General features: G+C 63.1%; 41 protein-coding genes, 1 tRNA gene and 1 pseudogene (1 of these 43 running past the window's edge). 23 read left to right on the forward strand and 20 right to left on the reverse strand.

Translation table 11 applies throughout. The annotated features are described in order from the left end of the window. The coding region (locus tag CRT23_RS19900; RefSeq protein ID WP_103711393.1) for a site-specific integrase at nucleotides 1-484 on the reverse strand (484 nt) is incomplete at its 3' end. A 264-nt stretch (nucleotides 485-748) separates the two neighbouring features. Next, a pseudogene (locus tag CRT23_RS19905) lies at nucleotides 749-1675 on the reverse strand (IS481 family transposase); the annotation flags it as partial. Between the two features lie 80 nt (nucleotides 1676-1755). Here CRT23_RS19905 and CRT23_RS19910 point away from each other — a divergent pair. The 7 genes from CRT23_RS19910 (at nucleotide 1756) to CRT23_RS19945 (ending at nucleotide 11684) form a co-directional block, all read left to right on the forward strand. Next, complete coding sequence (locus CRT23_RS19910) at nucleotides 1756-2778, forward strand: IS110 family transposase (protein ID WP_103711395.1); 1023 nt, start codon at nucleotides 1756-1758, stop codon at nucleotides 2776-2778. 753 nt (nucleotides 2779-3531) lie between these two features. Further along, nucleotides 3532-4173 (forward strand): 2,3-bisphosphoglycerate-dependent phosphoglycerate mutase, encoded by a 642-nt coding sequence (locus CRT23_RS19915; RefSeq protein ID WP_103711397.1) that lies wholly within the window; start codon nucleotides 3532-3534, stop codon nucleotides 4171-4173. A gap of 57 nt (nucleotides 4174-4230) precedes the next feature. Further along, nucleotides 4231-4623, forward strand: a complete 393-nt coding sequence (locus CRT23_RS19920; RefSeq protein WP_103711399.1) for a group III truncated hemoglobin — start codon at nucleotides 4231-4233, stop codon at nucleotides 4621-4623. A gap of 191 nt (nucleotides 4624-4814) precedes the next feature. Further along, entirely contained in the window at nucleotides 4815-5447 is a 633-nt protein-coding gene (locus CRT23_RS19925) for a methyltransferase domain-containing protein (protein WP_103711401.1), read from the forward strand. Nucleotides 5448-5671: 224 nt separating this feature from the next. Continuing rightward, entirely contained in the window at nucleotides 5672-6901 is a 1230-nt protein-coding gene (locus CRT23_RS19930) for a DUF3829 domain-containing protein (RefSeq protein ID WP_245436406.1), read from the forward strand. 1065 nt (nucleotides 6902-7966) lie between these two features. Further along, on the forward strand, nucleotides 7967-9274 hold the full coding sequence (locus CRT23_RS19940; RefSeq protein WP_245436423.1) for a cytochrome P450: 1308 nt from the start codon (nucleotides 7967-7969) through the stop codon (nucleotides 9272-9274). 1 nt (nucleotide 9275) lies between these two features. Next, the gene (locus tag CRT23_RS19945; RefSeq protein ID WP_245436408.1) at nucleotides 9276-11684 is read left to right on the forward strand and encodes an EAL domain-containing protein; all 2409 of its coding nucleotides are present in this window, start codon (nucleotides 9276-9278) and stop codon (nucleotides 11682-11684) included. Nucleotides 11685-12410: 726 nt separating this feature from the next. Here CRT23_RS19945 and CRT23_RS19950 read toward each other — a convergent pair. From CRT23_RS19950 to CRT23_RS19965, 4 genes are all read right to left on the reverse strand, one after another. After that, nucleotides 12411-12806 (reverse strand): limonene-1,2-epoxide hydrolase family protein, encoded by a 396-nt coding sequence (locus tag CRT23_RS19950; RefSeq protein ID WP_103711403.1) that lies wholly within the window; start codon nucleotides 12804-12806, stop codon nucleotides 12411-12413. Nucleotides 12807-12917: 111 nt separating this feature from the next. Beyond that, nucleotides 12918-13754 (reverse strand): alpha/beta hydrolase, encoded by an 837-nt coding sequence (locus CRT23_RS19955; protein ID WP_103711405.1) that lies wholly within the window; start codon nucleotides 13752-13754, stop codon nucleotides 12918-12920. Between the two features lie 103 nt (nucleotides 13755-13857). Further along, nucleotides 13858-14460, reverse strand: coding sequence for an NAD(P)-binding domain-containing protein (locus CRT23_RS19960; RefSeq protein WP_103711407.1), 603 nt, complete (start codon nucleotides 14458-14460; stop codon nucleotides 13858-13860). A gap of 35 nt (nucleotides 14461-14495) precedes the next feature. Beyond that, on the reverse strand, nucleotides 14496-15254 hold the full coding sequence (locus CRT23_RS19965; RefSeq protein ID WP_103711409.1) for an SDR family oxidoreductase: 759 nt from the start codon (nucleotides 15252-15254) through the stop codon (nucleotides 14496-14498). Nucleotides 15255-15361: 107 nt separating this feature from the next. Here CRT23_RS19965 and CRT23_RS19970 point away from each other — a divergent pair, with 107 nt between their 5' ends. From CRT23_RS19970 to CRT23_RS19980, 3 genes are all read left to right on the forward strand, one after another. After that, a complete protein-coding gene (locus tag CRT23_RS19970) occupies nucleotides 15362-16297 on the forward strand; it encodes a LysR family transcriptional regulator (protein ID WP_103711477.1) in 936 nt (311 codons plus the stop codon). A 123-nt stretch (nucleotides 16298-16420) separates the two neighbouring features. Next, complete coding sequence (locus CRT23_RS19975; protein WP_181017396.1) at nucleotides 16421-16744, forward strand: dienelactone hydrolase family protein; 324 nt, start codon at nucleotides 16421-16423, stop codon at nucleotides 16742-16744. A gap of 362 nt (nucleotides 16745-17106) precedes the next feature. Continuing rightward, complete coding sequence (locus CRT23_RS19980) at nucleotides 17107-18156, forward strand: adenylate/guanylate cyclase domain-containing protein (protein WP_103711411.1); 1050 nt, start codon at nucleotides 17107-17109, stop codon at nucleotides 18154-18156. A 591-nt stretch (nucleotides 18157-18747) separates the two neighbouring features. On the opposite strand, the gene CRT23_RS19985 is transcribed toward CRT23_RS19980, so the two are convergent. Continuing rightward, nucleotides 18748-19329 carry a transcriptional regulator gene (locus CRT23_RS19985; protein WP_245436409.1) on the reverse strand — a complete coding sequence of 194 codons (582 nt, stop codon included), beginning with the start codon at nucleotides 19327-19329 and terminating at the stop codon, nucleotides 18748-18750. A gap of 124 nt (nucleotides 19330-19453) precedes the next feature. Between CRT23_RS19985 and CRT23_RS19990 the strand changes: the two genes are divergently transcribed. From CRT23_RS19990 to CRT23_RS20010, 5 genes are all read left to right on the forward strand, one after another. Next, complete coding sequence (locus CRT23_RS19990; protein ID WP_245436412.1) at nucleotides 19454-20548, forward strand: phosphatase PAP2 family protein; 1095 nt, start codon at nucleotides 19454-19456, stop codon at nucleotides 20546-20548. A 56-nt stretch (nucleotides 20549-20604) separates the two neighbouring features. Next, nucleotides 20605-21033: a hypothetical protein gene (locus CRT23_RS29240; protein ID WP_245436414.1), complete on the forward strand. Its 429-nt coding sequence runs from the start codon at nucleotides 20605-20607 to the stop codon at nucleotides 21031-21033. A gap of 139 nt (nucleotides 21034-21172) precedes the next feature. Next, nucleotides 21173-22651 (forward strand): protein adenylyltransferase SelO, encoded by a 1479-nt coding sequence (locus CRT23_RS20000; RefSeq protein WP_103711413.1) that lies wholly within the window; start codon nucleotides 21173-21175, stop codon nucleotides 22649-22651. A gap of 69 nt (nucleotides 22652-22720) precedes the next feature. Next, nucleotides 22721-22978, forward strand: coding sequence for a hypothetical protein (locus CRT23_RS20005; protein ID WP_181017401.1), 258 nt, complete (start codon nucleotides 22721-22723; stop codon nucleotides 22976-22978). Between the two features lie 116 nt (nucleotides 22979-23094). Further along, the gene (locus tag CRT23_RS20010) at nucleotides 23095-23283 is read left to right on the forward strand and encodes a hypothetical protein (protein ID WP_055957201.1); all 189 of its coding nucleotides are present in this window, start codon (nucleotides 23095-23097) and stop codon (nucleotides 23281-23283) included. Nucleotides 23284-23293: 10 nt separating this feature from the next. On the opposite strand, the gene CRT23_RS20015 is transcribed toward CRT23_RS20010, so the two are convergent. Together CRT23_RS20015 and CRT23_RS20020 are read right to left on the reverse strand one after the other, a co-directional pair. Further along, nucleotides 23294-24541 carry an adenylate/guanylate cyclase domain-containing protein gene (locus CRT23_RS20015; RefSeq protein WP_245436416.1) on the reverse strand — a complete coding sequence of 416 codons (1248 nt, stop codon included), beginning with the start codon at nucleotides 24539-24541 and terminating at the stop codon, nucleotides 23294-23296. Between the two features lie 162 nt (nucleotides 24542-24703). Continuing rightward, complete coding sequence (locus CRT23_RS20020) at nucleotides 24704-25189, reverse strand: MmcB family DNA repair protein (RefSeq protein ID WP_055957198.1); 486 nt, start codon at nucleotides 25187-25189, stop codon at nucleotides 24704-24706. A 148-nt stretch (nucleotides 25190-25337) separates the two neighbouring features. Between CRT23_RS20020 and CRT23_RS20025 the strand changes: the two genes are divergently transcribed. Next, the gene (locus CRT23_RS20025) at nucleotides 25338-25793 is read left to right on the forward strand and encodes a hypothetical protein (RefSeq protein WP_245436418.1); all 456 of its coding nucleotides are present in this window, start codon (nucleotides 25338-25340) and stop codon (nucleotides 25791-25793) included. Between the two features lie 31 nt (nucleotides 25794-25824). On the opposite strand, the gene CRT23_RS20030 is transcribed toward CRT23_RS20025, so the two are convergent. Both CRT23_RS20030 and CRT23_RS20035 read right to left on the reverse strand, forming a co-directional pair. Continuing rightward, nucleotides 25825-26610 (reverse strand): cobalamin-binding protein, encoded by a 786-nt coding sequence (locus CRT23_RS20030; RefSeq protein ID WP_103711418.1) that lies wholly within the window; start codon nucleotides 26608-26610, stop codon nucleotides 25825-25827. A gap of 6 nt (nucleotides 26611-26616) precedes the next feature. Beyond that, complete coding sequence (locus tag CRT23_RS20035) at nucleotides 26617-27138, reverse strand: DedA family protein (RefSeq protein ID WP_103711420.1); 522 nt, start codon at nucleotides 27136-27138, stop codon at nucleotides 26617-26619. 150 nt (nucleotides 27139-27288) lie between these two features. On the opposite strand from CRT23_RS20035, the gene pdxY reads away from it, so the two are divergent. The 3 genes from pdxY to CRT23_RS20050 are packed head-to-tail and all read left to right on the forward strand — an operon-like array spanning nucleotide 27289 to nucleotide 29785. Next, a complete protein-coding gene (gene pdxY / locus CRT23_RS20040; protein WP_103711422.1) occupies nucleotides 27289-28137 on the forward strand; it encodes a pyridoxal kinase PdxY in 849 nt (282 codons plus the stop codon). A 48-nt stretch (nucleotides 28138-28185) separates the two neighbouring features. Beyond that, nucleotides 28186-29082 (forward strand): PhzF family phenazine biosynthesis protein, encoded by an 897-nt coding sequence (locus tag CRT23_RS20045; protein WP_103711424.1) that lies wholly within the window; start codon nucleotides 28186-28188, stop codon nucleotides 29080-29082. Further along, nucleotides 29075-29785: an NUDIX hydrolase gene (locus CRT23_RS20050; RefSeq protein ID WP_103711426.1), complete on the forward strand. Its 711-nt coding sequence runs from the start codon at nucleotides 29075-29077 to the stop codon at nucleotides 29783-29785. Before CRT23_RS20045 ends, CRT23_RS20050 begins: the two co-directional genes overlap by 8 nt. On the opposite strand, the gene CRT23_RS20055 is transcribed toward CRT23_RS20050, so the two are convergent. Together CRT23_RS20055 and CRT23_RS20060 are read right to left on the reverse strand one after the other, a co-directional pair. Then, nucleotides 29782-30111 (reverse strand): hypothetical protein, encoded by a 330-nt coding sequence (locus CRT23_RS20055; protein ID WP_103711427.1) that lies wholly within the window; start codon nucleotides 30109-30111, stop codon nucleotides 29782-29784. The two genes, CRT23_RS20050 and CRT23_RS20055, sit on opposite strands and share 4 nt — an antisense overlap. A 177-nt stretch (nucleotides 30112-30288) precedes the next feature. Beyond that, the gene (locus CRT23_RS20060; protein WP_245436425.1) at nucleotides 30289-30765 is read right to left on the reverse strand and encodes an SRPBCC family protein; all 477 of its coding nucleotides are present in this window, start codon (nucleotides 30763-30765) and stop codon (nucleotides 30289-30291) included. 569 nt (nucleotides 30766-31334) lie between these two features. Between CRT23_RS20060 and CRT23_RS20065 the strand changes: the two genes are divergently transcribed. Then, nucleotides 31335-32912, forward strand: a complete 1578-nt coding sequence (locus CRT23_RS20065; protein ID WP_103711431.1) for a 2-isopropylmalate synthase — start codon at nucleotides 31335-31337, stop codon at nucleotides 32910-32912. A gap of 103 nt (nucleotides 32913-33015) precedes the next feature. Next, nucleotides 33016-33091, forward strand: a tRNA-Lys gene (locus CRT23_RS20070). 971 nt (nucleotides 33092-34062) lie between these two features. On the opposite strand, the gene CRT23_RS20075 is transcribed toward CRT23_RS20070, so the two are convergent. The 5 genes from CRT23_RS20075 to CRT23_RS20095 are packed head-to-tail and all read right to left on the reverse strand — an operon-like array spanning nucleotide 34063 to nucleotide 48906. Beyond that, nucleotides 34063-37359, reverse strand: a complete 3297-nt coding sequence (locus tag CRT23_RS20075) for a DUF499 domain-containing protein (protein WP_103711433.1) — start codon at nucleotides 37357-37359, stop codon at nucleotides 34063-34065. Between the two features lie 14 nt (nucleotides 37360-37373). After that, complete coding sequence (locus tag CRT23_RS20080) at nucleotides 37374-40301, reverse strand: DUF1156 domain-containing protein (protein ID WP_103711435.1); 2928 nt, start codon at nucleotides 40299-40301, stop codon at nucleotides 37374-37376. Continuing rightward, on the reverse strand, nucleotides 40285-44526 hold the full coding sequence (locus tag CRT23_RS20085; RefSeq protein WP_103711437.1) for an ATP-binding protein: 4242 nt from the start codon (nucleotides 44524-44526) through the stop codon (nucleotides 40285-40287). The genes CRT23_RS20080 and CRT23_RS20085 overlap by 17 nt, the downstream gene beginning before the upstream one ends. Next, nucleotides 44523-48026 carry a helicase-related protein gene (locus tag CRT23_RS20090; RefSeq protein ID WP_103711439.1) on the reverse strand — a complete coding sequence of 1168 codons (3504 nt, stop codon included), beginning with the start codon at nucleotides 48024-48026 and terminating at the stop codon, nucleotides 44523-44525. The genes CRT23_RS20085 and CRT23_RS20090 overlap by 4 nt, the downstream gene beginning before the upstream one ends. Beyond that, nucleotides 48001-48906 (reverse strand): transcriptional regulator, encoded by a 906-nt coding sequence (locus tag CRT23_RS20095; RefSeq protein ID WP_245436420.1) that lies wholly within the window; start codon nucleotides 48904-48906, stop codon nucleotides 48001-48003. The genes CRT23_RS20090 and CRT23_RS20095 overlap by 26 nt, the downstream gene beginning before the upstream one ends. A 1066-nt stretch (nucleotides 48907-49972) precedes the next feature. On the opposite strand from CRT23_RS20095, the gene CRT23_RS28550 reads away from it, so the two are divergent. Then, nucleotides 49973-50356, forward strand: a complete 384-nt coding sequence (locus CRT23_RS28550) for a hypothetical protein (protein ID WP_181017397.1) — start codon at nucleotides 49973-49975, stop codon at nucleotides 50354-50356. Continuing rightward, nucleotides 50346-50912 (forward strand): SLATT domain-containing protein, encoded by a 567-nt coding sequence (locus CRT23_RS27890; RefSeq protein WP_181017398.1) that lies wholly within the window; start codon nucleotides 50346-50348, stop codon nucleotides 50910-50912. Before CRT23_RS28550 ends, CRT23_RS27890 begins: the two co-directional genes overlap by 11 nt. Here the strand turns inward: CRT23_RS27890 and CRT23_RS20100 are convergent. Then, nucleotides 50905-55107 carry a hypothetical protein gene (locus CRT23_RS20100; protein ID WP_103711441.1) on the reverse strand — a complete coding sequence of 1401 codons (4203 nt, stop codon included), beginning with the start codon at nucleotides 55105-55107 and terminating at the stop codon, nucleotides 50905-50907. The genes CRT23_RS27890 and CRT23_RS20100 overlap by 8 nt on opposite strands. Before the next feature lie 1560 nt (nucleotides 55108-56667). Further along, nucleotides 56668-57671, reverse strand: partial view of a bifunctional DNA primase/polymerase gene (locus CRT23_RS20105; protein ID WP_181017399.1) — the 3' end only. It continues 1546 nt past the right edge of the window; 1004 of the gene's 2550 nt are visible here — the last part of the coding sequence; the start codon falls outside the window, past its right edge; its stop codon occupies nucleotides 56668-56670.

Genomic DNA, 57671 nt, shown 5'->3' on the forward strand with positions numbered 1-57671 from the left:
CAGCGAGCATCATCATCGCTTTGGGCGAGATCCCGGCGTGAGCCAGCCGCGTTATTAACCATCGACGGCCACTGTGGCTTGATCCGCCCTCCAGCCCCGCCAAGTCGTACCAACCCCTCATAAGCTGACACAGCGTGTTCGCGCTGAACGTCGAACGCTTCTGGGTGACAAGCACCAGATGAAGTGGGGCAGGGGGCTGAGCGAGGCTACCCCGGTACTGCTCCACTTCCTTGCGCAGCCGAGCGCTGAGGAACACTACTCGGGCGTGCCCGCCCTTCGTGACGGCGGCACTGAGCCGAAGCTGTTCACGCACCTTCCCCTCGTTTTCCAGAAGGTCGCCCCAGCGAAGCGATGCTATCTCGCCCACCCGCAGACCGGCTAGGTAGCTCAGCATGAGGGTCATTCGGTTGCGTGGCCCATACCTGCCCTGGCTCGCCACTGTCACCAGCCGCTTGAACTCTGCTTCGGTCGGTACCCTGGCCATGCTTCATGGAAACCTCATGTATCGCGGGGACCAGCGACAAATCATGATGTTTCAAGAACGAGTGAAGAGCGACCGCTTAGTTCAGCCCAGAGATATCATCGACATAGCGTCGAACACCATAGAAGCTACATTTTATGAGGTTTCTGGCCGTAGCATCGATCGCTGGGCTATTTATCACAAGGCCTTCTGCCAGTCCGCTTCTATGAAGCCGAGCCATCGACGCGGACACCCTGCGGGCATTCACGAACCGACTTCTCTGCGCAGCTAGATGTTTGGTCCCGGCATTTGGTGGAGCGGGTTTGCCCTGAAGCGACTGGGCTCGACGGACCATGCTTTGCAGATGGCCTCGTAGGGCGTGAGACCCCGCAGGGTCTTCAGGCGCCGGCCAAAGTTGTAGGCGCTGACGAAGTCGGCCAGATGGGCACGGAGCTGCTCGTGGCTGTCATAGTGGTAGCGCTTGACCGTCGCGTCCTTGATTGTGCGGTTCATTCGCTCGACCTGCCCATTCGTCCAGGGGTGGCGCGGCTTGGTCAGGCGATGGTCGATATCGTTTCGAGCGCAGGCGGACTCGAAGCTGTGGGCTCGGAAGGTCTCGCCGGCGGCAATCGCCTCCTTGATGATGGAGGCAGCCGAGGCAACGTTGCCGGGTGTCGTGAAGTGGGTGCCATTGTCGGTGAGCACCGTGTGCACCTTGTAGGGCACCGCCTCGATGAGATGCCGGAGGAAGTCGCCTGCGACCCGGCGGGTCGCTCGTCCGTGCAACTCGACGAAGGCGAACTTGGTCGTACGGTCGATGGCGACGAGTAGGTAGAGCCGCCCTTCGGCCGTGTGGACCTCAGCCAGATCGATGTGGAAGTAGCCGAGCGGGTAGGCCTTGAAGCGCGACCGCTTGGGCTTGTCGCCGTCGACCTCCGGCAATCGGCTGATCCCGTGGCGCTGCAAGCAACGATGCAGCGACGAGCGGGTCAGGTGTGGGATCGTGGCCTGGAGCGCGTAGAGGCAGTCGTCGAGTGGCAGGAGCGTGTGACGACGAAAGGCGACCACCACCGCCTCGTCCTCGGGTGACAGCACCGTCGAGCGAGGATCTTTCGGCCCCGTGCGCTGGTCGGCGACCAAGGTCCGCCTCTTCCACTTGGCAACCGTCTTGGGGTTGATCCCGTAGCGCTTCGAGAGCGCCCTCAGGCTCGCTTGATGGGGTGGACGGCTCCTGCACCCGGCCTCAGCGCTTGGTACGGTATTGCCGCTGTCCACCTCGGCAAGGAGTTTATGCAATGAGCAGCATCACAATCGGGCTCGATCTCGCCAAGAACGTCTTCCAGGTCCACGGCGTCGATGCCGGCGGGTGCGTCGTGTTCAGGAAAAAGCTTCGGCGATCGGAGGTCCTCCGGTTCTTCGAGGACTTGTCGCCTTGCCTCATCGGGATGGAGGCTTGTGCCACGGCGCATTACTGGGGCCGCACCTTGTCCGCACTCGGGCACCAGGTCCGGCTGATCCCGCCGGCCTACGTGAAGGCCTATGTTCGTCGTCAGAAGAACGACGCGGCCGACGCTCAGGCAATCTGTGAAGCTGTCTCACGACCGACCATGCGATTCGTTCCGATCAAAAACGCAGAGCGTCAGAGCGTGCTGGTGCTGCATCGCAGCCGAGACCTCTTGGTCCGCCAGCGCACCATGCTCATCAACGCCGTGCGCAGCCACTGCGCCGAGTTCGGGCTCATCGCTCCGCAGGGTGCGCTGCGCCTAGCCGACCTCGTGGTACAGATCCGCTCAGCTGATGAGGCGCGCCTCCCGCCGATCGTAGCATCCGCGATGCTGTTGATGGTGGCACAGATCGAGGCCCTCATGACCCAGATCAACCAACTTGGGCGAGTGCTGCTCGTGTGGCATCGGCAGGACGAGGCGAGCCAGCGCCTGGCCAGCATTCCCGGTGTCGGGATCATCACCGCCACGGCCCTGGTGGCCACTGTCACCAATCCAACCCACTTCCGCTCGGGCCGCGAGTTCGCAGCCTTCCTCGGCCTCGTGCCACGCCAAAACTCGTCGGGCGGCAAGGAGCGGCTAGGCCGTATCTCCAAGATGGGAGACCGCTACCTACGCAAGTTGCTGGTCATGGGAGCGACCTCAGTGATCCGCCGGGCGCGAACGAGCACCCAAGGTGCGGCCGCCTGGATCCGATCCCTCCTTGAGCGTCGTCCGGCGCGAGTCGTGACGCTGGCCATGGCCAACAAGACGGCACGCATCGCGTGGGCGCTGCTGGCACGTGGGGACGTCTATCGCACGGCAAGCCACGCTTAGCTGAATCGCTGCGGTAGCCCCGCAGCTCTGGACTGGAAGGGTGCATGAGGGTTGATGGTGATCGGAACGCGGCCGCAAACCAGGCACACCGCAGCATAGTCCGAGCTTCGCGCTCGCTCGCTTGAACGGACCTGGTCAGCGGACTTCATCAGGGCCAGCGGCCATCAGCGCCGCGCCAACAGGCCGGAAAGATGACCGCACCCGACCGATCGTCGGATCAGCCCAACTTTACCCTTGCAGAGCAGGGGCCGTCCAAAGATGACTATGCTGGATCGCTCGACGGATCGCCTCCGTCGTTGTGGCGCTGCCGTGAAGAACCTGGCCCATAGCGCATCCCTCCACTCCGCCGTGAAGAGTGCCCCATCAAACCCTGGGATCAAACATCTAGCCATCTGCACACCATCCTTGACAGAGCCCTCCATTGACCTGTCTTCGAGCATGATCGGGCGTATGGATGCCCCAGTCTCTGCTAGCGCTTCGTCACCGCTCAGCGAGGGTCATCGAGCTGGCATCCGGTCGTCGCCTCTTCAAACGCTGGCTCACCCTCGTGCTTTTGCTCGTGGTGCTCCTGTTCGCCTGCTCCTTCATCGGCCCCGGCTTCCTGATTGCCCGGCATTAATTATTTCAGCTTCGCTCTTCGGTCCATCGTTCGAGTGCTTCCTGGTCTGGCATCCGCGATGATGCACCGCTCAGGCGAGAGAACATTGCTCCTAGCCGGTCAGCTGCGTAGACAGCGCGGCACAAGGAGAAACGATGTCATCCGCAGTCAGAACGCTCGTCCTCGTGCGGCATGGGCAGAGCACCGACAACGAGCAGAACCTGTTCTCTGGGTTTCGCAATCCCGACCTGACGGAGCGCGGCGTTGAAGAGGCGAAGGCAGCCGGACGCAAACTGAAGGATCTCGGCTTCCGCTTCGACATCGCATTCACGAGCAAGCTGGACCGGGCGCAGCGTACCTTGACGCTGATGCTGGAGCAGCTGGATCAGAGCGATCTCCCTATCCGAGCCGACAGTGCCTTGAATGAGCGCGACTACGGTGAGCTGTCAGGCCTGAACAAGGCGGAGGCACGCAACCAGTGGAGCCCGGAACAGGTCCATCTCTGGCGCAAATCCTACGATGCTGTCCCCCCAGGTGGTGAAAGCCTTGCCATGACAGCAGCAAGAACGGTTCCGTTCTACGAGCAGGAGCTCGCCGTTCGCGTGCAGGAGGGCGAGCGCGTCCTGGTAGTTGCCCACGGTAATTCGCTTCGCTCGATTGTCATGTATCTGGAGAACATGACCCCGGAGGCGTTGATGGACTTCAACATCACCACGAGCGAGATTCTGATTTACAACTTCTCGGGGCCGGGGGCGGTGATAGAGAAAACCTCGGTTGTTGCGACCTCTTTGCTATGACGATCGGGAGGAGGGGGTCCAACAACCCCGCTTCGTGTTGCGATTGGCTGAGCCTAAATGCAGCATGACAGCCTTACGGAAGAAACACTGCGAACCTTTCTTGCCGCCTTTTACGCCAAGGTTCAACGAGATCCCCTGATTGGGCCGGTATTTGCCCGCGTCATCCCTGATGGCGATTGGCCACGCCACCTCACCGTGATCCAGGATTTCTGGTCCTCGGTGCTTCTAAAATCTGGCCGCTACAAGGGCAATCCCTTCGGCAAGCATCAGAGGCTGAGTGAACTGACCCCGGCTCATTTCGCGCGCTGGCTCGCGCTGTTCGAACATACAGCTACGGAAGTGTTCTCCACCGACGTCGCAGTGCTCCTCACCGAGCGTGCGAACCGGATCGGAGATAGCTTGAAAGCGGGCCTGTTTTTCCGACCAGAGGGTCTAGAGCACGATTGCTGAGATTACCTCGGCAGTCCGCTTTTAGGGCAGCATTGAGCGGGATCGGATCCGTCGCTCTGCATGGACGCCGCATCTTTGCCGAGGATCAATCCGTTGCTGTAGCCGTTGCAGAAGACATGACGCCTTCAGGCCTGATTGCTTTCGGTGATCGGCTTCGGCCAGCGTATAGCGGCAGGCAGCACGAGGCTCCCATGAAACGGTTTTCAGGTTTCCCACCTGAGGCGTTCGCCAAAGGCGATGAGGCCCCCGATCCATTGTTCTACCGGCAACCGCGCTTCGTCACGCATATCGACGACGACGCCATTGCAGCGGTGAGGACCCTCTACCGGGACGTTGTTCCAGCTGGCGGGATCGTTCTCGATCTAATGTCCAGCTGGGTTAGCCACCTGCCGGAGGACAGGACCTTCGCGGATGTCATCGGCCATGGCTTGAACGCCGCGGAACTCGCGGCGAACCCCCGCCTGACCCAACACTTCGTCCAAGACCTGAACGCCGCGCCCGAGCTTCCCCTCGACAGCGCAAGCACCGATGCGGCGTTGATGTGCGTCTCGATCCAGTATCTGCAGAGGCCCGTCGAGGTCCTGTCCGAGGTCGCGCGCGTGTTGCGCCCGGGCGCTCCGGTGGTGATCAGCTTCTCGAACCGATGCTTCCCCACCAAGGCTGTGGCGATCTGGAACGCCTTGGATGGGGTAGGGCGCGCGCACCTGGTCGAGTGCTATCTCCGGGAGGCCGGCTTTGCACGGACCGAGATGCGCGCGGTGATCCCGGAGCACGGCTTCAGCGATCCACTGACAGCGGTGATCGGCTGGGCCTCGGCAGCATAATGCCGGAACCATGACGTCGTGCTTGCGCAAGCCGGTCGACACGGGCACCGCTTCGCGATGCTCTGAAGGCTTAGGCCGACCTAAGCCGATCAACCGGCGATATTTGGCCTGGCAGGGGCGGGACCTTCCATGGTTCCCAGCCTAACAGCTTAACGAAAGGGACGGGAATGCAAGAACCGGTACGGACGCTCGGGATCAGATCGCTGCGTGACGCGATCCCCGTTGTGGCCATCCTGGCCGGGTTTGCGACCACGCCCGCCTGCGCGGTCACGCCGGTGACCCCGGTGGGCGTGGAGAGTTGCGACGCCTTCTTGGAGGCTTACGCTCAATGCGCGGCTAGCCCTGGCGTACCGGAAGCCGCTCGCCCCGGCATTCGCCAGGGCATCAACACAATGCACGAGAGCTTCCGCGACTCGGTCCTGCGCAACGAAGCGGCCCGTCCAACCGTGGCCTATCAGTGCGCCCAGGCACATGAGGCCGTGCGCAAAAGCCTGATCGACGCCTTCAAGTGCGATTTTCCCGCCGCACCCACGGCCTCACAGGCTCTGCTGCAGAGCCCGCCACCGCCGCCCGGAGCAGCCCGGGCGGCGCCTCGCCTGGCGTCGGCGCAGACGCCAGAGGCTCAGGCGCTTGCAAAGGCCAATGCCTACACCGAGGCCCAGAACCACCTCGTCCGGTCGCATCCCCTGGAGCAGCAGTTGGCCGACTACCGGCGCGACAACGAGCGGGTGCTCAAGCTCGGAACGAAGCTCGGCGCCAACGCCTGGTACCACTTCGGCATCGTGGATTTCGATGGGGTCATCGACGAGTTGGAGAAGGCCGTTGCCTTGCCGGGCGTCGTGCCAGAGGTGGATGCTCAGGCCTCCCGGCTGCTGGCAGCCCTGCGTGAGGTCAATCCCATCCTGAAGGCGCTCACGCGCTATCAGACCACGCGCGAGTTCAAAGAGGATGGTTTCAAGTTCGCCCGCGAGCAGCACGCGATCCTCGTCCCCCGCGTCGACGCGGCCGCCAAGGCGATGGACGCGTATGGCACGGCCCTGTTCGAGCGCGAGATCGCCCGGGATGAGCGCCGCCTGGCGGCCCTGCCGGAGGATGCGCCGGCACGGCGCCTCCTCTCCACCAGCCTCACCCTGCGCCGCGCGGTCCGGCGGTTCGAGGCCTTGGGACCGAAAGCCGATGTCGCGCCCTTCCTAGCCGCACTCGGCGAGGTCTCGAATGCCAACCGTCAGCTTGGTACGACCTTTGACAGCATGAGCCCGAAGGCGAACTCATCCTGCACCAGCTACACCGACACGGTCGCAAGCGTGATTGGGCATGGCCGGGACGTCGCCCGGGACATTCGCGCCAAGAGTGATCCGAGCCAACCGGCGCAACGCTTCAACGAGACCTACAACCGCTCCGTCCGAGACCTCGAAGCTTGTCAGAAGAACGAGAGCCGGGCTCACTCGGGCTGAACTCGGTCGTCAGTCGCCGCGTCTGCGCTCGCTGCAAGCAGATGACTCGCCGGTCGTTCTTATACCCGTCATCGGCCGCACTGCGATTAGTAGATTGCGCACTTACGGTCTGGGCCAAAAGGCTGCGGACCACAAACAGCGCCCCTCAGGTTTGAGGTGCGCCTTTAGGTTCAATTTCGAGTAAAAGCCGCGGTGGCCATAGCCGCGATCGTGCCCATAGCCGTTACCACGTCCCCGACTATAGCCGAAGTGCCGACCGCCGAAGCGCGGTCCAAAGTGATGACCGCCGCCGTAACCCCGGCGTCCGTAACCATCGCCGTACCCGCGGCGCCCGTCTCCACCGTCACCATAGCCGTACCCGTACTGGACGCTTTCCGCGGCGGTCGCAGTCTCTAGCATCGTTGCGACACCAAGCGGTGCAGCCGAAACCGGAGCCGATGCCAGGAACAGACTGGCAGCCATCAGGCCAGCACCGAGCGTAAGTGTCTTGAACATAGGGCAACTCCCTGCGGATCCGCTCATCCGAGCAACTCGCTCGAGAGACGTACCAGTTCCAATTTGAACGGCGTCCGCTTTGGGGGGATAGCCTCAACAAGCTTCCACGGCGTCGTTGGGTCGGTATCCGAAGGGCGACTTACGGTGGCTTTCCGCCGGTCCGCTTCCAGGCGGCAATGCACCAAAGCGGACGCTTCAGTGAACACTTTGCCACTTATCGTGTGTTTGATCCACTTTGGGGGTATTCTTCTCAATTAATGCTGTCGTTGACCCCGAACAAGTCGCAAGCAGTCGATGCGTCGAGCCGGATGCGGCATTTTTCCGTCGCTTTACCAGAACCGGTTTCGGTTATTACAACCCGAGTGATCAGTACGGTTCCTTACGGAGATTTACTCCTGTGTTTAAGGGCGATTTGTAATCATGACGTAAGCACCGCTTAATTGTTTTGAGGCGTGCTGGCCGAGTTCAGGCGGTGAGTTCAACGTGTCGGCATCGGTTTCAAAATTGCGCGTCCAGGTCGGTAGATCGTCGGCGGATGATCGCCTACGAGATGTGCGCGCCTTGCCGAACGTGCTCCTCACCATGCTACGTAGCATGGTCGATGCGTGGCCCGACGAAGTCTATGCGGAGCGGATCGTCGAGACGAAACTGCTGGGGCAGCGGACGCACTTTGTCGTCGATCCCGCCCTGATCCGCACACTCCTCGTCGACGAAGCAGCCTCCCTCGAACGCGAAGCGTTTATGACGCGGGCTCTGGCACCAGCCCTTGGGCGCGGCCTGCTGACGTCCGATGGCTCCCTCTGGCGAAGCCAGCGCCGCACCACGGCGCCGGTGTTCCGCCCAGATCACATCCGCACCTTCGTGCCGGGGATGGCCGCCGCCGCAGAGGCCACGCGGGACCGATGGCTCGCGCGGCCGCGGGAGGCCCCGGCCGCTGACCTCGCGCAGGAGATGATGCGTACGGCCTTCGACATCATCACTACGACCATGGCCTCTGGCGAGCCCGGGCTCGATGCCGCACGCTTCGCAGCCGCCATGGAGGATTACCTCGGCCAAACCAACTGGAAGATGGCTTACGTCATGCTGGGCCTGCCGGGTTGGCTGCCCCACCCCGGGGCGCGTCGGGGTGCCGCCGCCGCCCGCGCGTTGCGGACGGCTGTCACCGGACTCATCGCTGCGCGGCGTGCGAGGGGTGGGGCCGAACAGGATCTCTTGGGGCTGCTCCTGACCGCCCCACACCCTGAGACCGATCGGGCGATGCCAGACGAGCAACTCGTCGACAACCTCCTGACCTTTGTGGCAGCTGGTCACGAGACGACGGCCTTGGCCTTGACCTGGACCTTTCGGCTGCTCGCCGACCATCCCGGCGTCGAACGCCGGGTGCTCGCGGAGATCGCAGCCGCCGGTCTCGATATCGCTCGCGCGCCCGATCTTGCGGATCGGTTGCCCTACGCGAGGCAGGTCCTCATGGAGGCGATGCGCCTGTATCCGCCCGCACCCCTTATGGTGCGACGCACGACGAGGGCGATCCGACTCGGGGATACGCCAATCCCGGCGGGACGATCCGTGCATGTGCCTATCTACGCCCTGCACCGGCACCGCCGACTCTGGGAACGACCGGACGTGTTCGATCCGGATCGGTTTGACCCGGCGCAGCACGCTGCTCGCGACCGCCACGCCTATCTGCCGTTCGGCGCCGGCCCCCGGGTGTGCATCGGCATGGGGATGGCAATGACCGAGTGCCTCGTCGTGCTCGCGACCCTGCTGCCAGCCTTTCGCTTGCGTCCGGCCGCGCCGACGATGCCAACGGCGCGGTTCCGCGTTACGCTGCGTCCGCACGGGGGCATGCCGATGCACCTCACCCGTCGGGAGGGCTGAAATGCTGTCGTTTCGGCGCCGCTTCCGGCCCGATCCCGCCTCGCCGATGGCGAATGTGGACCGCCCCGCCGGCGAGGGAGTATCCCCCCTGGAGCACCGGCAACGGAGCGAGACCCGCGCAGAACTCCTCAACGAGACGCTGCAGCTCGCAAGTTACTCGGCGATCACCCACGTGGTGGTGGTGTTCGCCCTTGCCTACATGTTCTGGGACGACGCCTCACGGCTCTATCTCGGATGTCTCTGCGTTGCGGTGTCCCTCATCATTGTCGCGACGCTGTGGACGACCTGGCACCACCGGAACACCTTCAGGAGCGAAGTCGTCGAACGTGTAATTCAGCGGGGCTTCTGGATCTGCAAGGTCCTCGCTCTCGCCTTGGGTCTCGCCTGGGCGACGATGCCGGCCGTGCTGCTGCCTCCGTCCTCCGGGAATTTCCGCATGATCGCAGCGGCCATCACGGCGGGCCTGATCTCGGACGCTTACGTCGTCGGGCCAATCTTCTCGGTCTCGCTTCTCCTCGCCGCCCCCATTGTCATCGGCGCGTTCATCGGCTTGGCAGGGTGCGAGGCGCCGTTCGGCGGGTACGTCTCGCTCCTGCTCGGCGTCTACGCGCTGTTCGTGTTCTTCAGCGTGCGGCGGATGAGCCTCCTGTCGTACCAGCGTATCTGGCAGCGGATCGTCGTCCAGAATCAGGGTGAGACGATCGGGCTGCTCCTCAACGATTTTGAAGCCGGAGCGAGCGACTGGCTTTGGGAAACCGATGCGCAGGGCCGACTACGCCACGTGCCCGCTCGAATGGCCGCGACGCTCGGCCTATCCCAACGGGCGCTTCAGGACCGTACTTTGGATGACCTCCTCCGGGGTTACGCGGCGCCCGACGGGACCGACGTAGGGCGCGCGGCCTTGCTCAGGGCGTTCGAGGCGCGGACCACCTTCAGCGACCTGTCGGTCCGGCTCAGGACAGACATGGGCGTGCGCTGGTGGACCCTGAACGGCAAACCCACCTTCGACCGACACAGCCATTTCACCGGCTATCGCGGAGTCGGGACCGATGCGACGGACGGCCGGGAGGCCCAGGCCCGCATCGCCTATCTCGCAGGTCACGATATTCTCACCGGCCTGCCGAACCGCGCAGCGTTTCAGAACGCGGCCGAGGCGGCCTGCGGGCTCCGTCCGACGGGCCAGCCGCGGATTGGGCTGTTGTGCCTCGATCTCGACGGCTTCAAAGCGGTCAACGACAGTTACGGCCATGGTACCGGGGACAGGCTGCTCCGGGTCGTCGCCGAGCGTCTGCGCGCCATAGTTGGGGACTCGAACTGCATTTACCGCCTCGGGGGCGACGAGTTTGCTGTTCTTCAAGATTGCCCTCGGCCGGAGGAAGTCGAGCGTTTAGCGGAGCGTATCGTCGCCGACCTGCGTCAGCCCTACCACGTCGATTCCGTACGCCTGGAAATTGGTGTTAGCGTGGGTATCGCCTTCACGCCGCAGGATGCCCAGGATCCAGCGAGCCTGCTCAGCCGGGCCGACCTTGCACTGTACAGTGCCAAGGCCGCCGGCAAGGGCCGCTGGTGCTGCTTCGACGCCGGCCTGGAGGACCGCATCGTGCGCCAGAGGCATCTCGATGCAGCGATGCGCCTCGCCCTTGGCACGGAGGAGATGCAGCTTCACTATCAGCCCTTGGTTGACCTCAGAAGCGAGCGAGTGATCGGTTTCGAGGCGCTCCTGCGCTGGCAGAAGCCCGGCGAGGGCTGGATCTCCCCAGCGGAGATGATCCCCATCGCTGAGGCCAGCGGCTTCGTGATTGAGATTGGCCGCTGGGCACTACACCGAGCATGCGCCGACGCGCTGTCCTGGCCGGGCCTACAGGTCGCGGTCAACATCTCGTCGATCCACGTGCGATGTCCGACCTTCTACGAAGACGTCGCAGATGCCCTTGCGCGGACGGAGATCGCGCCGGAGCGTCTGGAAATCGAGATTACCGAATCGGTTCTCCTGGATCGCAAAACCGAGGTGCTGGACAACCTGAAACGGTTGCGCCAACGCGGTGTGCGCATCGCCCTCGACGATTTTGGAACCGGGTATTCCAGCCTGAGCTACCTCACCGACTTTCAGTTCGACAAGGTCAAGGTCGATCGCTCGTTCATCCGGGATCTGCAGGAGCGACCAGAAAAGCTCGTAGTGGTCGAGGCAATCACCACAATGGCGCACGCCCTTTCGATGGCCGTCACCGTGGAGGGAGTCGAGACGCAGGCCCAGTCCCACATTCTGGGTCGAAAGAATTGCGGCACCGCGCAGGGCTTCCTCTACAGCGCGGCCCGGCCGGCTGCGGAGATCGCGGATCTGGTAGAGAAGCTCAACGCTCGTGCGGAGATCGCCCACCCTACGCACACGTACTCAGAGGCTGCCGAATAGGATAGTGGCCGGAACAGATGCCCCCTACCTGGAATCAACCTTGGCCAATTGGCGTGCTAAGGAACGGATTGGGTTACGAAGCGGGCGGGATGGATCGGTTAATGGTGTCCCTGGCCCGAGACACCTCATGCCGCACCTGCCCAACCGCTTTGCCGGGATCATCCTGTCATTCGCGCCGCTATTCGTGCACAGACTGTGCCGCAAGCTCAAGCTCTACTCACCAGTGCGATCCCACCGCGACCAGGGTCGGCAGCGCATTGATTGATCCTCACCCAGTAATCCATATTGGAAGTTAGTGCATCGTCGGTTTGGAGTTGATAAATTAAAAGGCGCTGTTTGAAGAAAGACGACTCTCAACCATTCAGCGCTCTTCCGTCGATCACCCCGAGCCAAGGTTGACAGACGGCTGTCGACTAGCCGCTTGTAAGAAGCGTCAACAGCTGCCCTGGCGGCCAAGTCAAGTCGGAGACTGAAAGCGGAGAGTGTCAGTAGAACGGTCCGGTAGTCGACATCGGGGCGGATGGGACGAATGTCTTCCGTCGGTTTTGCGCTCTTTGGTACTAAATCCGACAGAGATAAATTTCCTAACAAATTCTGCAGCACATTCTTTAAAATCATCATAGGTTGTGAGTGGGGCTGCGGGCCCGCATCGTCCTGGAATCAGTCTGAGCCCCACGGACTGGACGCGAGACACCGTACGCCAACACCTGAACCTTGACTGGTAAATCAGTCTTCCAACGCTGCGGCCTGTCGCTCGAAGCTGATCAGATCAAAGTAATCGCGCCATTCCGTGATTACTCCATCGTTGACGCGCATGCTGCCCATGGTTGGGAGCGTTATGCGGTTGCCGTTCCCACCAGTGAAGAAATCGAGCCTCTCGGTCAGAACGGTATCGCCATCCTGAGCAATGCGCAGCAGCTGCCATTCGACGCGAATGCGGCTACCGACTCCGAAGGTCTTATGGAAGCTTCGCGCGTTTTCCCGCCCCGTGATCTCGGGCAACGGGATGTTATGGTAGAAAACGTCCTCGGCCAGTAGGTCGATAGCGTCATCGAAGCGATCTGCACTGATACGCTCGAAGAACAGACGCACCAGGGCGATCTCGGAGGTGTCCTCGGTCATGGCGTGGGTTGTTTCTCCTGAATTGCACCGGTCGTCGTTATTAGATCCCGGAATGAGCTCGCCATAATGGCTGGCGGACCACGTCGCGAGGGTCCGCCAGCACCGGGAGACCTACCCTCGGACGAAGGCGAGAATGTCGGCGTTTAGCGTGTCGGCGTTTACAGTGAGCATGCCGTGGCTGAAGCCCGGATACGTCTTCAGCGTGCCGTTGCGGAGGAGCTTGATCGACTCGCGCGCTGCCGCGTCGATCGGTACGATCTGGTCGTCCTCGCCGTGCAGGACGAGAGTCGGAACGCTAATCGCCTTCAGGTCCTCGCGCTGATCCGTCTCCGCGAAGGCCGCGATGCCATCGTAGTGCGCCTGGGCGCTTCCCATCATGCCCTGGCGCCACCAATTCGCAATTACACCTTGATGCACCGTCGCGCCTTCACGGTTGAAGCCGTAGAAGGGGCCCGACGGCACGTCGAGGAAGAACTGCGCTCGGTTAGCGGCGAGCCCTTGGCGGAATCCGTCGAACACCGACAGAGGCAGGCCGCCCGGATTGTCGGGCGTCTGAAGCATGAGCGGGGTCACGGCGCTGACAAGTACGGCCTTGGCGACTCGCCCATCGGGTCCGCCGTGACGGGCGACATAGCGGGCCACCTCGCCGCCGCCGGTGGAATGACCAACATGGATCGCGTCGCGCAGATCAAGGTGCCGGACGACGGCGGCTGCGTCGGCGGCATAAGCGTCCATTGTGTGACCTTCGGAGACTTGCGCCGAACGACCGTGACCGCGCCGGTCATGCGCGACGACGCGGAAGCCTGCTGCCAGGAAGAACAGCATCTGCGCATCCCAGTCGTCAGAGGAGAGCGGCCAGCCATGATGGAAGACGATAGTCTGTGCATCCCTAGGACCCCAGTCCTTGAAAAAGATCTCGACACCGTCGGAGGTGGAAGCGAAGGGCATAGATGTTCTCCTGCTGTTTGCTAAGTGATGTAAATCAATCTTGGGCATAATGCCGATCGACTTCAGAGCGACGACGATGCGACTGCGCTTGGCTGCCCCGTGATCAAGCAAACTTGACGAGGTTTAGTGCCGGGACTGGTCCTCCCGGGAACTCGATGAGACGACCGCCATCCGCGAGAAGACCAAGATCGATGCCAAGGAAGCCAAGTCGGTCGATGAGGGTGTGTACCGCCGCCTTCGCTTCGGTATCGTCTCCTGCGTAGAAGAGCACCCGTTGACCGCCTTCGCTGGTTGGATCGTCCGATAGAAGCTGTGGCCGGAGATGGTTGAACGCCTTTACCACCCGAGCGCCGGGGACGAGCCTGGCGAGGACTTCAGAGGACGAAGACCGCCCGAGATCCACTCGCTTGAACAGCGGTGCCTCAATTGGGTTGTTGGCGTCGATCACGATGCGACAGCCAAAGTTTGGAAGCCCTGCGAGCGCTGCAGGTAGCTTCGACCAGTTTACCGCAACGAAGACGATCTCGCGCGACGCAGCCTCCTCGCGCGTTCCGGCCTTGATTGTCGGGCCCAGCGTTCCGACAGTGTCAGCGAGGCTTTCAGGACCACGGCTGTTGGCAAGTATCGCCGGGATGCCGTGTTTGGCCAAGGTGCTGGCAATGGCCCGCCCGATCTGGCCAGCGCCGATGATGCCGATGGAGGGCATGAGAGTGTCCTTGCTTAGGGGATCGCTTTGGACAGTCAGGCGGATTGCCCGCCGTCGACATTCAGCGTGGCACCGGTGATATACCCGGCATCAGGGCCGACGAGGAACGCGACCGCTCCGGCGATGTCTTCGGGTCGGCCGTAGCGGCCGAGGGCTGCGAGACCCTTCAGCGTCGCGGCAAACGGGCCATCCTCGGGGTTCATCTCGGTGTTGATCGCACCCGGCTGGACGAGATTGACGGTGATGTTGCGGGGACCGAGATCCCGTGCCCAGCCCCGCGTGTAGGCCGCGACGGCAGCTTTGGTCGCGATGTAGTCCGCCGCGCCCGCGAACGGGACGTGCACGGCTCCTGTCGTACCGATCGAGACGATGCGTCCGCCGCTTGTCATCAGGGGAACGGCAGCCCGAACCGCAGCGGCGACACCCTTCACGTTGATGTCCAGTTGCCGGTCAAAGGCGGCCCGATCACCGTCCGGATCGTCCACCATCCCGGTGACGAAGACGCCGGCTGAATTCACCAGGATGTCGAGCCGCCCGTAAGCTTCGTATGTCTGCCGAACGAGGCCGGCGACCTCGCCAGCATCTGCTTGATCCGCTCGGATAGCCACGGCGCGGCGTCCTGAGGCTTCCAGCTCGGTCACGATCTCATCGGCCCTCTCCCGCGACGCGGCGTAGCTGAAGGCCACATCAGCGCCGTCACGTGCCAAGCGGCGCACGATGGCAGCACCGATGCCACGTGATCCTCCGGTGACAAGGGCTACCTTGCCTCCAAGGGGGGACAAATCCTGGGCCATGGCACTGCTCCTATCCGATCGACGAAGCGTATATGGCCGAGGCAGTCCCCACGGTTTAGCCAGTTTCGGCTTGCTACACTTTCAACGATCCCTTGAAGGACGTGATGATGGAAACCCTGGCCAACCTGGAATCCTTCATCCGCAGTGCTGAGTACGGCAGCTTCTCCGAAGCCGCTCGACGCTTGTCACTTACACCGGCTGCGGTCAGCCGGAACGTGGCCATGCTGGAGCGAAACCTCGGAGTTCGCCTCTTCCACCGCTCGACGCGCAAGCTCAGTCTGACGGAGGCCGGCGAAACCTTCCGCCTCGCGATCACCGACAACCTGGAAGGCATTCAGGCCGCAATCGCCGGGATTGGCGGCGCAGGCAGCGCGCCGACTGGCACCCTCAAGGTCAGTATGGCCCTGACCTTCGGCACGATGCACATCCTGCCGCTACTACCAGGCTTCCTGCAGCGCTATCCTCTGATCCGCCCAGAATGGCACTTTGAGAACCGACGGGTTGATCTTGTCACAGAGGGCTACGATGCCGCGATCGGTGCGGGGTTCGACCTAGGGACCGGCCTCGTTGCTCATTCATTGGCGCCGGCGCATGTCATTGCAGTCGCTTCGCCAGCCTACTTGGAAAGTCGAACACTGCCCGAGGATCCGACCGACCTCCAGCAGTTCCAGGGCATCGTGCAACGCTCACTTCGGACCGGCCGGCTGCAGCAATGGACGATGCGCAACGCTGCGGGCGAGGAACAGCCAGGGCACTTGCCTGTATCCTTTGCCGTCAACGACCCGGCCGCAATGCAGGAAGCAGCGCTGCTTGGGCTGGGTGTCACCATGCTTGCGGTACCTGACGTGCTGCCTGCGCTGGAAACTGGCGATCTGATCCACCTTCTTCCAGATTGGTACGCCGATGCCGGAATGATCTCGCTCTATTACAGCACGCGAACGTTGCAGCCTGCCAAGACGCGCGCGTTCGTAGAGTGGGTCACCGAGGCTTTCGAGAACCAGCGTCTCGCTGAACGCTTCGCGGGAGGCCTCTGCAAATTCTGATCATTTCAGGTCCGCCAGCCGCTGATCTGCCTTATGGCTGGAGCGGGTGGTTTGCAGTCGATTCGCTGACGGTCGTAAATGGTTCGACGCGGACATTGCGGATGTCTGGCGGAGGAGCACGTGATGCCGAACGAGTACGTCGCGATCCGGACGCGCGACGGAGATTGCGCTTCGCACGTCATGACTCCCGCCAGCGGCAGACCGTGGCCTGCGGTGATCCTCTACATGGATGCTGGAGGTATCAGGCCAGCCATGCTCGACCTGGCCCAGCAACTCGCCGACGCCGGCTACCTCGTCCTGCTGCCGGATCTCTTCTATCGATACGGACCGTTCGTACCCAAGGAGGTGTTTGCGGGCGACTTCCGCGTCATTCTCGGCCCGCTGATGGCTACACACAGAACCGCCTTGGCGAAATCGACGAGATCACACCGATCATCGCGTTCCTGAAAGGGCCGGGCAGCGGTTGGGTGACGGCGCAGACCCTGTTCGTCAACGGCGGTTTCATCGCGCGCTAGGGCGCGGACGCCATGGGGTGTCAGTCCTAGACCTGCAGGGTGTTCATGATGCGTGGCTGTCGCCCCTGTGGACGGAAGCGACACTCACGGCCTCGTGCCTCCCGGGCAAGACCGGTCTCCAAATCCCAGAAGGACGAGGGTGCGCAGGTCTGACAAACCGAGCCAGGGGCTGAATTTCCCGAAGAGGGCGCGGATGACTTTGGGGGATTGGCAAAAATAATCGGATCCGCCTACTCTACTTACAATTCGACTTGGGGGTAGCTCGTAGTGAGGTATGATCTAACGTCCTCGCCGATGGCATTCGTTGGCATGCAGACAAGATTTGCTAGCCTCTTCCAAAGCCGCAAGCCTCTGGGCTACGTGGTACTTTCAGCGACCTCGATCTTCTTGTTGGATACGTGGAGTCCGTTGCATTTCGCCGTTGCGGTCCTCTACATCGTCGTCATTGTCCTTGCGGCCGCGTGGTTTAAACACGTTGGCATCCTCAGGACCGCGGCGCTCTGCGCGGCGCTGACATGCTTGAGCTTCATTATCACCCATGGCTCAGATCCGGACAGCGGCGCCGCAGCCCGCACATTGATCAGCCTCGCCGCAATCGCGATCACCACAAAACTCGCTTTGTTCAACATCGCAACGCGTGAACGGCTGATCGCGGTTGGTAAGGAAAAGGATAATCTGGCCCGCTTTTTCCCGCAGGCTATCGTCGAACAAATCGCGACGAACGACCTCGCGCTCTCGACGACCAGATACGAGCCTGCTGCGGTCCTGTTCGTCGATATGATCGGATTCACGAAGTTCTGCAGCACTCTGCAGCCGCAGGACGTGATCGCCATGCTTCGGGAACTGCTGTGCACTCTGAGCGGCAGTGTTTTCGAGCACCACGGCACCGTCGATAAGTTCACGGGCGACGGTTTGATCGCAGTGTTCGGCCTGCCTGTTTCGAGCGATGTGAGCGCAACGAACGCCGTACGGTGTGCACTCACAATGCAGGCGAGGCTTCAATCCTGGAACGATGCACGTGCGGCATCGGGACAGGAGGTGGTCGCCGTGGCCATCGGCATCCATTATGGCGATGTCGTGCTTGGCGATGTCGGATGCGAAAGCCGGCTCGAACTGACGGTCCTCGGCGATACCGTGAACGTTGCGAGCCGTGTCGAGAACCACTGCCGGGATGCGAAGGCTTCAATTCTGATCACGGAAGCAGTGGTCCGGCGCATGCTGAGCGAGGGGAGCGAGGGGACGGTGCGTAGGTTCACCGACCGTGGTCTTCACGCGATCCGCGGGCACTCAGAGGCCATCCGGTTATTTGCAATCCCGAGGGATGCGGCATCACCCATCAATTAGCGTGATCGGCAGAGCGAATTCATCTCTGTTTGCCGGACGGTTTGCCGCCGATGCAGCGTGTCGGTCGAGATCCGGCTCAGATCTTTCACGTGTCAATACAGTCGAACCGCTTTCCACCCATAGCCGAAGTTACCAGACGGCCGACGTATGACCGCTTATGGGAAGCGCTCGTGGCGATCTAGACGGCCGGCTTGGGTCGAGAGCGGTTAATCCGCCTGCGACCGAGGCGGGTGAGAGATAAAGTGTCTAATCCGAAGAGAAAGGCCAGGGTTCGCTCCGTACCCTCCGCGGCCGTTCGCACGGTCACCGGATGCGGGCTCGACCCTCGGGTCAGGGTCCTGGCGCCGACCAGTCGCGGTCGGGACAAGCCTTCGAGAAGCGGCCCATCTCGCCCTCGGCCTCGGCGATCACCCACCAAATTAAGCAGAGCCAGGGCCTTCGGCCCGTGGGTCTCCCCAGCGGACCGACGCCTGCCAGCCTGTCGGATCCGTCTTCGGACGCCGTACGGGCGCGGTGGGGAGCGCCCTCGGCCCGGGCAGGGCACGCGCCCGCGAAGGCCTGGGGCTCGGTCGGCCTCCGTCTTCGGACGACTCACCCCACCGCGCCGGCGCGCTCCTCGCGCAGCAGCGCCTCGGCGCGGCTCCGGGCGCGGGCCCAGCGCCGGCACTCGCGCTGGGCGTCCGAGAGGGCGCGGTGCTCGGCGGCCGGGTCGTCGCGGGCCTCTAGCCGCAGGGTCGCCAGGAGCTTGCCCGCTAGGGCGTCGCGCGGGGTCGGCGCCACGCCGCCGGCCGCGAGGACGTCCAGGATCACGCGGCGCTGCGCCTCCGCCGTGGCCTTCAGCCGGAGGGCGTGGCGCGGCAGGCCGGCGGCGCGCAGGAGCCGGCTCAGCCACTGTCCGTCCCAGGAGGGCGCCGAGGCGTAGAGCGTGACGTCGCGCAGGGCCGTGAGCATGTGCAGCGCCACCCAGTCATGGGCGACGCCCTCCCGCACGACCCGCTCCCGCGCGAGCCCGTGCACCGCCTCGGCCTCGGGCGCCCAGTCGGTCCAGCCCGGGGCCGGGCGGATGAGGAAGCTCTCCGACGCGCCGTCGGGAAACACCCAGGCGACCTCGATCGGGTAGCTGGTCTTGGCCAGCGAGGACGCCTCGAAATCCAGGAAGGCGATGCGGCTCAAGGCAGGACCATCGGGGAGACCATCGGGGCTCGGAACCGGAACGGGGTGGGGAAAAGGGACGCCGCCCGGCAACAAACCGGCGCAGAGCCGAGTTCCGGCTTCGACGAACCACGAAGGATTCCGGGTGAGCGACGCAACACCGATCTCGATGCCCGCGCGCGGGACGCGCCGCGGGCGCGCCGAGGCCGCTTCCCTTCTCAGATCTTCCCCCAGATCTTCCCGCACACGATCTTCGCTCGCAGAACCCGTCGCGCAGATCCGCCGACGCTCGGCGGCCCTGGCCGCGCCGCATCCGGCGCTCTGGGGCCTCGCCCTGGCGGTCGCCCTCCTCGACGCGGTGTGGCTGCGCCGGGTGGGGATCGCCCTGGCGCCGTTCGGCTTCGGCGTGGCGGCGGCCATGGTGGCGGCGCTGCTGGCGCTCGCGATCCTGCTCGGCCCCATCCTCTCCGAGCCCAAGCTGCGGGCCATGGCGCTGGCGAGCGCCAGCCTCATCGCCGTGACCGTGCCCATCGCGGTGCTGCACTACCTCACCGCCACCTGGGCCCTGCCGCTGGCCGATGCGCGGCTGGCGCGGGCGGAGGCCGCGCTCGGCTTCGACTGGCCCGCCTACCTCGCCGTCCTGCAGGCGCATCCGCGCCTCGCCTGGTGGCTTGCGCTCGCCTACCACACCAGCGGGCCGCAGGTCGGGCTCACGGTGATCGCGCTCAGCGCCACCCTCCGGGTCGGCCGGCTCTGGGCCTATGTGCGCCTGTTCGCGGTGCTGCTCCTCGCGGTCGTGCTCATCGCCGCCCTGGTGCCGGCGGCCGGCCCCTTCGTGCATTACGGTCTCGCCACCGTGCCGGACGGCTCCATCGAGACCCTGGGCGCCCTCTGGCACCTCGACGCCCTCGAGCACCTGCGCGCCGGCACCCTGCGCACCCTGGCCCTGGAGGACATTCGCGGCCTCGTGACCTTTCCCTCCTTCCACGTCTGCCTCGCGGTGCTGACCGCCTGGGCGCTGGCGCCGATCCCGGTCCTCGGCCCCCTGGCGATCGCCCTCAACGCCGTCATCGTCGTGGCGACCCTCGGGGCCGGCGGGCACTACCTGCCCGACCTCCTCGCCGGCTTCGTGCTCCCGGTCACGGTCATCGGCGGGCGCGCCCTCCTGCGCGGACGCCGCACGCGCGCGCCGAACCTCCGGCCCGAACCCGCCCCGCACGGGTCGCGTTGTCCGGGATGAACACGCGCGGCCGTGATCTGCGGCGCGCCCGATTCCATCCCTCCGAGAGGATCGACATGCGTCCTTCCAGCCTCGCCACCGCGGCGGCCCTGGCCTGCGCCGCGGCCTCGGCCCTGCCGCTGCCGGCCGCGGCCCAGAGCACCGGCTATGTCACCGGCTTTCCCGGCAAGGACCCGGCCGGCGACGACGCGATCGGCTGGGGCCCGGCCTATCGCCCGGAGACCAGCTTCTCCCAGCCGGGCACGCCCCCGACTCCGGGCGATTTCGCCGGTGCGGCCTACCGGGCCCGCTCCGGGCGCGGCCCCTACGACGACGTGCAAGAGACTGGGCAAGGGACCGGGCAGGGCATTGGGCAGGCCGCCGGCCGGCGGTCCGGATTGCGCGGCGCCCGCTTCGCGCCCGACGACGCGGTCGAGGGCGTGCCCTCCCGGCGCCACCGCGCGGCCCGCCACCACCGGACCCGGGGACGGCACGCCGACCGCTGAGGCCGTCGCGCTCCGACGGGACGGCACCGCGTGCTGTCGGGCGTGACATCAGGACTGGCATGATTTGCCTTGACGGCCGCGGCGCCCCACCTCGTGGCGAGAGCCGCACGCCGCGCCGCACACGGGACCCAAACCCTCGATGACAGCCGCCATTCCCTTCGCCAACACCTATGCCCGCCTGCCGAAGCACTTCTTCGCCCCGGTGAACCCCACCCCCGTGGCGGCGCCGCGCCTGATCCGGGTCAACCACGACCTGGCCGCGGAGCTCGGGATCGACGTCGCCTGGCTCGAGAGTCCGGCGGGCGTCGCGGTGCTGGCCGGCAACCGGGTCCCGGAGGGCGCCGAGCCTCTGGCCATGGCCTATGCCGGCCACCAGTTCGGCAACCGCGTCCCACAGCTCGGGGATGGCCGCGCGATCCTGCTCGGCGAGGTCGTCGGGCGCGACGGTCTGCGCCGCGACATCCAGCTCAAGGGCTCGGGCCCGACGCCGTTCTCCCGCCGCGGCGACGGCCGCGCCGCCCTCGGGCCGGTGCTGCGCGAGTACGTGGTCAGCGAGGCCATGACGGCCCTGGGCATCCCCAGCACCCGCGCCCTGGCGGCCGTGCTCACCGGGGATTCCGTGATGCGCGAGACGGTCCTGCCCGGCGGTGTCCTGACCCGGGTCGCCACCAGCCACATCCGCGTCGGCACCTTCCAGTACTTCGCCATGCGGGGCGACGTCGACGGCGTGCGGGCGCTCGCCGACCACGTCATCGGCCGGCACTACCCGGAGCTGGCGGAGGCCCCGAATCCCTACGGCGCGCTGCTGACCCGGGTGGTGGAGCGCCAGGCCGACCTCGTCGCGCGCTGGCTCCTCGTCGGCTTCATCCACGGCGTGATGAACACCGACAACTGCGCCGTCTCCGGCGAGACCATCGACTTCGGACCCTGTGCCTTCCTCGACGCCTACGACCCCTCCGCCGTGTTCAGCGCCATCGACGAGAATGGCCGCTACGCCTACGGCAACCAGCCGGGCATCCTGCACTGGAACCTGACCCGCTTCGCCGAGGCGCTCCTGCCGCTGCTGGCGCCCGAGACCGAGGACGGCATCGCCGTGGCGCAGGACCTCCTCGGCGCCTTCGGCCCCCGATTCGAGGCGGCCTATTACGGCGGCCTGCGGGCCAAGCTCGGCCTCGCGACCGAACGGGACGAGGACCGCGAGCTCGGCCGCACCCTGCTCGAGGCGATGCAGGCCGGGACCTCCGACTTCACCCTGACCTTCCGGCGCCTCGGCGCGGCGGTTCTCGGCCCCGAGGGCGATGGTCCGGTGCGCGACCTGTTCGACGACTCCACCGTATACGATGCCTGGGCGACCCGCTGGCGCGCACGTCTCGCCGCCGAGCCGACGGACCCGGCCGCGCGCCGGGCGGCGATGGACCGGGTCAACCCCGCCTTCATTCCGCGCAACCACCGGGTCGAGGCGGTGATCGAGGCCGCGATCGCGCGCGACGACTTCGCGCTGTTCCACGAGCTCGTGACGGTGCTGGCCCGCCCCTACGATGACCAGCCCGCCTTCGCGGCCTATGCCGAGCCGCCCCAGCCGCACGAGCGCGTGCTGCGGACGTTCTGCGGCACCTGAACCGAACCGGCTCCGGGCGGGCGGTGTTCTCCGAGGGACCACACCCCACCCATGACGGAGACACGCCGGATGCCCAAAGACCCCACCGCCGGAGCCGATTCCACGGGCGGCCTCGCCACCGGACCGCGGGACACCGTCACCGGGCAGGTCAAGAACGCGCCCGGCGAACCCATGGAGCGGCCCGGCACCGAGGCCGCCGAGGCGGGTGCCATCGACGCGCCGCGCCTCACCCCGCAGGGGCGAACCGGTGACGCGGCGCAGGACGAAGACGAGACGAACCCGATGGGCGGTGTGAAGACCGGGCAGACGGACAAGGCCGAGGGCTGAGCGGGTCCGGCTGAGGGATAGCTTCCCCCGGTTTGGAGGGAACGCTGAGAGGCTTGCGGCATTTCTGGTATATTGTATTTCGTAGGTGCTCGCGAGCGCATGCCAGGAGTGTCCCGATGACCCAGACACTGAAGCCGGACCGTCCGATCTGGCCCTCCGTACCGGACGACCGTCCGCCGCCCCGCACCACCCGGCCGGAGCCTTCGGCGCCTCAGATCGAACCTGCCCTCATCGAGAGGCCCAAGGCCGACGAGGCAGCGAACCAGCGCGTCGGGTTCGAGGGCTTCGGCTCGTTCTCGCGCTGAACGTCTCGGCTCACGCCACCGAGGCGACCGGGTGTTCCGCCGCTGCGGTGCCGTCGGTCCAGTCCACCGCGAACAGCCGCATGTCGCGGGTGTCCCGGCACTCCGACGGGGGCATGCCGGAGAGCCGGAGCGATGCCCGGGTGGGCGGGCCGAGGAGGCGGATCACCTCGTCCGAGGCCGACAGGGTCAGGTCGGCGGCCTTGGCCCGGGCCTCGATCCGCGCGAGCCGGTTCATCGCCGGGCCCAGCACCGTGAACTCGGCCCGGTGGCCATCGTCGAAGACCCCGACCAGAACCTCCCCAGCATGCAGCGCCATGGTAATGCGCAACTGCGGTCGATCCTCCCGGTGGCGCTCCGCGTTCAGAACCGCGAGACGGGCCACGATGATCCGAGCGCAGGCCATCACCGCCTCGGCCTGGGCCTCCGGGCGCCCAACGATGAACTGCGCCAGGATGCCGTCGCCGACATACTTGTCGACGATGCCGCCATGTTCGCTCACCGCCACGTGGGTCAGGGCACGGACGTCGAGGAGGGCGCGGACCACCTCCTCCTGGGCTTGATCCCGCGAGAAGGCCGAGAAGCCGCGCAGATCGAGTCCGAACAGGCAGGCATGGCGGGACTGAACCGCCCCGACGACGCCGCGCTGGGCAAGCTCCCCCGCCACGCGGCGCGGCACGAAGCGCGCGAGGCTCGTCCGCTCCTGCTCCATCCGTAAAGCAGTAGTCACCGCCATCTGCAGCCGGCGCACCCCGTCGATCACCACGAGACTCGCGGCCAGGAAGGTCAGGAGGCCCGGCACCTCCTCCTCCAGGGTCACGTGCGGGCCGAGGAGGGCACTCTCGGGAGCGAGATAGGCGAGGAGAATGGTGCCGCCCCAGGCGAGGCTGACCAGCCCCGAGAACGCCGCGGTGTGCCAGACCCGCATGCTGAGGCCGGTCTGGAGCAGGAGAAGGAAGGCCGGCAGGCGGCTCACCGCGGTGGCGGTCTCTTCGGTTTCCACCGCACCGAGCAGGATGTGCTCGACGATGAGGAACAGCGCTACGCCGGCGTTCAGCAGGGTCGCGGTCCAGGCCAGCCACTCCGTCCCGGGCACCGCTCCGCCCTCCCGCTGCGAGGCGCGCCAGTCGGCGATCCCGAGGCCGAGGGAGAAGATCGCGTAGACCCCGAGGCCGATCCAGTGATGGGTGGAATGGGTCGAGCCGTCGTAGCCCTGGGCGGTGGCCACGAGCACCAGGACGATGATGAGGTAGAGCAGCACGGACCGACGGCCCGAAGCGGCCTGAAGCCGTCTCAGGATAGCGGGATCACCGTCGTGTGGACGGCGACGCGAGGGCAGGCGCATGCGGTTGGCAATCGATGAGTGGCGCCTGGTTCCTTACCACGCCAGGCCACCCGCGCATCGGCGGCGATTCGCCGTGGCTCAGAGGGCGCCTTCGCGGATGGCACCGGGATCGGCCAGCGCGTGCAGCAGGCGCGCGGCGCTGTGGGCGAAGCGCAGGGTCACGGCCTTGCGCCGGGGACCGCTCAAGGGATGGTCCGCCGGGTCGCGCAGGATTGCGGCGCCGAATGCATCGGCAACGATGAGGCCGGTGTCCTCCGGGGTCAGGGTGGTGGAGAGCGTCTCGGGAATCGCGAAGTAGAAGCGATCACAGTAGTCCCGGTAATCCGGCCATTTCCGGTCGGCCCGGAAGTCGGCGACGCTGGATTTGATCTCCACGATCGTCAGGCGCCCAGCCGGGCAGAGTGCGATGACGTCGGCGCGACGACCGTTTGCCAGGGAAAACTCCGGAATGGTGACGTGACCGAGTTCGGCGAACAGGCGCCGGACGCCGCGCTGGACTTGGAGTGCGGTGGCCGACTGTCGCCGGTCGGGCGGAAGAATCACGGACGCGAGGGCTGCTGACATACGGCTCTGATGCATCGGAACGACGTCCCGAATCGGGACTGTTCACAGGAAATCAGCCCCGGCGCGGCTTGTCACCTGCGACCCCTTTGCCCCGCTTCGGGTGGAGCCCCGGCTCGGGTCATGGCACCCAACGCGGTCGATCGGGGAGGTGGACCTGCCGAAGAACGAAGATCCGGACCGGGACGCGCGGACGGAGCGCGTGACGCGTGAACTCGCGCACTTGGTGTCGCTGGATGCGCGGCGGCGACTGCGGGTGCGCCTGTTTAGGGTGGCGCGCGGTACCATGGGCGCTGGTGTGACCCTGGCAACCCTGATCAAGCTGAAGCGCGCGGGCTCTCCGGCGCTCAAGCTCGGCATCGCCGTGCTGGTCGGGCTGGGCTTGGCCTGGCCCTTCGTCGTCCTGGCGGTGGTGGCGCTCGTTCGCCTCGTCCTCGCCCTGGTGAGCCTGTTCGACGGAGGTTCTGCCGATTGTCCCGACATCGCCTGCGGCGATGGATGCGAGCGCCGGGGAAAAGCGGGCGGCCCGCCTGCGCCATCTTATCGTCCGACGCCGAGCCTGGCTCGCGGCCCCGTCAGGACGGGCTCCAAGCGCGCGCCGGCGTGAGGCCGCCCCTTTGCCGGCCGTATGACACCGCTCAGGCCATGTCCCACAGGGCGGCGCGGAGCGCGTCGAAACCGTCCGTCAGGGCGGCGGGGCCGGGCTGGAGGATCAGCGGCGACTTAATCTCGTGAATGCGCCCGGCGGCCACCGCCGGAATCGCGTTCCATCCCGGGCGGGCGCGGATGTGGTCGCGGTTCACGCGCTTGCCGCACCAGGAGGCGAGGATCACATCGGGTCGTGCTGCGATCACCGCCTCCGAGGTCACGATTCGGTCCCGAGCCGCCGCCTGCCGGCTCAGTTCGGGGAAGACGTCGTCGCCGCCCGCCGCTGTGATGAGGTCCGAGACCCAGCCGATGCCGGAGATCATCGGGGCGTCCCACTCTTCGAAATAGACGCGCGGCCGCGGCCGCCCGGCGCTCTCCCCGGCGGCGGCCGCGATCCGGTCGGCCAGCCGTATCGCCAGTGTTTCGGCCTCGGCCGGCACGCCGGTCAAGGCGCCGACGGTCCGGATCATCGCCAGGCAGCCGGCCAAATCGCGCTGGTTGAACAGGTGCACGGCGATGCCGGTCCGAGCAAGATCGGCCACGATCTCGGCCTGCAGATCGGAGAAGGCTAGGACGAGGTCGGGAGCGAGGGCCAGGATCTTGGGCAGGTCGGCACTGGTGAAGGCCGAGACCCGAGGCTTCTCCCGCCGGACCCGGGCGGGGCGCACCGCGTAGCCGGAGACTCCGACGATGCGGTCCTCCTGGCCGAGGAGGTACAGCGTCTCGACGGTTTCCTCCGTCAGGCAGACGATGCGCTCAGGCGGGAACCGGCGCACCGCGCCTCAGCCCTTCAGGTAACCGAGGAGTCCGGCCCCCGGCGCCAGCATGAGGAAGGCCCAGGCCAGGGCCGAGGTCACGTTGGCGATTTGGAACGGCAGGCGCTTCACCCCGAACACACCCGCAATCAGCGGCACCACGGCCCGGGCAGGACCGATGAAGCGCCCGATCAGAATGCCGCCGGCGCCCCACTTGCGGCAGAATTCCTCGGCGCGGGCGACGATAGCGGGATATCGCCGCATCGGCCACATCTGCTTGGCTCCCTCCTTATAGTAGTGCCCGAACTCATAGGAGGCCCAATCGCCAAGCGCCGCCCCGAGGGCGCCCGCGAGCATCACCGGCCAGAACGGGATCCCAACCGAGCCCATCAGAGCCCCGATTCCGAGAAGCAGAAAGGTGGCGGGCACCAGCAGCGACAGGAACGCCAGGGACTCGCAGAACGCGAGCACGCCGACGATCAGCGGCGTCCAACCCTGGTTTGCCTCCACGAAGGCGAGGGTGCTGATGCGGATTGAATCGAAGTCCATGGGGCTCGCTTGAGGTTCGGCGCTTTCCTGTGACCGAGGGCGCAGATCGGGGCAAGCGCGGGGGCGCCGGCGGGGGTGCGTCGAGAGGGAAAACCGGGTTAAGGGCTGGCCCCACAACTCCTCGGCCGCGGGATTTCGGGAGATTCCGGAATGAACATCCTCTCGATTCAGTCCCACGTCGCGTTCGGCCACGTGGGCAACGCCTCGGCGGTGTTTCCGATGCAGCGCCTCGGCGTCGAGGTCTGGCCGATCCATACGGTGCAGTTCTCCAACCACACCGGCTATGGCGCCTGGCGCGGCCGGGTGTTCGACGGCCCGGCGATCGAGGATCTCGTCGCTGGAATTGCCGAGCGCGGCGTGCTCGGGACCTGCGATGGGGTGCTCTCGGGCTACATGGGCTCGGCCGACATCGGTACCGCCATCGTGCGGGCCGTGGCCTCGGTGCGGGCGCTGAACCCGCAGGCGCTCTACGCCTGCGACCCCGTGATGGGCGACACCGACCGCGGCATCTACGTGCGCCCCGGCATCCCCGAATTCATGCGTGTGCAAGCGGTGCCGGCGGCCGACATCGTCACGCCGAACCAGTTCGAACTGAACCACCTCTCGGGTCTGCCGACCGGCACCCTCGCGGAGGCCAAGCGCGCGTTGGCCTCGGTTCATGCGCTGGGGCCCCGGGTCGTCCTCGTCACCTCGCTGATCACCGACGACACGCCGGACGACGCCATAGATCTCCTGGCGGGGGAGGGCGGTCACTTCTGGCGCCTGCGCACGCCGCGCCTGCACCTCGACGTGAACGGTGCGGGCGACGCCATCGCGGCCCTGTTCCTGGTGCACTATGCGCGGACGCGCTCGGCCGCGCTGGCCCTGGGCATGGCCGGGGCCTCGGTTTACGGCCTCCTGCGCCGCACGGCCGAAGCTGGCTCGCGCGAGATCCTCACGGTGGCGGCGCAGGACGAGTTCGTCACGCCGAGCGAGACGTTCCCGGTGGACACCGTCTAAGGTGAACGCTCTTCAAGCTCATCCTTCGCAGAGTCCGGAGAACCAACCATGCCACGCCGCTTCGTGACCCTCGACGTGTTCACCGACACGGCGCTGACGGGAAATCCCCTCGCCGTCGTCTTGGATGCCGAAGGCCTCGACACAGCTGCCATGCAGGCCCTGGCCGCCGAGTTCAACCTGTCCGAGACGGTGTTCGTGCTTCCGCCCGAGGCGTCCCGGCACCGCGCCCGGATGCGCATCTTCACGCCCGCGTCCGAATTGCCCTTCGCCGGGCATCCCACCCTCGGCACCGCCATCCTTCTCGCCTTGCGCGACCAGCGAGCGGGGCTTGCCGACGCGATGGCCTTCGGTCTCGAGGCTTCCCTCGGAACCCTGGCCTGCGTGGTCGAACCCGGGGACGGGCGCGGCACCGGGCGCTTCAAGATGCCGGTCCTTCCGGAGTATCTGGGGGAGGGGCCCGAGCCGAGCCTGGTCGCCGCCGCCCTGGGCCTGGAGCCGGGCGAGATCGGCTTCGCCCGCCATGTCCCGAGCCGGCACCGGGCCGGCCCTGCGTTCCTGTTCGTGCCGCTCGCCAGCCAAGCGGCTCTCGACCGGGCCAGGGTGGTGGCGGCCGCCCTCGGTGACCTCGGGCCCCCGGCCGCGCTTTACTGCTATACCCTCGACGCCGAGGAGGTCGGCCACCGCTATCAGGCCCGAATGTTCGCGCCCCATATCGGCGTGCCGGAAGATCCAGCCACCGGCTCGGCTGCGGCGGCTTTCGCCGGAGTGATGATGCAGTTCGAGCCTCTGGGCGACGGGGAGCACGACATCGTCCTACGCCAGGGCGTCGCCATGGGCCGGCCGAGCACGATCGGGGTCCAACTCGTTATCGACGCCGGTGCCCTGCGCTCCGTGGAGATCAGCGGGGCGGCAGTCCTCGTGAGCGAGGGCACCCTGCTTGTCTGACGGTTTCACGCTGACGCCGCTCAGGCACATCGAGGCCCGGTTGGTACCCTCCGAGTGGGCCTGGGCCCGCGACCATGCCGAGACGATCGCCGAGACCTGGGCCCGGCGGCGCGCCGAGCGACCGGATCTGTTCGACGGACGGGTGCTCCTTGCCCGCGACTGCCGCATCGACGGATCGGCCTGCGTGATCGACCTGTTCGAGGTCGCGTATTCCCAGTTCCTCGCCTTCCGCCACGCGGGCTCCCCGGATCCGGCGGTGACCAATGCCTTCGCAGCGGTGGTGCCGTGGAGTTCCGACGGTGCGGCCCTCCTCGGCATCATGGGCGGACACACCGCCAATGCCGGTCAGATCTATTTTGCCTGCGGGACCCCGGATCTCACGGACATCCGTGATGGCAGCCGCGTCGACCTCGCCGGAAGCGCTGGGCGGGAGTTCCTGGAGGAGACAGGCCTCGTCCTACCGCCCGACGCGCCGGAGGAATGGGTCCTGGTCTCGGGCCAAAGCCAGCGTGCGTTCCTGCGCCCCGTACGCTTCGCCGAGACAGCCAAGGCGCTGCATGGCCGGATGGAAGGCCATCGGCGAAGCGAGGCCGCGCCGGAACTCGCCGGCTTCGCCATCGCGCGCGGGCCGGATGATCTCGATGCTGCCCGGATGCCCGGCTTCGTGCGGGCTTATCTGGCTCGTGCCTTCGCGGCGGACTAGCGGTAGCCGTAGCGCGCCTTGGCGGCCCCGAGAAGGTTGAGGGCTTCGCGTTCGCGTCCGCCTGCGCAAGCATCGGCGGCGTGGCGCAGGTCGGCGCTGAAGCGCTCGCCCACGGGTGGATTGAGGTTGCCGGTCGCGACGTCGCTGTCGACCACCGCCTGGGTGCGGGCGATGGACGGGCTGCAGCCAGTGCCTTGGGGCAGGGGCGCTGCGACCACGGGGGCCGGGGCGACGGCGGCCGCAGGCGACACGGAGGTGGTCGGCTTACAGGCGCCGAGCAGGGCGGCGGAGAGAAGGACGGCGACGGCGAGGCTGACCCGGGACACGGCGGCTCCTGACGGTAACCGTGCCGGGACACGGCACAGCTTGATCCGGGGCGGTTTTGCGCCGTGCGCTCCGGCCGGTCAATCGGGTCCGGGGCCGGACGAACCTGGATTGAGAGGGCGACCCCGGTGAGCCGCCCTCTAGTTGAACCTTTCTACCAGCCGCTCACCTGGAGCCGCTCACTTGGACTTGTCGGCGATGGCCTTCAGTCCGGAATCGTAGATGCCGGAGACCGCATCAATCGCCACCGCATCCGGAGCGCCCTTCGCCTTGAAGCTGCCGGTCCAATTCACGGTCGAGCCCGAACCCTTCGGCATCACCGAGAGGGTCGAAGAATAGTCGCTCACCGGCAGGGGCCCGGAAACGATGGCATAGGTGTAGCTCATGGCCTTGTCGTCGCGCTTGGTCTGCGACTCGACGATGGTGCCGCCGCCTTTCAGACTCAGGGTCCGCAGAGTCTTGCCCCCGTCCTGCGACAGCACGCACTTCTCAACGGCAGGATGCCACTGACCGATGCCGCAAAAATCGCCGATCGTCGCCCAGACCTTGGCCGGTGGCGCGGCGACGTCGATGGTTTTGGCGGCATCGAGCGCCAGCACCGGCGCCGTTCCGGCGAGCAGGGCTAGAGCGGGTAGGCCCAGGGTGCGCGACAGCATCCGTGACATGGTGGGTTTCCTTCCAGATTTATTCTTGCGTGGACGGACTGATTCTGCCGCCGGATCGTATTCGATCCGCCTTCGAAGCTAGGCGGGGTGGAGCTCAGGGCAATGCGTCCGACGCAAACACCTACGAATTCGAACAACTGGGTGTGGAGAATCTGTGCGGCGTTCCCAACGGCCGGGATAGCCCTCGACGGGAGAGCCGCTACGCGGAGGGCGCCAAACCTTGTCAAGCCAGCCGCCAGCGGCTAGGTAAACCGCCTTCGCAAAGGTTCGCGCGCCGCCACGGCACGCCCTTGCCCCTCGGGAGAGACGAGCCTTGGCCAGCGCCGGCTCCACGTGCAGCACGACCAACGCCGCCTTCGCGGTCGCCCGGTCGCGCGCGCCTCTCACCGCCCTGCTCCTTCTTATCCGCCCCTGAGGGCCGTCCGGGCGCGTGCGCCTGGGCTCTCAGGGGAGCGCAGTTCGCGAAGGTCGGCGCCGGCACTCTGGCGCTTGCCCGGCCTCCCTCGATTTCTCGGCGCCGCGTCCTCGATTCTAGACCGCGCCCCGACAGGACATCCAACATGACGACCTCCTCGACACCGGCGCCCGAAGCCTGCGCGAAGGACCGCGTTCTCATCTTCGACACCACCCTGCGCGACGGTGAGCAGTGCCCCGGCGCCACCATGACCCTCGATGAGAAGCTTGCGGTCGCCGAACTCCTCGACACCATGGGCGTCGACATCATCGAGGCAGGCTTCCCTATCGCGTCGAACGGCGATTTCGAGGCGGTCTCCGAGATCGCCCGACGCGTCAAGCGCGCCACCGTCGCGGGTCTCGCCCGCGCGATTCCAGCAGACATTGTCCGGGCCGGCGAGGCGGTGCGCCAAGCCAGACGCGGCCGTATCCATACCTTCGTGTCGACGTCGCCGATCCATCTCGCGCACCAGATGCGCAAGTCCGAGGATGAGGTGGTGGAGATCATCCTGAAGACGGTCTCCCAGGCCCGCGACCTCGTCGAGGACGTGGAATGGTCGGCCATGGACGCCACCCGCACGCCGATCGACTATCTCTGCCGCTGCGTCGAAGCGGCGATCCACTCGGGCGCGACCACCATCAACCTGCCCGATACCGTGGGTTACGCCACACCGGACGAGTACCGCCGGATGTTCCAGGACGTCCGGAACCGGGTACCGAACGCCGATAGGGCAATCTTCTCAGTGCATTGCCACGACGATCTCGGACTCGCCATCGCCAATTCCCTGGCCGGCATTGAGGGCGGCGCGCGTCAGGTCGAGTGTACCATCAATGGCATCGGTGAGCGCGCTGGCAACGCCGCTCTCGAGGAGATCGTCATGGCGATCCGCACCCGCGGCGACGTTATGCCCTATGAGACCGGCATCGAGACCACGATGCTCACCCGCGCCTCGAAGCTCGTCAGCCACGCGACGAACTTCCCCGTGCAGTACAACAAGGCGATCGTCGGCCGGAACGCCTTCGCGCACGAGAGTGGCATTCATCAGGATGGGATGCTCAAGCACACAGAGACCTACGAGATCATGACCCCGGCCTCAGTCGGTGTTGCCAAGACCTCGCTCGTCATGGGCAAGCATTCGGGCCGGGCCGCCTTCCGGTCTAAACTGGACGAGCTCGGCCTCGTGCTGAGCGACAACCAGATGCAGGACGTGTTCGAGCGCTTCAAGGCATTGGCCGACCGCAAGAAGCACGTCTATGACGAGGATATCGAGGCGCTGGTCGACGAGAACCTTGCCACGGCGCATGATCGAATCCGTCTCGTCTCGCTGTCGGTGATCGCTGGCACCCGCGGCCCACAGCGGGCGACCCTGAAGCTCGACATCGCGGGCCGTGTCGTCACCGAGGAGGCCGACGGCAACGGCCCGGTCGACGCGGTGTTCAACGCGATCCAGGCCCTGGTGCCCCACGAGGCCGACCTCGAGCTCTATCAGGTCCATGCGGTCACCGAGGGCACGGACGCCCAGGCCGAGGTCTCGGTGCGCCTGAAGAGCGGCGAGCGCAGTGTCACCGCCCGCGGCGCCGACCCTGACACCCTGGTCGCCTCGGCGCGTGCCTACCTCTCGGCCCTCAACAAGCTCGAAGCCTGGGCGGAGCGCCTGCATGCGCAGAGCCCGGCTTCGGTTTAGCCGAGAAAATAACGCTCCGGGGGTGGACACTCTCCGGGGCGTTTGCTATCAGCCCCCTCGTCGCAGCGGGCTTGGTGGGCCGCAGTGATCGCCGCAAGGCGTTGGGTGCATAGCTCAGTTGGTAGAGCAGCTGACTCTTAATCAGCGGGTCCAAGGTTCGAACCCTTGTGCACCCACCAAACAAATCAATGGCTTAGTGCTGGTTTGGCTACGATCCGCGCCTTAATGGCGCTTAAGACGTAACAGCTCACGTAACATCGCACGAAGTCGCTTCCCGGTAGGGGAATCGTTCATGCAATCAGCGCGGAGCGATGCAGTTAGCGCGCACCTCGGCGGCAACGGATTTAAGCTGCCTGCGCAACAGGCGGGCCCGTGCAATCCGCTTACCTCGGTTGGTTCGTGGATCATAGCGTGGTGCCGCCCGTGTGGCAGGAGCACTTCATAGTGGGCGTAGTTGCCCTTGCAGTGAAAGCCGCGGGCGCCGGCGCGTGAGCTAGGCTGTTAGGCGCTCGCGGGTGGCCTTGGCACGATTGCCACATTTGGCGCACCGATCTCTCCCTCTACGCTCTGGCCCTGTGAGATCCGCACACCCGCTTCCTGCAGCTCAGCGAGCCTGTCCCCACCCCTGTCGCCCCATGTCAGGCCATCCATCCTCTGGCCGCCGCAGGCATTCTCACGGACGAACCACCAATAAGGGGCGGCCGATCGCTCCCCATTGATCCTAGGGCAGGGCGTAAAGCAGAACGGACATGTATCCTCATCCAGCGAGTTCCGCTTGATCGCAAGGCGCACCCTGACGGCCATCAACCTGCTGGCCTTCTCTGGCTTTCAAGGGCGCTGTTTGGCCGGCGGCTCCGGTCCTCAGTTGTCGTCGCCCAAGCCGATGGCCTTCGACAACCTGGCTTTACCAGTACCATCCTGAAGCCCCGGGAACCTTGCTGTAGATCTTTGATGATGACCACCCGAGCGCTCCCGATTGCGCTTCCATTCATGGACGAGCAGCACAGAGGAGCTGCCGCTCCCGAAGCGCAATTGTCCGCGCATCCTGTAAACTGACCTATTCGGCCTTCCGCCGGGCACACCATCGCCATGAAAAGGGAACTTTTCGATATTCGCGAAATCCGAGATTCACTGCAGTTTGACGACGCAGCTACTCGACTGACTTATCTAGGAAACCAATGGTACTCGCATTCTCGATGAGCGTCCGAACTTTCGAACGCTCAAGGCCCGAGGGAATCTCCGCTGCGATCTCAAGCGTCAGCTTGACTTTGCTGCCTGGCAAGGTTGTGAGTTGTTCCACAATTGCCTCCACGATTTGATGCATGTCTCGCGCCGGTCGTTCCGGCGAGATCATCACTGTTCCAGTGAACCGAGTCGGTTTCCTTTCTACCGCTGCGAGCTGAGGCGCTTCACCGATGGGCAGCGCCCCGGGTTCTGGCGTTTTTCCGCCTGGGCATCCTGTACCGCCGGGGTTTCGAGGCTGCGCCATTGCCGGCCGATGGGTCTCGGCTACATCGGGTTTCACGATGACGCTGTCGCTGTCGATTATAATTACCGCGTTTGCGGCTTGTTCGATGGCGAGACCTAGATAGGCGTCCGACTTCGCCTCCCATCGCTCGGCATATGCAAAGGGACCTGGAATCATTCCGCTCACCGCGGCCTGCACGGCCTTGATCAGGACCTCCTGGTTCTTCAAGCGCGGGAGGTAGATGTAGCGGTTAAGGTACTCCCGCAAATCCTTCAGGGAGAGATGCGGCTTGTCGTTCCAGATGTATTTCTGGAGATCGCGGTCAAGCCGTGACGGCCCGAGTTCTATGAGCAATCCTTCCTCGGCGACGAGCTTCTTGCTGGCCCGGGCGAGCAGTCCGTCTTGAGCCGGAATTTTACCGGATATCCATTCGACATCAGCTTGCGCGCTCTCCTGCGCGGGATAGTGGAGATAGCACCACGCCTCCTTCAGGCGCGCCTTCATAGTCGCTATCGCCTCTGCGAACTTCGCCTCCGCAAGCCTCTGGTCGCTCGGCCGGAGTTCGAGACGTTCCTTGTCTCGCACAATCTCGTTCCAGGCGAGGGACGCACGGACGGCATCCTTCAGACTGTCGAGCTGGCGTGCGTCCGCGGCAATGAACACCAGCATGTTGCGATGGACCCGCGGTGTGCTGCCGCGCTGCATCAGGATGTCCTTGGCTTCGACCAGTGCCTCGGAGCCGTCGCGGCCATTGTGAGGATGGGCGACGCCCAGCACTACCGCGCGCACACCGCCGGCTACATCCGGCACCTCGGCAGATGACGCTGGGGCAACCTGCACAGCGTCGAAATGCCCACGATCGGCGAGACCGTTCACATACTTGCTCAAATCGCTGTCGATGGTCATTAAAATCAGCGCTGTCTCGATCTGCGCTGCCTTGTCTGCCGCGACGCGATTGAGGCTCGCCGACATCGAGTACCAATAGCGGCCGAGATCGGCGTGCATGAACTTGGCCTGGTTGGTGAGCCTTCGCAGTGCGTCGCCGAAGATCGCCGGCCGCTCACCCGGCTGAACGACGCCGAGATTGATCTGCTTGTCGTCGAGGCCGGTGTTCTGTTGCTGATGCGTCGGCGCCGTCCCCATGAAGATAGCGCGCGCAACGCGTCTCGTCGCCGAATAGCGATTCAGGTTGGGTGCAGACTGGTCGATCTTGTAGGGCGTGGACGCCGTGCCATCGACATCGCCGGCAATGATGGATTGCCAGCTCACGTCAAGATAGTGGAGCAGCTCCGGCTCAACGCGCGGCGAACTCACCGCGACGCTGCCCGGCATGATCATCACTGACGGGTCGCCGTTCATCCAGAGCTCGTGTATCGCTTGCGCCATAAGGCGCAGCACGCCGCGCGTGCGCTGGAACTTCTCCAGCGATCCCCAGCTCGTATAGAGCTGGTCGAACAGCTCGGGATGGATTGGGTAGGCCTTCTCCAGCTTGCGTCGGTAGTCCTCGTCCGCGCAGCCCTGCGGGAATTCGTTGGCGTTCTCGCGATAGAGCTTCGCGAATTGCTTCAGCGTGTTGTCCCGGTGATGGAATTTGTCGCCGGAGATCTCCTTGAACAGCCGCCGCCGGACTATTTCGTAGCTCTCTTCCTGGCTCGCCGGCCGCCATGAGGACTCGACGCGGCTGAACGTCTGCTTCAGGCGCGCGAGCGCCTCCTGTCCGCCTTCGCCGCCGACCTCTATCTGCGACGCCGGCAAGGACGCGACCAGCAAGGTGCCGGGGCTGGCCTTAACTGCTTCGGTGAGCGACTGAACGAACGAGAGGTTCGCATCGAACGATCCTGACGGTAGCCCCTCAACCCGATAAATCTGCCGCAGATAGGCGACCCACTCATCGATCAGGATCAGGCAGGGCGCATATTTCTTGAAGATAGTCTCGAGCAGGTGCGAACCGGGCGCTATGCCGTTCGTGTCATTGTCGGCGATCATGTCGAAGGCCTCGGCACCGCCGAGCTGCCACGCCAGTTCGCCCCAAGTCGTGCGGATCTTGCGGCCGCCCTCGGCATTGAGGACGTCCTGCGGCCCGCGCGAGGTGCCGACCAGCACAGCACGGTTGATGCCCTTGGGCACGCTCAGCTCGTGCTTCTCGAGCAGCTGATCGAGGCCCGACAGGTCCTGGACCGGCGTCGGCCCCGCCATGTGATAGAGGGCCAGCATCGAGTGCGTCTTGCCGCCACCGAAGTTTGTCTGCAGTTCGACGACCGGATCGCCGCCACTGCCTGACAATCGCTTGGCTGCGCCGACCAGAAGCGCGCTCAGACCCTCAGTCAGATAGGTGCGGCTGAAGAACTGGCGCGGCTCGCGATATTCACCCGGCGCGCTGCCCGAATGCACCTTCGCGAGATCGGCCGCGAACTCGGCCTGCTGGAATTCGCCGGTGGCGACATCCTGGTGTGGCTCCACGACCTCGCGCCACGGAAGCAAGCCCGCCACGGTCTCGACGGAGATTTCCAGGCGTTGGGTCTTCCGCCGCTCCTCATTGCGCTGAAGCTCGGTGAACTTCGTGCGCAGGATCGTGTCGCGCATCTTCGAGAGCTGTTCAGCGGTCTCGCCCGCGCTGATCGCCTCCATTAGACGCCGCATGGAATCAAGAGCGCGCTCGGCGTCGTCGTAGGTGAAGGTCTCATTGTGCGAGAGCTTGTTGCGGACATCGCTGAGCTCGTTCACCCACGACCGCTCGGCGCGGCCGAGAACGGCTCGGAAAGCGTCGCTCCAGAACCGGTCCATTGCGTTGAAAAGCGCGGCTTGGTCCCAACCGACCTCGCCGTTGCTATTGGGGCGCAGGCTCGGCAGCTTCTCCAAGACCTGCACCTGCCAATGCCCCTTGAGCGAGCTTTCCAGCCGCTTCTCGACGAACGGGATGAGGGCTGCGGGCAGCAGCTCCATGCCCTCGAAAACATACTGGCGCGTGCTCTTGGCCACTGTCCCGTCCTCCCTCAGATATCCAGCCGGATCTGACGATCCCCGCTTGTGTCGTGAATCGCTGCCGCTTGCCGCGTCAGTTCCGTCCAGTCGGCGATCAAGGCATTGTAGGCCGTGGCCTCCTTCGCATCTTTCCGCTTGTTGGCGCTGATGTCGTAGAGGCAGTAGGCAAGGTCCTTAACAGCGTCGGCTTTCGCATCGATCTTCTTCAACAGGACGGCGGTGTCATGCGAGATGCCGTCCTTCTCGTACTTGCGGACGAGGTGCTGAAGGGATTCCCAAACGGTCAGGTGGCCGTCGCCCTCCGGCTCCCAATCGTCGTTCAACTCGTCTCGCGCCAGGATGCGGACTTTGCCGGCAGCGCTCTCGATGATCCCGGCATGCTTCACGCTTTCAACAGCGATGCCACGGGCACGGGCAAGGTTGTCGGCAGCGCCATAGTCGCCTTTTGCCATGCCGTGCTGCTCAAACCATGTGATCGCAAACCGGGTGTCGGCGTCGAACTCGCCCTGAATGCCGCCAAGGTATTCGTCCAGCTCGCGGTTGATCAATTGCAGCGCGGCCTTCACCGCCATTGGGCTATCGTCGGACTCGAGGACAGCCTTGTACCGCGAGAAGACGCCCATTCCCGGGCCGATAGCGGATTGAGGCATGTCGGCTGGGGCAATGTTAGCGCCCTGAAGCTCGGCGATGGCCGGGGGCAATTCGCGTTTCAGGGCACGAATAAACTCGGCGCGGGTGATGACCTCGGCCGTGGCTTCCCTTTTGCGGCAGACGAGGACGACTGAGTTCGCGAGCGCGTTGGTGCCCGAAGCGATCATGCGATTCGCCATCTCGGTGCGCAACGGCCATGTGCCAACGACAGCGTACCCGGCTTCGACCACCGCCTGAAGAAAAGTGGCCCAACCAGTGGAACTTATACCTTCTTGCGCCACCTCGCTTTGCTTGAAGGCGTAATAGATCGTCGCCGGAAAGTGCTCCGATGACTGCTGAGCCATATTTGCGATGGTTTTCCGCATGCCGTTCAAAAAGAATGCTTCTGCCGCGTCTTTACCACCGTGCCGGTATGGCGTGGCGACAAGCTCTTCTGACTTTGGGGTGGCGAGGATGTCAAAAATATTAGGATATACTGTCTTGATTGAAGGCTTCATCCAGCAAAAAAAGAAGTCGGAAAGATCGGCGTACCCAATATTGTCATAGTACGGCGGATCGGTCGAGATTACCGCGCCCGGAGGAAAATGAACGGTTTGTGCGTCATGCTGACACTCAACTCCGATTGCTGCTGGTGATAATCGTTCAAGCGCCTTCAGTACCCAGTCAACATTGCTTCGAAAATTTCCGCTCGCACCGGAAAACGGGTTCCCTTCTGCGAAATCCCAAGTCATCGGCAGAGACTGGCGTGCAAAGGTATTTCTCAGAGCCTCCATCTTTGGTGACGAGTCCCAAGTGCAAATGGATGAACCTCGGTCAACTGATCTGTTTATTGCAAATGCTAGGTAAACGCTTACAGCATCGGCGTAGGCAATAGAGCCAGTGCCACCATTTTCTAGGGACAGCTTATCATTTTTATTAGCGGCGCCCGCATAATCTTCAACAATCTGGCTCCGTACGGCATGAAGGGAATTGGTAAATGTGTTCAGCGACAGGAGTTGTCGATCAGTAAATAAGTCGCCGAAAGTTCTGAGGCCGTACTCGACTGTCCAAAAATTGCGCGGATCGTTTGGCAGATTTGTCTCAGGTTTCCAGGTCGGCTGCGCGGACTTTGCCAACTCTTCATGCTCAATCGATGGCGGAAGGTAAGTGCGTCCGTTCTTCCCCTCTGCCACCACAGCAATGAGGGTTTGCTTCATCTCCCCGGATTTACCCTTTTGCTTTACATACTCCGGTGTAATTGCTGTGTCCGACAAAAGGCACCGGAAACTGGCGCCCCGACCGGCCTTTGTGCCGTCTTTAGCGGCCGAGATTTCTGACTTCGTGCCGTTCTTCCTGATCACAAAACCAATGGTCCTGGCAGCCCTATCAACGATTGGCTGAACCCAAGCTTCTTTTCCGGGCTTGGAGCCCAGCATGAAGCTCGACGCAATCGGCACATGCACATCTGCGAACGCTGGATCTGGGCTCGGTACTGTCCGCGCCCAGATCCAAGCGATTACTGTGGCCTTGCCGCGGCCATACTCCTTCGGCAGGTCTACCTGCGGGTAAAGATGCCCGATGCGCTCCCACGCCATCTCGCGCATCCATTCGCCGTAGTATTTCACATCCTCAGCCAGTCCCTCGGCGTTGCGGTAGAAGGATCGCTCCTTGATGCCGGGGTGAATGGGAGGCTTGTCTTTGAACTTCGGGGGGATCTCGATCATTGCCTTGCCGATCATGACCGCCACTGGGTTCAAGTCGGACCCGTAGGCAGGCAGGCCTAGCCGCTGCGCCTCGAGCGGGATGGACGCGCCACCCGAGAACGGGTCATAGACTGGAGGCAACTCGCCACCGCAGCTGCGCCGGATCTCCGCGCGGGCGCGTTCCAGCACCTCTTCGTTGGTCGAGTTCTCCCAGAGCACCAGCTCTTTGATGATCTCGAACAATCGCTTGCGCTCGATGTCAGCTGCGCAATCCTCCAGCGTCGGCTCGGGCGTGTCAGCTGCATTGCCCTGCACGTCGGCCTTGCGGTCGCGCCACGCCTTGAGGCGTACGGCTAGATCCGCCTCCGCTTGCCTTCGGATTTGCGAGTCGTCCAGCAGCTTGTCCGCATAGCCCGAGGGATCATCGATGAGCTGCGCGAACAACACCGCCCGGCACGCTGCAAGCGGCCGTCGCGCCCACCATAAATGCAGTGTGGACGGGTGCCCATGCCGGATCGACTTCTCCCGCGCCGACGCCGCATTGATTGCTTCAAGTGGGATTGCAACCTCGATAAGCTTTTTCTTGTACTTATTGGTCGAGGTCATAAACCAGCCTGTATGTTGCGGGGTGAATAGTGATTTCGCCGCGTTCGCGCAGCGCACGCAGGCGAGCGCCTGTTACTTCGACAGGTTCACCCTTCGGGTTGACGAGAATAAATGAGTAGGCGTCAGGCTTCTGGTCGAGCAGTCCCCAGACGTCGGCCTCGATCTGAAGCGGCTCGCGCTCGAGGCAATGTTCTTTCGGATAGTAGTGCCGCTGCACCTCGCCGATTGCTGAGCGCCGCTCCCAGGGGAAACGCGCGCCATTGGCGCGGCCAATCCAGCTTCCATCCGAATGGTAGAAGCGGTCCTCTTCATCTGGCTTGTAGCCCAGCGCGAGCGCGAAACGCGCGATGACGCTGGGCCGCGGCGGGTTCGCCGGCGTGCGCGGACGACTGATGGTCGCCGGTCCCAGCAGCCCGCCTTCGGGCTCCTGGAGCGGCGGCTCGGGCTCTGGCGGGCGTGCCGGCTCCTCGTCCTCGAACAGGTCCTGATCGCTCACTGGCGCGGAATCGCCAACCTGCGGCGAAGCCTCATCTGGGCCCTCGGACGACTCGTCGTCAGCAATGCCAACAACAGTGTCAGCGCCAGGCGGAGCCTCGACAACGCGCGCAGCCGCCGTCTGCTCAGGGCCAAGCGTGAAGTTCTCTTCGAGATAGGCCTTGATGTCCTCCGACGGCCGCTCGAACGCATAGGCCAGCGCGGCGCGAATATCACCGCTCAAACTCTTGCCGACTTCCTCGGGCACGCGCTTGGCGAGCTTCGCCTTCGACAGCGGGCAGACGAACAGCTTGCCGTCGAGCCACAGGATATCTGTGAGCCGCGCCGTGCCGGCGGGAACACCATCGATATAGGGGATAACCTCCAATTTCGGCGATGAGACCCAGCTTATCCCCGCGATCGCCGCTGCGACCGAGCGCACTTGCTCGGTCTCGGCGGGATCGGCCAGTTCGATCCGCGCAAGCTGGGTTCCGAACGCCATAAGCCAGGCGCGCTGGTCTGCCAGACCTAGGGACGGGAGCGGCTGGTTGATGCTCTCCTCGACGACATTTGACAGCGCCTGGAGGGACGAGAATGGCGGGTTACGCACTATTTCGACTGACAGCTGGCGGAAATCGGCGGTCTTGCGCTTCACCCAGTCGTGGAGATGGCTGTAGGTGAACAGGCTCTGCATGCTGAGCCCGTAGGCGAGCGCATCGGTCTTGACCCATTCGCCCGCCAAATTCACCCAGTGCCCGCACTGCTCCCAGATGCGGGTGGGATGTCGCGACATCAGGGTCCGAACACGCCGCACGTCATCCACGGACAGCGCCTTGCCGGACGCAAGCGTGCCGAGCCATTGCAGAGCCAGATCAGCGGACGGCCGCTCGGCAACGCCAATGCGGCGCCAGAGGCTGAGATCGAGCACCGAGGCTCCGATGACCGCAGCGCCCGGAACATCCTCATCGTCACCGGCCAGGAAAACGCCGTTCGAAGTTACCCATGTGTCGTCCTGCGCACGGATCAGCTTCTCAGCCCTAAAGGCGTCCTTGATACTCTGCGCGTCCGCCGTGGAAGCGCTGTCGAGCATTTGGTCGAGACAGCGATACCATTTCTCGACTTCGTGGGCCGGTGCCTTTTCTGATTTCGCAAGCGCGCGCAGCCGGTCGAGCAACCGGCCCGGCCCGCTCGGCGTGCTGCGGACGCCGAGCAGATCAAGCAGCGGCCGCGTCGGTTCTCGGTCGAGCAGGCCGTGGATGAACGGCTCGACGCCCATCAGGGATTCCGTCTCTGGCGTTCTCCGGAGCAGATCGGCCGGGGCCTGGATCATGTCGCGCGTATCAGGAAGGCAGGGCTTCGACCTAAGCTTCAGCAGCCAGTTCGCGAGCAAGGGCTCGGACGTCAGCGATCGGGTTGATCCCGTGGTCGCGACCTGCGAGAGGCGCGCACTCGAAGCTCGGGACCAATAGGTGTCCCGCTGTTCCAGTACCCGCCTCGCAACCTTGGTCCATATCCGCGGATCGAACTTCGACAGCGCCTCCCAATGCCGCCAGTACTCAGCCGGAAAATCCCAGTCCTCAACGACAAACTGGCTCGTCACGTATGGGTAGTAGAGTGCTCCTCGCGCACCACGCTTTTGAGCTTCAGCGGTGACCGGCTGACGGCCATAGATGCTGGTCCGCTTCTGGGCCAGTGGTGCGAAGGTATGAAGACCGGACCTGCCGGACGACACCCAACGCAGCCAGTCCTCCCGCGAACAGGAGGTGAAGCTGGCTACATAGTCGGGATGCAGAAATTGCGTCTGCTGCACAGTCTCCGGCAGCAGATCCTCCAGCGCGCCGTCTTCATCGAACTGGATGGCCTTGGCGATCGGGCGAAGCTTCAGGTCGGCGCAGCCATAGCGGAATGATTCGCCGGCTGTCGCGCTAAGCTTCGCCGCGATCTGGGCAAGCTGCACGCACTCAGCCAGCTTGATGCCACTGGACCCAAAAAAGGCGGCGGCGACCCGTTCGATCACGGCGTTGACGTCGCTCGTGTCGTCGAGGCCGATCTTCCTGAGCACGGCGATAGCGGCTTGAGGTGTGTCGCCTCCGCCATCGCCGTCGCCCTTGTCGCGACGTTGCTCCGCTAGAAAGCGAGTCCAGTTCTGATTGAGGACGATCAGGTGTCCCGCTAGAAACTCCCAGTCTTCATCCGACTGGAGCAGCTTCTTCTCACCGAGCCGCACCACCTCAGACGCCGAATAGAGCACTTCCTTGCCCTGAACGGGAACGATGCGGAGGCGATCGGGCTGTGGGCACTGCCAACCTGTCACCTCGGGTGCGATGTAAATCCAGAGGTTCATCAGCTGCCGCCAGGTGGACGGCCGAGGAAGATGACTTGTGCGGAGGCGAGCGAGCAGATCGCTCTTCGTGAATACCTCAATCAGGTTCCAGTGAACCAGCTTCGTCCGGTCCGCGGCCGAGACATGCCGACACAAACCCGGACGCGACTTCTCATCCATCAAGGCCATCGCCTGCTCGGCCGGCCAAATGTCGAAGATCGGCAGCGGAATTACAATTGCTGCATCGGCGGCAACCAGGTTGCCCTCGTCAGTCAAAAGAATCGGTTGCACATCAATCGTATCTGCGAACGCCATCTCGACGATTGCCGCACAGGATCCCTCGAGTGTGCTAGCCTCCCGGTCGACGTTGGGGAGCAGACCGTAGGCTGCCGCTCGATCCAGAGCACCGGTCTTGACCTGTTCGAGCCACTCGACCATCGCCTTCGCGGCCAGTTCGCCAGCGCGCTTCAACAGCCAGCGGTTTGTAGGTGAGGTCTCCGGATCCTTGATCTTGAGGCGCGCGGGATCCTGGATGAAGGGTGCGTTGCAAGCGAAGGGAAGCGGCGTCTCAACGCCCGTGGGCAGCACGACATATAACCTGCCCTTCGCACCCAATACGATCTCGACACGGCAAGGCGGAAAGTCGCCGCCGCCCTCGGCTCCCAGCATCCGCTCCTTCCGGATTTCATCGAGCGCGTCAGCCGGAAACGCCTCGTCCGCCGACCGAATCAATAAGAACGCGTCATCCCCCTTGTCGTCCAGCGACATCCACTCGCTCTCAGGGATGGGGCCGGGACCGAGGCTCTGCCAGTGGACCACCTGCTCACCGAGCTGAAGCCGCCGGATGTTCTTGAAAAACAGTAACGAAACCGGGCTCTTCAGCCATTCATCAAGGTTTTTCTCGACCTCGTGGCGGAGAAGAGGATTCGCGATCGCCACCTCGACCCGAGTGACGTCCGGCATCGCGCATCGGCCGTCTATCCAATGCGGCTCCGTGAAGCGGCTGCATTCGAAGGCGACAGCTAATGTCCGGGTGAACAGCTCGACTCGATCACCCAGGCTGAAAGTACTCTTGAACCCAATGCCGCGGAACCCAATGGTGTGAAGAGCGCGCTTGTTCGAGTAGCCGAACCGGCAGACCGACGCGAAATGAGCTTCGACAAAGTCTTCGCCGTTGTGCTCGAATACGAAGCGCTCGTTCTCGATCGTAACACGTGCCTCGGTGGCGCCGGCATCGTCGGCATTCTGTAGCAGCTCGGACAGAATATGGCGGGGGCTCTGCACCTGCTTGAACAGCTGGTACCACGGCCCGGCGAGCTCGGGATCGGCCTCAAGCTGATCCCAGCGCTTTGAGGCGCGATCCCTGATCGGATGGAAGTAATCCGGTGGCCCAACCATGACGGGTGCGGATTGGCGCTCCGCAGTCATAATGGCGGCCCTGCGCGTTCGAGCAGACGCCGAAGGTCGAACTGGATTGCGGTTTCAAGGAAGGAGGGCTCGCGCTCGATCAGTGGACCGCGCACATACCGCGGCTCGTGCGCGAAGCCGCTTGTGACGGCGACGACCGCGAGGATGAATTTATCCGGCTCGTGCAGCGAGGTGATGACCTCCTGCCGCGTGACCATCACCGAATCCGCGCCATCGATCCGGCCCTTGACCTCGATGAAGCGAAGATGCCCAGACTTCGGATTGAGCGAGGCGATGTCATAGCCAATCTTCTGGGCTGAGACATCCAGCGGCTCGTGCCCAAGCGCACGCTCCGCTGCCATGACGGCTTGCATGGCTGCGAGCTCAATTTTTCTCCGCGCAGCCGGGTCCTCGGCAAAATGGTCGGGCACAGTCGTATTTTGCCGGGCGCTGAGCAGTCCACGCGGGATAACCACCATGCCGCCGCGCACCCGTGGTGGCTGCGACGAGATGAACCGCTCCCGCTCAAGCTGATCCACGCGGCGCTTCTGGCGCTCCGCCAGTTCCTCGGCACGGCGCTGGGCGTTCTGCCAGCTCAGCCGCGTTTTCTTGCCGGCCTTCTCCTCTTCCTTAAGCTCGAAGGCCCGCGAGTCCCAGTAGTTGATTTCCTTCTTGAGGCGGGCACGCACCTCCTGCTCGACCTTCTCAATTTCAGGGATGCGCCGCGCCTTGACCTCCGCGACGTGGCCTTGCGCCAGTTCCACCGTAGCGAAGCGGATCGCCGTCTTCTCGAGCTCGGTCGTCAGCCAGACCTCGTCAAGAAGGTCTCGTACCAGGCCGACCTCCTCTGGCGCGGCAGGACGAAGATTGAGATGTGGAGCGATACCGGCGTTGGTGGCATTCCCTGATTTGTCGATCGCAGCGAACTGAAGTCGCTGAGAAATTACATGCGGTTTGCCGGCGCTCGTCGTGCGAGCGTCCTGAACCATGTGCTCCAGCAGGAAAACAGCGGACAGCGCGTTACCAGGATCCGTTTCATCAACCAGTATCGCGCCCTGGCGCATGATCTGCTCGTATTGCTCCCGGAGGAGGCTGATCACAGCCTCCAGCAGCGGGTGGCCCGGGCAGATAAAGGCGGCGACTGGCTGTTGGTTGATCTTGCTCTTCTCGAAGCAGATCCGCTCGTATTGCTTCTGGATGGGCGCGCCTGTGCCGATCTGACGATCGCGCTCCCGAATGCGTACCGGCACATGCGTGATTTCCCAGCGGCCTTCCTCTCGGCGCTTGAGACGGCCGCCCAGATGCTGAAAGGCTTCGACGAAGAAGCTCTGAATGTGGTGCGGCTGGAGGCGCAACGCTTCGGCGCGCTCCATTTCAAGCCGCAGTTCCTCGACCTTTGCCTCGGGCATAGTGTCGTTTGTCAGTGCACGTCGACGCAGCAACTCCAGTAGATGCGTTTGGTCGACCGCGCCATCGACTTGGCGGAACAGCCGCGCCCTCACCTCTTCCTGCTCGCCATATTGGATGGCCTCGAACAGGAGATCTTTCAGCGCGGTCCCTTCGAACAGCTCACCGAGCACGTCATAGACGCGCCCGCCAAGAGCCTCCCGTGCTGCCTCCAGCTTCTCGAGCAAACGCCCATAGACGTCGCCTTCGCGTGTGTCGGCCGCCACAAGATTCCAGAGGTGACAAACCTCGGTTTGCCCGATGCGGTGGATACGGCCGAAGCGCTGCTCGATCTTGTTGGGGTTCCAAGGCAGGTCATAGTTGACCATCAGGTGGCCGCGCTGGAGGTTCACGCCTTCGCCGGCGGCGTCGTTGGCGATTAGCACAAGCAGGTCTTTGTCCTGCATGAAGCGCTCGATCACTTTCCTGCGCTCCTCGCGCGACACCCCACCATGGATGACGTCCACGCATTCGGGGCTGCCAAGGCGCGCGCGCACCTTGTCGAGCAGGTAGTGGAGAGTGTCCTTGGGCTCGGTGAAGATGATCAGCTTGCGGCGATTCCCGGCTGCGTCGATCATGAGATCGTCGTCGAGTATCCGGTTCAGCTGCGTCCATTTGGTATCGACGCCAGAGCGCAGTACACTGAGCGCCATTGACTCCAGCCTCTTGAGGGTATCGACCTCCAGGGCGAGCTGCTCGACTGTCTCCGCTGTAGTCGCGCCTGTCGAGATCAGCTCCTCAAGCTCATCGATCTCGTCCTGTCCGTATTCGTCGATGTTGCCGAGAACATCCGAGCTAACCGACGGCTCGCCGATACCAGCCCGTCTCCCCTTGGCCGCGAGCCGCGCTTCGCCCAGCTCGTTTTCGAGCCGCTCGCGGCGGCGTTTCAGTGACTGGTAGATGGCAGCCGGTGAGGAAGCGAGACGCCGCTGGAGGATCTGCAGGGCGAAACCGACGTTGTTTCGCTTCTTGCCGTCTCCCTCGGCAAACCGCTGTACCCGGTTCATCTCGGTCCGCACATAATCGGTGACGGCGGCGTAGAGCGCGGCCTCGCCCTCCGAGAGCTGATATTTGACAGTGCGGGCACGGCGTTCAGGAAACAGCGGCCGCCCATCGAACTTAAGCAGTTCCTCCTTGGTCAAACGCCGCATCATGTCCTCGGTGTCGGCATAGTGGACGCCATCGCGGAAACGCCCCTCGAAGCGGTCGCCATCGAGCAGTGCCATGAAGAGCTGAAAATCTTCCTCCTTCCCATTGTGGGGCGTCGCCGACATGAGCAGGAGATGCCGGCAAACCTGGCCAAGCTTCTGACCCACTTGATAACGACGCGTGTATTTGACCTCCCCACCGAAGTAGGTCGCCGACATGCGGTGGGCCTCATCGCAGATCACGAGATCCCACTCGCGTGCGCTCATGAGCTTTTCTTGCAGGTCTTCGTTGCGGGCCAGCACGTCCAGACGGACGATGAGCCGATCGTGGTCGTTGAACGGGTTCCCCGAACGCGACGTCTCGATCATGTCGCGCGTCAAGATATCAAACTCAAGGTTGAATTTTCGACCTAGTTCGTCCTGCCACTGCTCGACCAGGCTACCTGGTGCGACTACGAGACAACGCTCCAGGTCGCTACGCGCGATCAGCTCTTTGACTAGCAATCCGGCCATGATCGTCTTGCCGGCGCCAGGATCGTCCGCGAGGAGGAAGCGCAGCGGCTGCCGCGGAAGCATCTCGCCATAGACTGCCGAAATTTGATGCGGCAGTGGATCCACAAGGCTGGTGTGAATGGCGAGGTAGGGGTCGAAATAATGCGCAAGCTTGATGCGGTTGGCTTCGGTCACTAACCTCAGCAGCGCACCATCTGCGTCGAACGACCAGGGCCGCCCATCCTGCTCGACCTCGAGGCGATGCTCATCGTCCCTGTAGAGAACAGCCTCGGCGACCGACCCGTTATGATCGCGATAAACAACATTCACCGCCTGATCTCCGATCCAGTCGACCGACACGATCTGAACGGGTTGCGCAGACGCGATCCCGCGGACGGAAGCGCCATTCCTAATGCTTTCGAGCTTGGCCGCCATCAATCGACGCTCCTCCATGATATAATAATAACATCTGAAGCTCCGCTTTATTGAACGCAGTCCCAGGTTGCTCGCGGTTTATTGCGACAGCATGCTGCGGACGAGCGCTCTGCTTTGCTGTGCTACCAAGTAGGCCGAGTTCTTTCGGAATATAGAACAGCATCGCGTGTTGGATGGGCAGCACACTGTTGCCAAGGGCGATTCTGTAATTTTTAGTGACCACATTCTTCTGGCTCACGGTCAAATCGGGATGCGGTCGGATGATTACATCGTAAGAACAGTTCCAGAGCCAGTCTTGCTCGCAGGGCAGGCCAGGCTTGCCCTTGCCATGCACTTTCAGGAAGCGCACAAGCAGGACGTCCTTCAACCTGTTCTCAAGGTGGCAATAAGCTTGAGCAGGCCAGCGGAAGCCATCAAAGCCGACGGCATGTGGCGTGGTCCGGTGCCAGATTGGATCTGACCGCACCTCGGTTATTGACTGATAGAAAATCTCCACTGAGTCGCCTTCGCGCGCTGTGTTTAGAGCCCAGCATAAGAACGCAGTATCGATGTCCCGCTTGGGGGTCAGTGCGACGTCCGCGTTGGACAGCGTTGCGGTCCACGAGTTATGGGCGGGCAGGCCCCCTTCGGCTACTGAGCGAAGTTGGGCCAGATAGACGTAAGGGGCAGGATCGAGAAATTGCAGAATGAACTTCTCAGCTGGGACATAGCGCTTCCCGCGCGTGTCGTACTGCATGTTTCCAGGCGAACGTTCCTGGTAGAGAGCCAGATCCTTCGGCGCCCCTGGAATCGACACGGCGAAACAATTCACAATGTCGGCACGGTTGATCGAGCCTCCCAAGCAGGCGCGATTCAATAGACTCGCAACGTCGCGACGCAAGGACCGTCGAGCGCCATATCACCCAACTTGCGATCGTGTGCTCATGGAGCAACACCATTCTTCAACAATGAGGCCGCTGAAGGTCCGCAGATGGCGCATTGCTGCCGAACTCACAGAGCGATGAACGACCGCTTTTGAGGCCTGTGTGGGCCGGCTTCTACGACGTGGCTGGATCGGAAGCGGAACGTCCGCCCCTGGAGAGACGGCGAATTTCCGCCTGTGGCGCAGAGCGGGACATTGGCTTGCATTCTAAACGGCAGATGTTTGCTCTTAGCGAGCGCCGCCAGAGCGTAAGCGGGACCTGTGTTACGCATGTGTTACGTCGAACGTCACATGCTCGTCGAACTCTTAATACAAACCCCGAGAAATACGAAACAATCATCTTCTACAGCAGGTGGTTACAAATCAGCTGCTAGAGCTACTGAGCCTGTTTAACGATAACATCACCGGATGCCGCTGAGTGCATGCTCGCTGAACTGAGTGCAGTTTCCTGGTGTTGGATCAGATATGGATTCGGGGCTCCGAAGGTCTGAAACGCGCCAAGAGCGGAAGTTGGCTGCCTGCTCGGATGCGGACATGCTGCTAACGACCCAACTCAGCTTTTCCGACCTTCCCTGGCGCATCCCGGAAGCAGCCATTCGTCGGTCGCCTAGAAATTCCGGCTTAAGTTGGTAAGCTATTTTTGAGCTCGCATTTCCTATACAAACGTGGCCTAGCAGCTTGCTGCATGGAGGCAGGGGAGTTTAAAAGAGAACAGCGATGGCGATACGCTCAGCAATCCCACTCGATAATGCCCTTCAAGAGATTGGACTCGAACTCAGATCGGTCCTACCTTGCGCGGAGGCATTGCTGGTATTCGGATCTGCACTAAAGAATTCTTCACCTGACGACATCGATATTGCGATTATCATTCCAGCCGAAATGGAAGCATTTGATGTAATCTGTAAGTTATCTGCTGTACTAGCGGATCTCTCACAGAGTACTGGGTTTTTAATCAGCTGTTTTCCTATCAACGCCAACCAGTTTCACGGAAATAGCACGCGGTTTATTAAGAATGTTCGAGAAAATGGCAGAGAGCTTTGAGTTTGATGCAAAACAACACTTGGCGGCCAAACAGCTAAAGGCCGCCCATGCGCTTGAAGACGCCGGACTGCGAGAACAGTCGGCAGCATTGCATTGGACTGCACTTCGAACATTTTTATTTTCTCAGCTAGCTGTCCGTGGAATTAAATATTCTAGTACTAGCAATGCTATTTTATTGTTGTTCTCTACTTTAAGTACAGAAGCGATGCGATCTGATCTTATGAGTTCCTATCTAATTGGCACCATGGCCGAATGGGACGAAAGTTTTTCGGTCAGCAAAGAGCAGTTACATCTGCTTAAATGCAAATGTGAAAACATTCGTCAGAGCTTTTACGATCTTCCTAAGGGAGACCAGCGTGGCATTTGACGAAAGGCACTTCAAAGCAGTTAAAGAAGAAGTTCAAAGGCATCTTGAGGACACTGAGTCCTCCAAACTTGCTCATTGGCATGCAGCGCGAGTACTTGAGCGGGTGCACAAACTTTATCTCGGACTTCCCGCAATGCTACTATCCATCATGCTGACGTGGATCATATCAAGTCAAACTAAAACAGTTTTACCAACCGCAGGAATCGGAGAGACACTTCTTCTCGGAATTTCTGTGTTCTTAAGCTTGAGCGTTTCATTATTGAGCGGCCTCACGGCATTTCTCAATCTCAACGAGACGGCCAGTCGTCATCGAAATGCCGCCGAGAGCCTGCATGCACTCTGGCGAGACTGCAAGAACTGGGAAACCGATTTTCCTGATTCCAGCCAATGTGAAGCCGCAGTCAAACGGGTACAGACCTATCGTCAGCGGCTGAACGAGATTAATCGTGATGCCCCACAAGTCCCCAGGTGGGCATGGAAAAGCGTGGATAAGCAGCGAGAAGAGGGTTCTGTATCTTATCAAATAGATAACAAGGCGAATTCTATGGTTAAATAAATTTATCTTCTCCTTTTGCGAAATCAGATACTGCTTGTAGCTGATAGCGTTGCCTGTCGTCGACAGCATCAATCCGGAATTCGTACCGGGCCAGAAGGGCCTGTCGATATGCGATGGGATCGGCCAACATGGTCAGGTCAGCTGAATCTCGAGAGGCGTCGTCGAACACGATCCGGTAAATGAAGTACCGCGCGCCTCTCATCTCTGCCGACCGGACCTCGGTTTCCGTCAGTTCGATGGAGCCCGACTTCACCTCGATAAAGCGGGCTACGAGATCGGTGCGCTTCGGGTCCTCCATGAACGCAGCCCGATCGGAAGCGGATTCGAAGCTTAGTCGATCGCATCCGTAGGCTCCCTGTCCCCGGAGATGGTCCACGTCCAAGGGGTAACGCCCTTCGCTCTCTTCGAACATGGATGCCCACTCCTCAGCATCGCCAGCGCGGTAGGGGTCCAATGGCGCGGAGCCACTTAGGGGTCCTGTGCCGCCGCCCACTCGCACCAGCAGCTTTCTGCGTAGACCTGGGTCGGGAAGCGACACGGTCTTCCCATGATCGACCTTGGAGGCAGAAACGGCGGAAGGGTTCTCCGGGCGGACGGCGGGGGAGTTCGTATCAACTGTTGGCGTCAGCGGAGAAACAGGGGGCGAAGTCAGAGGTGCAGCGGGACTCCTTGAGAGAGTGGAGGCGTCCACCTGCACTGGGTCGTAGTGTTCGTCATCAAGGTCGAAGTCGGCCAGGAGCTCGTCCATCTCTTGGTCCGAAAGATCCGGGAGCATACGATGCAAAAGTATTGAGCGTAGACCGTCGTCAGGGGCGGACAGGAGCTTTGAGAAATCCGCCCCGCTCTGTAGCTCGAGGACCTCGGCAATGCCATCGGCGACGGCCTCGTGCGCCAGTGCTTGAGCTTGAGCCGGGCTGAGTCGATTATCGATAGTGACCACCAATTCGTCGTCGCGGAGAACGTGGCTCCACAAGTCGAGTGATCCCTCGAACCTCCGCTGCGAACCGAGGGTGACGGCAATCTCAACGGTGTGCGCCACGCATAGTCGCAGCCGTTCGAAACGCCTTAGTCTTGGAGCAGGGCTTCCATCGGAAGCTCGGAGTGCCCGGATGAAAGGCTTGGTTCGATCGAAAGTCGACCGCAGCATCGCAGCGAGCGCGCCTCGTTCCTCGTCGATGCTGATCACCTCAATCCGGTGCTGCTGCTGACTGAACGCCTTGACACCAAAGCGCTCCTCGACATTCCCTGTATTGCGTCGAGGTGGTAACTCGATAAGAGCGAGGAAGTCACGGGCAGCGGCGGGGAAGCCAGTCTGATCCACGTAGAGGGCTTCCGATGGGCGCACCCAGATCCGCTCATGCCCCTTTCTCACCAATAGCTTGCCGTGCCGGAGGAATTCTTGACGCTCGGACAGGGCGCGGTCGGCGTCGAATGTCTCCAATTCTAAGACCTGCTGGTACAGGCGCCGAACGACATCGCCATTGACTTCGCGGTCCTTGAGGCCTCGAAAGATATCGAAAAGCCTACCCTCGGAGAGGTGTGCCAAATTCTGAGGCACCGACGCGTTCTCCAATCCGCGCCGCCATATTGGATGGGTCAGTCCGTAGCGTTCGTCACTCCCCACTGCGGCGGGACGTGGAACGCTGAAGAGTTCGGCAAGCCTCAAAGGCTGCACCATCGACTCCGCAGGCGCTCGACGAGTGTCGTCCTTGCAGGCCAACCAAGGCGTGTCGGAGATCAATCCGCGAACGATATCTGGAAGAGGTCCATGATACTTTCGGAAGCCGGATGCACCGCCCTTCCGACCCTTGGCCGAGGTCGCAAAGGGTTCAGGAGAAGCCTGGTCGAATCTCGGATCCTGACCCAGCCAAGCCAATATGGCATCGCTATCCGCGGTCCCCAGGATGTTCTCCAGTCCAACAATCATCGAGCATTCGGCGACGAAATTGTAAGCCCACTGAATCTCGTTTTTCTGGAAGGATTGGTGCGAGTTGGAGTCGCTGACGGTAACCTCGGCGGGCAAAACTTCCAGCAGCCGTTGACGAAGGTTGTTTGGAAGGACGACAGTTGCGGTCCGGGGCCATTCATTGACGCCGATCCAGATGAAGAACTGCGCTGGATCCCGCGCGGCGTCGACGATGCCGTTCTCTTTGGCTTTGGCGAGCAAGAGCTCCGGCGCACTGGCGTACAGGGCGGCATTAATGCGACCCGTGGTCCCGTACTCGGCCGAGAGGTGGAGTTCCTTGGCTTCGCGCCACACCCCATCAGCGCTACAGACCTTAAATGTCCCCGGCGGGGTCCGGTTGTGCGGGTCGTACAGGTCGAAGACCGTCTGCAGCAATTGACGCTGCACCAATCCTTGATCTGCGCCTCGTCTCGCCAGTGTACGCGCCGCTTGCTGCCGAAGCGACGCGATAATGCTTTCGTTGCTGTATTCGGTGAGGCCGAAGCCATAGAGTTGCCGTATCTTCTCCCTAGGCGTCTGCCCCTCAACCCTGCGCATAAGGAGTCGCCATAGCTTGGGATGAATGAATTTAGAGCTAGCCCATGTAGGGAGCTCCGGGAGCTTGGTCTCATTAGCCGGCGGAGGGAACGGTGTGTTCCTCGGCGCAAAGGCTCGTTCATGCTGGTCCACGAGCAGCCACTTCCACTTGACGTGATCCGACAAGGGAATGGTCCGGGCAACGCCGGCGATGACTGTAGCGCGCTCCTCCATGGTCAGTTCGGCGGCTCGCAGAACTCGGAGCACCGCGCTTTCCTTGAGTATTTCAATGCCAAGTCTGCCCATCACGGCGAGATCGCTTGCATTTCGGCTTTTTGCCAAATCCGCGAAGAGACGGCCCGGCAGATGCCTCTCATAGCCGGCTGGACCCCGTCGAACAGTCTTCGCACTCAGCCGCCGACCACGCATCGTGGGGATGAGCTCCAACGGCCGAACAGCTTCGTAGACCTCCTCCTCGAAGGTTTTAAGAGGGTCTGGAAACTCCTTGTCCCGTGCGAGAAAGTCGATTGCATTGGCGATCTGCTTGGATCGGACAAGTTGCTTGAGAACACGCGCATAGAAGTGCGCCAGTGCACGGAGAACTGCGTCATTGCGATCCGACTTCTCGCGGATCGCTTTGCGGTTGGAAGCAAGCTCTAGCGTGGCGTGGAATAATGCAGGAAAAGGTAGGCGCAAGCTCGTCGGAAAATAGGAATGCAGGAACGAGGACGCGATCGGCCGATCCAGTCGAATGGCTAAGGCGAGTTCGAACGTGGTTGCCTTTCCCTTGATCGACGTTTCGCCCTTCTCGCGCTTGCAGATCCATTTCTGGGAATTTGCTGCGCTGCTGGCGACGATCTCGATCTCGTACACATCCTTGCCAACGGAATGTCTTTTCCAGACGACAGGGCGACGGCCTTCGACGTTGAGCGCGATCTCCACTAAGGACGGCACGAACAATAGGAAGGTCGAATCGAACTCGTCGGCTTGAACTACAGCCCTTTCGTATGCTTGTTGATCGTCGAAGGGCGCCGCAATAACCGTGTCGTAGCCAGATTGCCTGTGCTCCCGAGACTTCTTAAGCAATGAACGTTGAGGGCCATTCGGCAATCCCTCGATATCCGGTCCGAACGCCGGGAAACCCAGAACAGGCGCAGGAAATTCTTCTTCGACGGCCAGGATCTTGGCGATTTCCTCGTTCTCAGCCGCCAGTGCGCGGATTTGCCTAGCGGCATGGGCCGAGGAGAATGCAATCTCAAGATGACCGCTCGAGACGACGGGTTCGTGGGACCAGTTGAGTAGGGCTCTGAACCCCAGGCCCTTCGCACCAATAAGCGTCGCATTGCGCCCAGGCTTGTCGCTGGCATTCGGCGTCATTAGGGACTCGACGCCCCTGGACCGGAAAGGCTGACCCGTGTTGGCGACGATCAGACCCTGCCGGCCGACATCAATGAGTACTCGACCATTGCCACCGCCTTCTGTGGCTGCGTCGGCAGCATTCTGGACGAGTTCCAACAACTCGCGGCCCGCGTAGTCGCCTGCGGTCTGGCGCTCGCTGCGGCCCTGACCCAGCAGCAGTCTCGGCTTCAACCTGAATACGTCACGCGTCGTTGCGAGTTCACGTTTGAGGAAGTCCGCCCACCATTCCGCCGACCACGTCTCTTCGGAGCTCACGGCGCCCCCGGCATGAGGATCGTTGTTGGAAACGGTCATGCATGCGTTCCAGACGCGAATGGGAACCACGCAAAGGGCGAATGGAAGGAGAAATCGATAAAGATCATCGAGAGTTTCGTTTCACCACTTCCCGCTGCCGGGGAACCTCTCATAATTGGTATCCCAATGCTGTTTCAGTACCGCAAGGCCATACGAACATCTCTGAATGAGACGGCGCCGGCTAAACTACCGGCGGCGCCTAAAGCTCCTTCTTCCTCCAACCGATCGCGGCGTCCTCGAAAGGCTTCCTCCTAGGTCCATCGCGACACTATGATGTGTGTACTCCGACGGCCTCTGAGTGTGCCTACCTCAGGAAGGCCAACTCCGAAACAGAACTTCCGAACTTCAGCTTCTGGTCATCACCTTCCGTTATTCCCCCTTCAGCGAGCATGGCGGTTAGGCGCTTCGTCTGCGTTTGCAACTATCCGCGATGGCCTCCTCGCTCGGCCTTCATATGCGAGTTCCAGCGGGGTTCAGGCACATGGAGCTGTCAAGCTTCCGCGTGCACAAACCAGGCGGCGCTCAGAAGGGCGACAGCGGCGGCTAGCGGAGAAGTGCACAGTTGCTCCGGTCGACACGCTCCCAGCTGTCTGAGCCGCGCTCTTGCGGCTTGTAGCTACGGTGTGCGCCGCTCATCGAGCCGCAGCGCCTCAAGCCATGCACCGAGTCGCTCTACGACGCGGACCTGAACGTGCATCAGGCGGGATGTCAGGCGTGCATGAGTTGCCGAGTGCATCCCTTTCGCCCGACAGGGAGGGGAGCTGAGTGCTCCGTTCGGCGGAGCGTCACCCGCAATGAGGGCGTAGAGGCGGCACACTCGAGCAATGTCGTTGGTATCCTGAGCTCCATGCTCAGAGGCGTAGCGGAGCCCATGTGCCTCGCGGGAAAGGAAGCGCTCGCCGCTCTGAGGCAGGTAGAGGCGGCAGGCTCGGGCGCCGGTCTGCGGGCACAGGAAGAACCAGCGTCGGCCGCCGTAAGGGACACGCGGCACCGAGACTAAGGAAACGTTCTGCTGCACCGCGGGTCTGCGTCGCAGGTCAAACCTGATGATCACGAAGCCGTGTTCCTCATTATGAACGCAGCCCGTAACGCAAACCGCACCCGCAGGCGTGCGGGACAGGTGATGGGAAAGCGGAAGGACGCCGCGAATCTGCCTGCCAGGCACCAAGAAGCCGGCGCGTTTGAGGGCATTCAGGTCGAGACAGGCGGCATTCTCGACAAGAAGGTGTCTTTTCGTTCGCGGCCGAGCCATGCGCATTTCCCAGAACAAAGGCGAGATGTGGCGTGCAGGAAGTAGATGCTGCTGGAAGCGTCGATTGGATGTTTAAGAGGCCTCGAGCGGGTTTGCTGGGTCTTGCCGTGTTACCTGAAGGAGGCCGGCATATAAAATCGTTGTGCTGTTGTTGTTTAACGACAATAAGCAGGCGGGGGGGGGGCACAAGCCGCTTACGCCACCCCCGCCAAACCCGCAAACCCCGCGTCCAATGTAACATCCGAAGAACAACATGAACGTTTTTCTGAGTAGTCCCAGGAGCAGAGGCGCCTGTCGACCTCGCGGTCTCAAAATGGGCAATTGTCTTCGGCGCTTTCGTCCGATGTGGAAAGTGTTTGAAGGAGCTCCGGCGTAGGCTCACCGTCCAGTTTGTACTCCATCACGCCGGCATGTCGGTCCATCCTAGTCCTAATCGAAACGCCGAGAAGTGGACCGTCTCGATGCCGGCTCAAGAGCTTCCCGAGTTGCCTCGTCCCCCATCTGCTTTCGTAGAGAAGGCCGGTGAGGGCTTCTTTGACCAGCACCATCTCGGCTGTGGTAGCGCGATCGATGTCGGCTAGCTTGAACCATTGACCGCAGCCGAAACCCTTGAACAACGCTTGGATCAGCTTGGTTTTGGCCTCACGCTCCGGGTCGAAGTCCTCGAAGGCAAGTCGAGTACCTGCTGGATCGCCTTGTCCAAGCCAAATCAAGGGTTCTCGAACAAGACGGCTCCATCTTTCGAAGCTGCCGAGGGGGGCTGTAGGAGCGGGGCAGTGGGCTAGAAGATAGGCCCGCACGATTGTCAACGCATCTGTTACAAGCTGCGGTCTCGACGTTAAAGCTTCATTTAGCGGATCGAAGTCGAATATACGCTCCTCAGGCCGCTCCACGTTTGCGTCGAGCCTACACCGGACCGTCCGGCGTCCGAGATCTCCTTGAACGACGGTGTTATTTCCCGATCCTAGGATAAGCGACCGTGTGTCGATCTTCACGTTTTCAGACCTGCCGAGAATTCGGACGTCGAACTCGGGTGAGGTGACCACGCCCGCAAGGAAGTCGCCGCGGAGCGGTTTGCTGATGTTGTCGAACAGAATGACAGGGGCCCCCGCCATCAGGGCGACCGAGAGCTGCTTGCGGTCCTCCTCCTCGTCGCCTGTGTAAGTTAGAATGGTGGGGAGGACGCCCGTCGCAATGATCCCGACCAGTTTGGCCAGTAACGTCTTTCCGGTCCCTGCACTGGGGGCGTCGATTAGGTGAATCGGAACACCAGGCAGATCTGCGCGCAGTACCGCCGAAATGATGGCTGAGA

This window comes from Methylobacterium sp. V23, assembly GCF_002917135.1.
Taxonomy (GTDB): Bacteria; Pseudomonadota; Alphaproteobacteria; order Rhizobiales; family Beijerinckiaceae; genus Methylobacterium.

Excerpts from the sequence above, each read along its gene's own strand:
- CRT23_RS20020 (WP_055957198.1), bottom strand. The coding sequence starts at position 25,189 with ATGTCAGCAGCCCTCGCGTCCGTGATTCTTCCGCCCGACCGGCGACAG.
- CRT23_RS19910 (WP_103711395.1), top strand. The coding sequence starts at position 1,756 with ATGAGCAGCATCACAATCGGGCTCGATCTCGCCAAGAACGTCTTCCAG.
- CRT23_RS19915 (WP_103711397.1), top strand. The coding sequence starts at position 3,532 with ATGTCATCCGCAGTCAGAACGCTCGTCCTCGTGCGGCATGGGCAGAGC.
- CRT23_RS19960 (WP_103711407.1), bottom strand. The coding sequence starts at position 14,460 with ATGCCCTCCATCGGCATCATCGGCGCTGGCCAGATCGGGCGGGCCATT.
- CRT23_RS20000 (WP_103711413.1), top strand. The coding sequence starts at position 21,173 with ATGACAGCCGCCATTCCCTTCGCCAACACCTATGCCCGCCTGCCGAAG.
- CRT23_RS28550 (WP_181017397.1), top strand. The coding sequence starts at position 49,973 with ATGGCAGAGAGCTTTGAGTTTGATGCAAAACAACACTTGGCGGCCAAA.
- CRT23_RS19950 (WP_103711403.1), bottom strand. The coding sequence starts at position 12,806 with ATGACCGAGGACACCTCCGAGATCGCCCTGGTGCGTCTGTTCTTCGAG.
- CRT23_RS20065 (WP_103711431.1), top strand. The coding sequence starts at position 31,335 with ATGACGACCTCCTCGACACCGGCGCCCGAAGCCTGCGCGAAGGACCGC.
- CRT23_RS19975 (WP_181017396.1), top strand. The coding sequence starts at position 16,421 with ATGCCGAACGAGTACGTCGCGATCCGGACGCGCGACGGAGATTGCGCT.
- CRT23_RS19920 (WP_103711399.1), top strand. The coding sequence starts at position 4,231 with ATGCAGCATGACAGCCTTACGGAAGAAACACTGCGAACCTTTCTTGCC.
- pdxY (WP_103711422.1), top strand. The coding sequence starts at position 27,289 with ATGAACATCCTCTCGATTCAGTCCCACGTCGCGTTCGGCCACGTGGGC.
- CRT23_RS19970 (WP_103711477.1), top strand. The coding sequence starts at position 15,362 with ATGGAAACCCTGGCCAACCTGGAATCCTTCATCCGCAGTGCTGAGTAC.
- CRT23_RS19980 (WP_103711411.1), top strand. The coding sequence starts at position 17,107 with ATGGCATTCGTTGGCATGCAGACAAGATTTGCTAGCCTCTTCCAAAGC.
- CRT23_RS19925 (WP_103711401.1), top strand. The coding sequence starts at position 4,815 with ATGAAACGGTTTTCAGGTTTCCCACCTGAGGCGTTCGCCAAAGGCGAT.
- CRT23_RS20045 (WP_103711424.1), top strand. The coding sequence starts at position 28,186 with ATGCCACGCCGCTTCGTGACCCTCGACGTGTTCACCGACACGGCGCTG.
- CRT23_RS19955 (WP_103711405.1), bottom strand. The coding sequence starts at position 13,754 with ATGCCCTTCGCTTCCACCTCCGACGGTGTCGAGATCTTTTTCAAGGAC.
- CRT23_RS19965 (WP_103711409.1), bottom strand. The coding sequence starts at position 15,254 with ATGGCCCAGGATTTGTCCCCCCTTGGAGGCAAGGTAGCCCTTGTCACC.
- CRT23_RS20080 (WP_103711435.1), bottom strand. The coding sequence starts at position 40,301 with ATGACCTCGACCAATAAGTACAAGAAAAAGCTTATCGAGGTTGCAATC.
- CRT23_RS20005 (WP_181017401.1), top strand. The coding sequence starts at position 22,721 with ATGCCCAAAGACCCCACCGCCGGAGCCGATTCCACGGGCGGCCTCGCC.
- CRT23_RS19945 (WP_245436408.1), top strand. The coding sequence starts at position 9,276 with ATGCTGTCGTTTCGGCGCCGCTTCCGGCCCGATCCCGCCTCGCCGATG.
- CRT23_RS20100 (WP_103711441.1), bottom strand. The coding sequence starts at position 55,107 with ATGACCGTTTCCAACAACGATCCTCATGCCGGGGGCGCCGTGAGCTCC.
- CRT23_RS20035 (WP_103711420.1), bottom strand. The coding sequence starts at position 27,138 with ATGGACTTCGATTCAATCCGCATCAGCACCCTCGCCTTCGTGGAGGCA.
- CRT23_RS20090 (WP_103711439.1), bottom strand. The coding sequence starts at position 48,026 with ATGGCGGCCAAGCTCGAAAGCATTAGGAATGGCGCTTCCGTCCGCGGG.
- CRT23_RS20060 (WP_245436425.1), bottom strand. The coding sequence starts at position 30,765 with ATGCTGTCGCGCACCCTGGGCCTACCCGCTCTAGCCCTGCTCGCCGGA.
- CRT23_RS29240 (WP_245436414.1), top strand. The coding sequence starts at position 20,605 with ATGCGTCCTTCCAGCCTCGCCACCGCGGCGGCCCTGGCCTGCGCCGCG.
- CRT23_RS20085 (WP_103711437.1), bottom strand. The coding sequence starts at position 44,526 with ATGACTGCGGAGCGCCAATCCGCACCCGTCATGGTTGGGCCACCGGAT.
- CRT23_RS20010 (WP_055957201.1), top strand. The coding sequence starts at position 23,095 with ATGACCCAGACACTGAAGCCGGACCGTCCGATCTGGCCCTCCGTACCG.